General features: G+C 43.0%; 52 protein-coding genes and 1 tRNA gene (2 of these 53 running past the window's edge). 23 read left to right on the top strand and 30 right to left on the bottom strand.

What is annotated here, in order from left to right; translation table 11 throughout:
• Nucleotides 1-330: the 3' portion of a DUF3177 family protein gene (locus HUN01_RS08225; RefSeq protein ID WP_181930858.1), read on the top strand. It extends 267 nt beyond the left edge of the window; only the last 330 of its 597 coding nucleotides appear in the window; the start codon falls outside the window, past its left edge; it ends in the stop codon at nt 328-330.
• Nucleotides 331-364: 34 nt separating this feature from the next.
• Nucleotides 365-661: a DUF7734 family protein gene (locus tag HUN01_RS08220; RefSeq protein ID WP_181930857.1), complete on the top strand. Its 297-nt coding sequence runs from the start codon at nt 365-367 to the stop codon at nt 659-661.
• Nucleotides 662-816: 155 nt separating this feature from the next.
• Here the strand turns inward: HUN01_RS08220 and HUN01_RS08215 are convergent, their stop codons facing one another.
• Both HUN01_RS08215 and HUN01_RS08210 read right to left on the bottom strand, forming a co-directional pair.
• Entirely contained in the window at nt 817-1,614 is a 798-nt protein-coding gene (locus HUN01_RS08215) for a peptidylprolyl isomerase (protein ID WP_181930856.1), read from the bottom strand.
• A gap of 526 nt (nt 1,615-2,140) precedes the next feature.
• Nucleotides 2,141-2,515, bottom strand: a complete 375-nt coding sequence (locus tag HUN01_RS08210; protein ID WP_069074395.1) for a c-type cytochrome — start codon at nt 2,513-2,515, stop codon at nt 2,141-2,143.
• 209 nt (nt 2,516-2,724) lie between these two features.
• Between HUN01_RS08210 and petG the strand changes: the two genes are divergently transcribed.
• Entirely contained in the window at nt 2,725-2,838 is a 114-nt protein-coding gene (gene petG / locus HUN01_RS08205; RefSeq protein WP_063721252.1) for a cytochrome b6-f complex subunit V, read from the top strand.
• Between the two features lie 281 nt (nt 2,839-3,119).
• Here the strand turns inward: petG and rsmD are convergent, their stop codons facing one another.
• Both rsmD and hisH read right to left on the bottom strand, forming a co-directional pair.
• Nucleotides 3,120-3,665 carry a 16S rRNA (guanine(966)-N(2))-methyltransferase RsmD gene (rsmD, locus tag HUN01_RS08200; protein WP_181930855.1) on the bottom strand — a complete coding sequence of 182 codons (546 nt, stop codon included), beginning with the start codon at nt 3,663-3,665 and terminating at the stop codon, nt 3,120-3,122.
• A gap of 84 nt (nt 3,666-3,749) precedes the next feature.
• Nucleotides 3,750-4,385 (bottom strand): imidazole glycerol phosphate synthase subunit HisH, encoded by a 636-nt coding sequence (hisH, locus tag HUN01_RS08195; protein ID WP_181930854.1) that lies wholly within the window; start codon nt 4,383-4,385, stop codon nt 3,750-3,752.
• 58 nt (nt 4,386-4,443) lie between these two features.
• On the opposite strand from hisH, the gene HUN01_RS08190 reads away from it, so the two are divergent.
• The 3 genes from HUN01_RS08190 to HUN01_RS08180 all read left to right on the top strand — a co-directional run bounded on the left by HUN01_RS08190 (nt 4,444) and on the right by HUN01_RS08180 (nt 7,049).
• Nucleotides 4,444-4,965, top strand: coding sequence for a pyroglutamyl-peptidase I family protein (locus HUN01_RS08190; RefSeq protein ID WP_181930853.1), 522 nt, complete (start codon nt 4,444-4,446; stop codon nt 4,963-4,965).
• 31 nt (nt 4,966-4,996) lie between these two features.
• The gene (locus HUN01_RS08185; RefSeq protein WP_181930852.1) at nt 4,997-6,364 is read left to right on the top strand and encodes a DUF3370 domain-containing protein; all 1,368 of its coding nucleotides are present in this window, start codon (nt 4,997-4,999) and stop codon (nt 6,362-6,364) included.
• A gap of 241 nt (nt 6,365-6,605) precedes the next feature.
• On the top strand, nt 6,606-7,049 hold the full coding sequence (locus HUN01_RS08180; RefSeq protein WP_181930851.1) for a response regulator: 444 nt from the start codon (nt 6,606-6,608) through the stop codon (nt 7,047-7,049).
• A gap of 70 nt (nt 7,050-7,119) precedes the next feature.
• Here the strand turns inward: HUN01_RS08180 and HUN01_RS08175 are convergent, their stop codons facing one another.
• The 12 genes from HUN01_RS08175 to HUN01_RS08120 all read right to left on the bottom strand — a co-directional run bounded on the left by HUN01_RS08175 (nt 7,120) and on the right by HUN01_RS08120 (nt 25,965).
• Nucleotides 7,120-7,653, bottom strand: coding sequence for an RICIN domain-containing protein (locus HUN01_RS08175; protein ID WP_181930850.1), 534 nt, complete (start codon nt 7,651-7,653; stop codon nt 7,120-7,122).
• Between the two features lie 257 nt (nt 7,654-7,910).
• Complete coding sequence (locus HUN01_RS08170; protein ID WP_181930849.1) at nt 7,911-9,242, bottom strand: hypothetical protein; 1,332 nt, start codon at nt 9,240-9,242, stop codon at nt 7,911-7,913.
• Between the two features lie 95 nt (nt 9,243-9,337).
• Nucleotides 9,338-10,126 (bottom strand): class I SAM-dependent methyltransferase, encoded by a 789-nt coding sequence (locus tag HUN01_RS08165; protein WP_181930848.1) that lies wholly within the window; start codon nt 10,124-10,126, stop codon nt 9,338-9,340.
• Nucleotides 10,127-10,389: 263 nt separating this feature from the next.
• On the bottom strand, nt 10,390-14,439 hold the full coding sequence (locus HUN01_RS08160; RefSeq protein ID WP_181930847.1) for a DNA-directed RNA polymerase subunit beta'': 4,050 nt from the start codon (nt 14,437-14,439) through the stop codon (nt 10,390-10,392).
• A gap of 105 nt (nt 14,440-14,544) precedes the next feature.
• A complete protein-coding gene (locus HUN01_RS08155) occupies nt 14,545-16,422 on the bottom strand; it encodes a DNA-directed RNA polymerase subunit gamma (protein WP_179072683.1) in 1,878 nt (625 codons plus the stop codon).
• A 123-nt stretch (nt 16,423-16,545) separates the two neighbouring features.
• On the bottom strand, nt 16,546-19,845 hold the full coding sequence (gene rpoB / locus HUN01_RS08150; RefSeq protein WP_181930846.1) for a DNA-directed RNA polymerase subunit beta: 3,300 nt from the start codon (nt 19,843-19,845) through the stop codon (nt 16,546-16,548).
• 783 nt (nt 19,846-20,628) lie between these two features.
• On the bottom strand, nt 20,629-21,426 hold the full coding sequence (locus HUN01_RS08145) for a TatD family hydrolase (protein ID WP_181930845.1): 798 nt from the start codon (nt 21,424-21,426) through the stop codon (nt 20,629-20,631).
• A gap of 219 nt (nt 21,427-21,645) precedes the next feature.
• The gene (gene rpsT / locus HUN01_RS08140) at nt 21,646-21,942 is read right to left on the bottom strand and encodes a 30S ribosomal protein S20 (protein WP_181930844.1); all 297 of its coding nucleotides are present in this window, start codon (nt 21,940-21,942) and stop codon (nt 21,646-21,648) included.
• Between the two features lie 334 nt (nt 21,943-22,276).
• Nucleotides 22,277-23,440 carry a GuaB3 family IMP dehydrogenase-related protein gene (locus tag HUN01_RS08135; RefSeq protein ID WP_069071707.1) on the bottom strand — a complete coding sequence of 388 codons (1,164 nt, stop codon included), beginning with the start codon at nt 23,438-23,440 and terminating at the stop codon, nt 22,277-22,279.
• Between the two features lie 345 nt (nt 23,441-23,785).
• A complete protein-coding gene (locus HUN01_RS08130; RefSeq protein WP_069071706.1) occupies nt 23,786-24,316 on the bottom strand; it encodes a YdcF family protein in 531 nt (176 codons plus the stop codon).
• A 444-nt stretch (nt 24,317-24,760) separates the two neighbouring features.
• Nucleotides 24,761-24,834 (bottom strand) — tRNA-Arg (locus tag HUN01_RS08125).
• Between the two features lie 33 nt (nt 24,835-24,867).
• Entirely contained in the window at nt 24,868-25,965 is a 1,098-nt protein-coding gene (locus HUN01_RS08120) for a tocopherol cyclase family protein (protein WP_181930843.1), read from the bottom strand.
• 33 nt (nt 25,966-25,998) lie between these two features.
• On the opposite strand from HUN01_RS08120, the gene HUN01_RS08115 reads away from it, so the two are divergent.
• The 3 genes from HUN01_RS08115 to HUN01_RS08105 all read left to right on the top strand — a co-directional run bounded on the left by HUN01_RS08115 (nt 25,999) and on the right by HUN01_RS08105 (nt 27,537).
• A complete protein-coding gene (locus HUN01_RS08115) occupies nt 25,999-26,628 on the top strand; it encodes a J domain-containing protein (protein WP_181930842.1) in 630 nt (209 codons plus the stop codon).
• 120 nt (nt 26,629-26,748) lie between these two features.
• Nucleotides 26,749-26,949, top strand: coding sequence for a hypothetical protein (locus tag HUN01_RS08110; RefSeq protein ID WP_181932967.1), 201 nt, complete (start codon nt 26,749-26,751; stop codon nt 26,947-26,949).
• Nucleotides 26,950-26,979: 30 nt separating this feature from the next.
• Nucleotides 26,980-27,537: a hypothetical protein gene (locus HUN01_RS08105; protein WP_181930841.1), complete on the top strand. Its 558-nt coding sequence runs from the start codon at nt 26,980-26,982 to the stop codon at nt 27,535-27,537.
• A gap of 133 nt (nt 27,538-27,670) precedes the next feature.
• On the opposite strand, the gene HUN01_RS08100 is transcribed toward HUN01_RS08105, so the two are convergent.
• On the bottom strand, nt 27,671-28,294 hold the full coding sequence (locus HUN01_RS08100) for an exopolysaccharide biosynthesis protein (RefSeq protein WP_181930840.1): 624 nt from the start codon (nt 28,292-28,294) through the stop codon (nt 27,671-27,673).
• Between the two features lie 277 nt (nt 28,295-28,571).
• Here HUN01_RS08100 and HUN01_RS08095 point away from each other — a divergent pair, with 277 nt between their 5' ends.
• From HUN01_RS08095 to HUN01_RS08085, 3 genes are read left to right on the top strand one after another with little or no spacing between them, the layout of a single operon-like run.
• On the top strand, nt 28,572-29,354 hold the full coding sequence (locus HUN01_RS08095) for an ABC transporter permease (RefSeq protein ID WP_181930839.1): 783 nt from the start codon (nt 28,572-28,574) through the stop codon (nt 29,352-29,354).
• A gap of 6 nt (nt 29,355-29,360) precedes the next feature.
• Nucleotides 29,361-30,671 carry a cytochrome P450 gene (locus HUN01_RS08090; RefSeq protein WP_181930838.1) on the top strand — a complete coding sequence of 437 codons (1,311 nt, stop codon included), beginning with the start codon at nt 29,361-29,363 and terminating at the stop codon, nt 30,669-30,671.
• Nucleotides 30,672-30,679: 8 nt separating this feature from the next.
• A complete protein-coding gene (locus HUN01_RS08085; protein WP_238846089.1) occupies nt 30,680-31,465 on the top strand; it encodes a hypothetical protein in 786 nt (261 codons plus the stop codon).
• Between the two features lie 156 nt (nt 31,466-31,621).
• Here the strand turns inward: HUN01_RS08085 and urtE are convergent, their stop codons facing one another.
• Complete coding sequence (gene urtE, locus HUN01_RS08080; protein ID WP_181930837.1) at nt 31,622-32,320, bottom strand: urea ABC transporter ATP-binding subunit UrtE; 699 nt, start codon at nt 32,318-32,320, stop codon at nt 31,622-31,624.
• 492 nt (nt 32,321-32,812) lie between these two features.
• Here urtE and HUN01_RS08075 point away from each other — a divergent pair, with 492 nt between their 5' ends.
• From HUN01_RS08075 to HUN01_RS08060, 4 genes are all read left to right on the top strand, one after another.
• On the top strand, nt 32,813-33,007 hold the full coding sequence (locus HUN01_RS08075; protein WP_181930836.1) for a hypothetical protein: 195 nt from the start codon (nt 32,813-32,815) through the stop codon (nt 33,005-33,007).
• Nucleotides 33,008-33,508 carry an anthrone oxygenase family protein gene (locus tag HUN01_RS08070; RefSeq protein ID WP_181930835.1) on the top strand — a complete coding sequence of 167 codons (501 nt, stop codon included), beginning with the start codon at nt 33,008-33,010 and terminating at the stop codon, nt 33,506-33,508.
• A gap of 339 nt (nt 33,509-33,847) precedes the next feature.
• The gene (locus HUN01_RS08065) at nt 33,848-34,006 is read left to right on the top strand and encodes a hypothetical protein (protein WP_181930834.1); all 159 of its coding nucleotides are present in this window, start codon (nt 33,848-33,850) and stop codon (nt 34,004-34,006) included.
• 13 nt (nt 34,007-34,019) lie between these two features.
• Nucleotides 34,020-34,463 (top strand): hypothetical protein, encoded by a 444-nt coding sequence (locus tag HUN01_RS08060; protein WP_238846087.1) that lies wholly within the window; start codon nt 34,020-34,022, stop codon nt 34,461-34,463.
• A 79-nt stretch (nt 34,464-34,542) separates the two neighbouring features.
• Here HUN01_RS08060 and HUN01_RS36520 read toward each other — a convergent pair whose 3' ends face one another.
• The 3 genes from HUN01_RS36520 to bchB all read right to left on the bottom strand — a co-directional run bounded on the left by HUN01_RS36520 (nt 34,543) and on the right by bchB (nt 37,545).
• Nucleotides 34,543-34,710, bottom strand: coding sequence for a hypothetical protein (locus tag HUN01_RS36520; protein ID WP_420832781.1), 168 nt, complete (start codon nt 34,708-34,710; stop codon nt 34,543-34,545).
• Between the two features lie 118 nt (nt 34,711-34,828).
• Nucleotides 34,829-35,188 carry a response regulator transcription factor gene (locus tag HUN01_RS34850; protein WP_203219529.1) on the bottom strand — a complete coding sequence of 120 codons (360 nt, stop codon included), beginning with the start codon at nt 35,186-35,188 and terminating at the stop codon, nt 34,829-34,831.
• A gap of 830 nt (nt 35,189-36,018) precedes the next feature.
• Nucleotides 36,019-37,545, bottom strand: a complete 1,527-nt coding sequence (gene bchB / locus HUN01_RS08050) for a ferredoxin:protochlorophyllide reductase (ATP-dependent) subunit B (protein WP_181930833.1) — start codon at nt 37,543-37,545, stop codon at nt 36,019-36,021.
• A gap of 587 nt (nt 37,546-38,132) precedes the next feature.
• Between bchB and HUN01_RS08045 the strand changes: the two genes are divergently transcribed.
• On the top strand, nt 38,133-38,825 hold the full coding sequence (locus tag HUN01_RS08045; protein WP_181930832.1) for a Uma2 family endonuclease: 693 nt from the start codon (nt 38,133-38,135) through the stop codon (nt 38,823-38,825).
• Between the two features lie 32 nt (nt 38,826-38,857).
• Here the strand turns inward: HUN01_RS08045 and HUN01_RS35235 are convergent, their stop codons facing one another.
• Both HUN01_RS35235 and HUN01_RS08035 read right to left on the bottom strand, forming a co-directional pair.
• Nucleotides 38,858-40,120, bottom strand: coding sequence for a DUF6745 domain-containing protein (locus HUN01_RS35235; protein ID WP_238846085.1), 1,263 nt, complete (start codon nt 40,118-40,120; stop codon nt 38,858-38,860).
• Nucleotides 40,107-40,400 (bottom strand): hypothetical protein, encoded by a 294-nt coding sequence (locus HUN01_RS08035; protein ID WP_094350307.1) that lies wholly within the window; start codon nt 40,398-40,400, stop codon nt 40,107-40,109. Before HUN01_RS08035 ends, HUN01_RS35235 begins: the two co-directional genes overlap by 14 nt.
• A 513-nt stretch (nt 40,401-40,913) precedes the next feature.
• On the opposite strand from HUN01_RS08035, the gene topA reads away from it, so the two are divergent.
• From topA to HUN01_RS08010, 5 genes are all read left to right on the top strand, one after another.
• The gene (gene topA, locus HUN01_RS08030; RefSeq protein ID WP_181930831.1) at nt 40,914-43,565 is read left to right on the top strand and encodes a type I DNA topoisomerase; all 2,652 of its coding nucleotides are present in this window, start codon (nt 40,914-40,916) and stop codon (nt 43,563-43,565) included.
• 556 nt (nt 43,566-44,121) lie between these two features.
• A complete protein-coding gene (locus tag HUN01_RS08025; RefSeq protein ID WP_012410890.1) occupies nt 44,122-44,262 on the top strand; it encodes a hypothetical protein in 141 nt (46 codons plus the stop codon).
• A complete protein-coding gene (gene aroQ / locus HUN01_RS08020) occupies nt 44,237-44,737 on the top strand; it encodes a type II 3-dehydroquinate dehydratase (RefSeq protein ID WP_181930830.1) in 501 nt (166 codons plus the stop codon). The genes HUN01_RS08025 and aroQ overlap by 26 nt, the downstream gene beginning before the upstream one ends.
• A 92-nt stretch (nt 44,738-44,829) precedes the next feature.
• The gene (locus HUN01_RS08015; protein ID WP_181930829.1) at nt 44,830-45,774 is read left to right on the top strand and encodes an ADP-ribosylglycohydrolase family protein; all 945 of its coding nucleotides are present in this window, start codon (nt 44,830-44,832) and stop codon (nt 45,772-45,774) included.
• Nucleotides 45,775-46,023: 249 nt separating this feature from the next.
• Nucleotides 46,024-48,771: an HD family phosphohydrolase gene (locus HUN01_RS08010; protein WP_181930828.1), complete on the top strand. Its 2,748-nt coding sequence runs from the start codon at nt 46,024-46,026 to the stop codon at nt 48,769-48,771.
• A gap of 726 nt (nt 48,772-49,497) precedes the next feature.
• Here HUN01_RS08010 and avd read toward each other — a convergent pair.
• The 5 genes from avd to HUN01_RS07985 form a co-directional block, all read right to left on the bottom strand.
• A complete protein-coding gene (gene avd, locus HUN01_RS08005) occupies nt 49,498-49,851 on the bottom strand; it encodes a diversity-generating retroelement protein Avd (protein ID WP_181930827.1) in 354 nt (117 codons plus the stop codon).
• 101 nt (nt 49,852-49,952) lie between these two features.
• Nucleotides 49,953-52,046 (bottom strand): caspase, EACC1-associated type, encoded by a 2,094-nt coding sequence (locus HUN01_RS08000; protein ID WP_181930826.1) that lies wholly within the window; start codon nt 52,044-52,046, stop codon nt 49,953-49,955.
• Nucleotides 52,047-52,439, bottom strand: coding sequence for an ACT domain-containing protein (locus HUN01_RS07995; RefSeq protein WP_181930825.1), 393 nt, complete (start codon nt 52,437-52,439; stop codon nt 52,047-52,049).
• Nucleotides 52,440-52,814: 375 nt separating this feature from the next.
• Nucleotides 52,815-52,958 (bottom strand): PIN domain-containing protein, encoded by a 144-nt coding sequence (locus HUN01_RS34845; protein WP_203219528.1) that lies wholly within the window; start codon nt 52,956-52,958, stop codon nt 52,815-52,817.
• Nucleotides 52,959-53,548: 590 nt separating this feature from the next.
• Nucleotides 53,549-54,286, bottom strand: coding sequence for a Ycf66 family protein (locus tag HUN01_RS07985; RefSeq protein WP_181930824.1), 738 nt, complete (start codon nt 54,284-54,286; stop codon nt 53,549-53,551).
• Between the two features lie 309 nt (nt 54,287-54,595).
• Between HUN01_RS07985 and gndA the strand changes: the two genes are divergently transcribed.
• Complete coding sequence (gndA, locus tag HUN01_RS07980) at nt 54,596-56,026, top strand: NADP-dependent phosphogluconate dehydrogenase (RefSeq protein ID WP_181930823.1); 1,431 nt, start codon at nt 54,596-54,598, stop codon at nt 56,024-56,026.
• A gap of 259 nt (nt 56,027-56,285) precedes the next feature.
• Here gndA and HUN01_RS07975 read toward each other — a convergent pair whose 3' ends face one another.
• Both HUN01_RS07975 and cax read right to left on the bottom strand, forming a co-directional pair.
• Entirely contained in the window at nt 56,286-57,425 is a 1,140-nt protein-coding gene (locus tag HUN01_RS07975; RefSeq protein WP_181930822.1) for a serine/threonine-protein kinase, read from the bottom strand.
• Nucleotides 57,426-57,646: 221 nt separating this feature from the next.
• Nucleotides 57,647-57,671: the 3' portion of a calcium/proton exchanger gene (gene cax, locus HUN01_RS07970; protein ID WP_181930821.1), read on the bottom strand. It continues 1,067 nt past the right edge of the window; only the last 25 of its 1,092 coding nucleotides appear in the window; its start codon lies off the right edge, out of view; its stop codon occupies nt 57,647-57,649.

The raw sequence follows: 57,671 nt of genomic DNA, 5'->3' as shown, positions 1-57,671 counted from the left end.
CTCAATGATGAAATTGAGTATCAAACCAGTGGCTCTTTGAAATTTATTTTTACCTCTTGGCGCTGGGCTATAACTGTTTATTGTATTTTGGGTACACTAGCTTCTATCCCTTTTCTGGTTTGTGCTTTTTCTGGCAGTGTACTGAAGACTGCTTATTGTAGCGTTTGGTTCGAGGCTCCGTTGTTATTCAAAGAATATTTTCATGCTAATAGTAAGGCTGAGTTCTTAGGTTTTCTTGGCATAGTTAGTTTAGTAATTTATGTGCTTTACCTAAGCTATTTTGTTCTGATTAAGCTGGGCAAGCAGGGACGCTCGGCCACACCACAGTAACCGTCTCTGTCCGCCTTACTCCTACCTCAAAAAAATGAATTCTATTGGCAAGCGATTGGAACAATACACCGCTAAACGCCCCCAAGAAGTCTTACTTGTAACGGTGGAAATTGCCGATGAGCAAGATACAATTGCTGTTTTCAAAGGCTTTTCCAGTTCTTTGATGCGCCCTACTGCATTTGATGCAGATGTACCAGTTCTACCAGATGGGGCAAACATCCTCAACATTGACCGAGTAGCCAGTCCTTATAATCCTGAAGCACCCCGTTATATTCAACAAGGACTATCTTGGGAAGCTATGGAACCTCTATTATCAGAAGTAGGAGTCTAAGTAAGTGGTAGTCAAATGTGATTGATTGATTGCTTCACTCAAGCTTCTCGACTTAGCTAAGTTCGCTAGAAAGTGATTCAAAAGTTACATCTTCATAAGGAATTGCGATCGCTACCTTCGGTTTTGAAGCCAAGCATGAGAGTTATCTCCCATGCTTAGGTTAAAGGTTGATCGCCCTCTCCTTGTCGCTCTTTATTCCCCTCTCCTTTTGGAGTAGACATAATTTTCTTTTGCTGTTCTTGCAGCCAAGTTTCAAAAAGTTCATTCAGCAAGCGCACTTTCATAAATTCATCCAATTGTGCTGGAATAAATTTTTCCAACCGCAAAATCACAAACCATTCAGCGATGCGGGTAGGGGGCAATATCTGACCTGGTTGACTGCTAGAGAGCATTTGCACCATTACCGGATGTAGTGCATTCAGTTCAATCGGGCCTACCAAGCCGCCTGTTTGGGCTTCTGGCCCAAGTGAGTATTCCCGCGCCAAGTCAGCAAAAGAGTTTTCTTTTGCCTGAATCCGGAAGTAGAGTTCTTGGGCAATTCCCACATCCTGAGTTCGCAGTAGTGAATAAATTACTTTGTCCAGTTTTACTTTGGACTGAAAAAAGTGAGATTCCAGTTTATTACCCCAAGTGGCTTGCTTGAATTTTTCAATTTTTAGCTTACGAGTGGTAATAACTTCTAGTTGATCTGGAGTCAGCCCTTGATATGCTATCCAAGCCTGGATGTCTTCTTCATTTTTAAACTGTTTTTCAGCGTAAAACTGCTGTTTAGCTTGGGCTACTTCTTCAGGTGTACATTCTATTGCTACCTTGTCCGAGCTTGAGTTTTGCTCTATCGCCTCATCAATGATCAGTTCCCGCTGCAACTGTGGCAGCATTTGGTAACTTGCCAGTAAGGAAATCAGTTCACTCGCTGTGATTGTACGATTACCGATTTGGATCACTTCAGTCATTAGCTTTTGGGCATCTCAAGAATATCTAGTCTGTTCAAAAAGCTATACCGTAGCCCATTTTTTAGGAGCTTTTGCCTTAATTTTACCGAGTTAGGTATGCTAATCTTACTTTCCCAATAATTAAATAGTTACTTGTTAACATACTTAAAAATATACAGGTTATATGAGTTTTTATCAAAGATTCTACGCAAATACAACCAGATGTGAAGACAAGGACAAAAGACTAATGACAGTTCTCTCCACTACAACTTAGAAAACAAAGTTATCAGACTGAACTATGGTGCTTTGAGATAACTGTGTACTCCTAGGAGGAAGCAAGCTACGCGCAGCATCTCGCACCAGAGCGTTTGGAATTTCCATTCAAGTAGAACAAGCAAGTGGCGTGATGTGCCAAGGGCGACGCTCCTAAGTCGCTATCAAGCATCTAGAGGTCTGTTAACAGTTTTAGAGGCTTAAAAAGCAGCACATCCTATGCTGCCTTTTCACATGAGGGATTGATGTATCCTACAACCAAAAATTCTTAGGTCTACAACGACTCTAAATAGTTCAAAAGATCCGCCATTTCTTGTGCACTAGGTTGGAATTTCGGCATTGGCGGTGTTTCGCCACTGATCACTTGGTGAATCAGCCCATACCGAGACTTGTGCTTTGAAACAGCTTGCAAACTAGGCCCCACTCGCCCATCTGCTTCCAAGCCATGACAACCAGCACAATTAATTTGAAAGATCGCGTGTCCTTGAATTGGGTTTCCTGTTAAGGATAGAACACTCTTGACGTATGGATCGGAGGCTTGAACCAACTGAACACCAAAAAAGCCCAAAGGGACTGCTAGCAGTATGGCCAGCGTCAATAAAACGATCCGCTGAATCAAGATTTCAGGTTTGGTAATCTGGTTATCCAAAAGGTTTGCGGTGAAAGTCTAGGTGTGCTAAAAAGTTTTCATTTCCTACACATAGCTTAAAAGTTCTTGATTGTGTCTGCAAGCACAGAAGACTATTTTCTTGTAGGCAGTCACCCTCCAAAAAGGCTATAGGGCGCAGGATTCATACCAAATTTGGTAAAATCAAAAACAGGAACGAATATTTAATAATTACAAAGAGGAGATTTACAGTGGTTGAACCCCTGCTATCAGGTATTGTCCTTGGTCTAGTTTTCGTCACTCTCGCCGGACTTTTTTACGCTGCATATAAGCAATACAAGCGCCCCAATCAGTTGGGGGGATGAGGGAGTGCTGAGTTTTGTTAGCGGAAGCGGGGCGTTTAGCCCGTGCTGAGTTTTGAGTGAGGGAGATGATGAGGCTGAGGAAGACGAGGGGGAATAATAATTAGACATCTTGCAAAAGTAACTTTTGCAAGATGTTGGGGAAAGGTTAAAGGTTAAAGGGAAAATTCCATCCTTTCCCCTTTCCCCCTTCCCCTTTAACCACTTCTGCAAGAAGTCTATTGTTTACTTGCTTCCTCTGCTGCCTCATCTCCCCTTGCTCTCTGAATATTCTCCCTCTCCTCTCATTCCACAATTTTGTAGAAAGTAAGTGATGTGTTGCCGTAAACTTTCTGGCGGCAAATTTCCCAAAGGGGAATCTCTGGCGGTGTCCAACCTTGTGAGGCGTGTTCAACTGCGATTTCACCGTTAGGAGCTAAAAGTTGATGGTGAGCGATCGCTTCTAATACTGGCTGGTACAATCCACTGGCATAAGGTGGATCAAAGTAGATTCTATCAAATTGCTTGCCTGATAAAGTCTTTAACTGCTGGGTAATATCTCCCCGTGATACCCGAAATTCCTGGTCGGCATTAGCTACCTGCTGCCAATTTTGTTGGATGGTGGCACAGGCTCGGCTCGATTGTTCAATTCCCACTACTAGGCTGGCTCCTCTACACAAAGCCTCTGCGCCCATTGAACCACTACCGGCGCACAAATCTAGCCAGCGACAACCTGCAATTTCTCCTTGCCAAATATTAAAGACTGCCTCTCTTACCCGCGCACTAGTGGGTCTAGTTTCTTTCCCTGGTAAAGTTTTTAGCTGACGATTACCGTAAATTCTCAGGCTCATTGGTTATTAGTCATTAGTCATTAGTCATTGGTCATTAGTCATTAATTTTAGACAAAGGACAAAAAACAAATGACAAAAAGAATATTAGGCAGGAATTTTTTCGCGGACTTGAGCAACGAAATTAGACAGGATTTGCAATCCGATATTAGAGGATTTTTCGGGGTGAAATTGGACTGCCATCAGGTTTTCATGGGCGATCGCAGCTGTGATGGTTTGAGTACCGTGAGTGATGGTTGCTGCACGGATTAGCGGGTCTACTGGGTCAACATAGTAGGAATGGACAAAATACACCCAAGGATCTGATGGTAAATGCTCCCACAAAATACTTTTTGGTTGAGTCACTTCCAATTGATTCCAACCCATGTGAGGAATAGTGATGTCAGGTTCTGGACGAAACCGCCGCACTTTTCCTTTGATAATTCCCAGTCCTGGTTGAGTACCTTCGGCACTTGATTCAAAGAGAATTTGCAATCCTAAACAAATTCCTAAGAAAGGTTTTCCAGATGCGATCGCTTCTTTAATCGGTTGTTCTAAACCACGCGATCGCAGGTGTTGCACTGCTGGGTCAAATGCTCCCACTCCCGGTAGGACTATAGCATCTGCCTGCTCTAATTCCTTTGAAGAATAAGTAACTTTAGGAGTTGCCCCAGCTTTTTCCAAGCCTTTGCAGACTGAGTGCAAATTTCCCATCTCGTAATCTACGACCGCAATTACTGGCATTTACCTGCTCCTTGTAAATTTATTATGGAGGGTTTTTCTATTCTAAATAATATTTGTTATGAAGAAAAGAATTCTATTAACTTCTTTTGACACTTGGCTAAAAGATCAACAGTCAAATTCTTCTGATGATTTATTACTTGAAGTTAGCAAACTTGAGTTGCTACCACATCACTTAACTTTTTTACGCCAGTTACCCGTAGATGTGCAACTTGCCAGCACTCAGGTAATGGAAAAAATCAAGGCAATCCAACCTGATTACATCATCTGTTGTGGCATGGCTGCAAGCCGTACACAATTAAGTGTGGAAGCAGTTGCTAGCTGTAAAGAAATGGTTTTGCAGACAGAAGTTGATTTAGAAAAATTAGTAACAGGAGCAGTAGCAATTCAGATTAGCCACGACTGTGGAAAATTTGTCTGTGAGGGTCTTTACTATTCAGTGTTGGACTACTTAAGCCAAAATCAACTCACGGCACGTTGTATTTTTGTTCACGTTCCGGTTCTCAATCAAGAAAATTTGATGGGGATTCTTGCCGATTTCGTATTAATTATTAACAATCTGGCACTTTCATCAAGTTGTTAATGTCTGTATGGTGAAAGAAATATCTAAGTATATGTTGCCATTATTACTAATTTTCCCAGTTGCCCAATCAACTCCTGCTACACCACCACCTGAAGAAGTCGTGCAAATACAAGAAGTACGTCCTTTACTAGGTCAATTGGATACAGTGCCAACCTTTAATAGCAATAGTCCAGAATTGGTTTTGAAAGAAGGCATTTTACTCTCGACTTTTCCACCAGATGGCAAAAAAGTACCAACGGCACATCTGAATTTTCCCTTTCGAGGACGATTTGATATTTTTGCCCATCATGTTGCTAAGGCTGAACCAGCAGAGAATTTGCGAACGCTCTATCTAGGGATAATTTTGCATAACCCTAGTTCGGAACCGGTGAAGGTAAATATTTGGCAAGCGGCGAGTTATTTAAGTCAACCGGATGCACCATTTATTCAATTACCATCCTTTAGCCAAAATCTTTTAGGTAAAATTTTTGCCGGGCCAGGCGATCGCGTCATGTCTGATGTACTTAGGGGAAGGCGACAAGAGATTTTTCCTGCCCAAATTGAGATTCCATCTGGGCAAAGTCAGATGTTACTAAATTTACCAATTCCTGTGCAGGGATTGACACCACCCTTAAATGGTCGGTCTACATTCATGCGATTGCAAAGTAATGGCACTGTCTATGCAGCTAGCCTAGCCATGTTTGCACGGGAGAATCCTGATGGCAGTGAGCGATCGCCTACTTTAGAAGAGTGGCAAAATTTACTTAATAATAGTGATGTGTCAGGGCCACGCGATAAAATCCCCACTCCTTTAGAAGAAACTGGCAAGCCAAGAATTTATGGGCGTGTTGCTGGAGTGGCTGCTGGTTCACGATGGAGAGCCTTATTAGTAGATAATCCTAAAGCCAGGTATCTAACTATTCCCCAGCCTGGTCAAGTGTTTTCTTACGCTCTGAGTAGCCTGCATGGCGGTACCTTAGGAACTGGTCAAATTCAAAGTGCGCCTATGCTGGTGCGCTATCCTGACACCGCATATCGCGCTCATGGCAACTATGGAATTCAATATAATCTAAAGTTGCCGCTACACAACAATACTCAAAGTCCTCAAACAGTTAGTTTATCCATACAAACACCACTCAAGGAGGATCAGTTATTCAAACCAGGGTTACGCTTTTTTAGTACACCAGCCCGTCAAGTATTCTTCCGAGGGACAGTGCGGGTACGTTACAGAAATGACCAAAATCAGCCACAAACTCAGTTTGTGCATTTAGTGCAAAAGAGGGGTCAACCAGGGGAACCTTTAGTTTTATTAAATCTGAAACCAGGCGATCGCTCTTTGGTAGAAGTAGACTTTCTCTATCCGCCGGATGCTACACCACCGCAAGTATTAACAGTGTCAACTCAGGCTGAACCTCGATAATGAGTCATGGGTAATGGGTAATAGCTTTTCTCCAATTACCTATTACCAAAAAATATTAGTCAAGTTCGTGAGTACTACAAAAACCCCATCACCAAATAGACAAAATATTAAGAAATTTAACTATAATTTAACTATATAGAAGTGCTTTTCACCCCAAGTTTGTGTATTTAGGGTGAATACTTATTCCGCTCTATGGGTTGCAATAGAAATAGGAGACTATAGCACGCAATAAAGGGACGGCATGACAACCGATCAAAAAATCAACCAAGAAACTGAGTTAAATTCGCTCCAGAACCTTATTGGAACCACGATTTTACTGGTAGAAGATGAGCCTGATATTGCAGATTTGCTCACCTTCATTTTGGAAGCAGCAGGTGCAGAGGTGATGGCTTTAACTGATGCAGAAGAAGCCCTTGTTTTGGTCGAATCGCTTCATCCCGATATTCTGCTGTGCAATATGAAGTTGCCCGATCATGATGGAAATTGGTTAATTGAGCAAATTCGAGTGCATTCTTGCTCATCCCTAAGAGAGTTGCCTGCGATCGCTATCACTTCTTATACACGGGAAGTCTCAAGTGATAAGGCTTTGAATGCTGGTTTTAATCGATTTATAGTCAAGCTTGAGAGTCCAGAAGAAATCGTAAGTGAGATTGTTTACCTGCTATCTACCGATACTTGTATGTAAATACTCGGTTTTGGAAGTGTAAAGCTAGCTGTACACTTCTACAAACTACTCAGCTGAAGCTAGCAGACTTTCAAAGACCTGACGATAAATTCCACAATTGTCCTGAGAAGTTACCACACTTAGCCATGATCAGTTTATTGTTTTCTCCATCATTGATGATATCTAAACACTTATTTGACTCTGTAAACTGTGTTCGTAAACGATAATATCCACGAGACTGAGTAGGTTGTATGCTCCAAAACTGTCCTGAGAAGTTACCACACTTAGCCATGATCAGTTTATTGTTTTCTCCATCATTGATGATATCTAAACACTTATTTGACCCTGTAAACTTTGTGCGTAAACGATAATATCCACGAGACTGAGTAGGTTGTATGCTCCAAAACTGTCCTGAGAAGTTACCACACTTAGCCATGATCAGTTTATTGTTTTCTCCATCATTGATAATATCTAAACACTTATTTAACCCTGTAAACTGTGTTCGTAAACGATTATCAGTTGACTGAGCAATTCCCTCTTTTACTGGCGGCAAAGTAGCAGAGGCAGAAACTATCATAGCTAATAATACAATTTTCCTCAGAATTTTACTGAGATTAATCGGCATGGCTAAGTAATACCTTTAATTTATAAATGCATTAATCATACATCTTTGCTGCACACCAAGAATTTTCATTTGGAAAATATCTAGCCAAATTTGAGGGCATTCTTAATTTAATTTTCTACCTTCCAACAAGCACTCCCAGTCTTCGCCACCAACGTAACGTTACATTATTTGGGTGTCATCTCTGCCTTTTTGATTCTGTATCAAAAGTTGGTGTTCTAAAAATCAACTTGATTGCATGAAAAAGACAGAGAATACACTTAAACTTGAAACCCCTTTGCTAGCTTTTGTTGCCCCTTACCCTTTGGCTTAGTTTTGTTAACTTCTCCTAAAGCTTCCTGAAATAAGTTATGTAAATGTATGGGTACACTGGCAATGTCTGGCAACTCTGGCTCAAGAGGTTTGTGGAATTCTTGCAAAAGTCTATCCAAGTCACTTTCAAGCCTAAATTCTGGACGTTGCAAAAATGTTTGCAACACATTTTCTAATTGAGTTGGATACTGTTGCGCTAATCGATGCCAAATAAAGGCATTAATACTTTTATCTTCAAGGTAGTAGCGAACTAGTTTTTCCGCCCCTTGAACACTTTGCCAGTCCTCTGCGGATAAAATTGCTTGTACCTTACTATATGTAGGTAAAAACATTTGTCCCCACCGAGGATGAGAAAGAGCCGTTACCTGTTCTGCTTTCTTGAGTTCAGCAGGCAAATCAACCTTTGGCATCACCATTTTGCTATTGCTGCTTTTGCTGTTAAACATCTGAGAAACTGCATTTGAGTCAGCACCAAATTCTTGTGCTGCTGCTTTGATTTCCTCATCTGTGATACCAGCCGCCTCTGCCACTTCGGTCAAGGATTTAGAAGTATCAATTCCTGCGGCTGCAAAGGTTTTTTCAGTAATTACTTCTTGAAATTCTGCTATTTTTTTATTCAGATGGTATCCAGATAGTGTGATTTCATCAGTACCAAAAAAGTCCACAAACTGCTGATGATATTGTTCTACTGAATGCCAAGCTTCTTCTAGCAAGTCTGGAGCATCGCTGTAAAGATTACTTTTATAGTTTTCTTTGAAATTACCAATTGCTACAGCAAGTTTTGGTTTACCTAATTTACCCATTATTGTGTAGGGGCCAGATAACATCCAGTAGCTATCGGTAACGGGAGAAATGCGAGTGAGCAAGATTTCTCCGACTTTCAGCCGAGATATTGCCTGTAATGTTTGAGTATTGTTTGGCTTGACGATGTAGCGTTTATCTGTCAACCAGTTCATCAATTCAAAGCCATCAGGTAAAAGATTAGTTATGGCAAATAAGCCAATAAAACTATGATGCCAACTGTTGATCAGGTTGCGATCGCTTTCTTCTAAATCTGGATGGCTTTCGATAAACAACTCTAATGGTGACTTCTCACCCACTTTCCCGGCTGTCAGAAAGCTATCGATGATTAAGTCCTGCTGTGTACTATCCCCACTTCCACGGCGCGACTGTGCTGCGGCATAAGTTTCCAGTGCTTTTGCCAGTTCGCCTTCAGCATCAAGGACAAAATCAACTAAGGCTTGCTTTAATTGGTGCGATCGTTCTAATATGACATCCACAAGTTAATCTCTCAGTGCAACAGATGTAGATTATAGCGTTTGAGAGAATTACAGCATCTAGCAATAGCTAGATTCATGCTCACGAAACGAGCAGCCTAACTTTTAAAAGCAACAAATTCAATGTTAGTTCCAATGTATTTAAAGGGTGTGTTTTCACTCAGCCATTGGTCTACAGATTCAAAAACGTGGTAATTGGCGTATGAAATACTATTTTTAGGTAGAAGTTGCCTATGCCAAAGGTCAAGCAGTTCAAAGTTGGTTTGCTTGAGGAGGTCTTTTACCATTTTTTTGGAATACAAGCGGTCATGATAAAAGTCTCCCCGCAAATGAGCTAAACGCTGAGTCCAGGAAAAGTAGTAGGGAAGGAAAAAACAAAAGAAAAGACCCTCTGGTTTTAACACTCGATGAATCTCATCGAGAGAAGCAAGATCATTGGGAACGTGTTCAAGGACTCCAAAACTTAAAACGAGATCAAAGCTGGCATCGTCGAAGGGAAGTAAATAAGGATGTTCTAGAGGAACAACCGTTAGGGATGCTTTCTCTATAATGGGTGTAGTCTGACCAAAAGCTGAGTCACCAGTACCAGTACCGCGCACATCACAACTGGTGATTTGGACATCCATTTCACGCATTAAAAAGGAAATATGTCCTTTACCACACCCCCAATCAAGAACGCGTATCTTATTTGAGCTTGTCTTAAACCAATACTCAGAAAAAACTTTTACGTAGTTTGTCAGATAAAGAAAAATGTTGTGAGAGGCTGGGTTTCTTAAGAAGGCATGGGTATCTATATTTCCTGCTAAGTTAATGACTTGCTGATTTAGAGGTAAGCGTTTCTGGAAATGAGTGCGTCTCAAATCAACCAACCTTTGGCGATTGTGCATGGAATCACTGGCTTTTTTAATGTTCGTTTTATTAAATAGTTACAAGCTTTAGATACGTTTAACTTTTTTTTCTAAGTTTAAAATGTTTAACTGATTAATAGTATTGATTGCTGGCCTGTGTCAAGGGGTGGGATAGTTTTTTTATGGGTAATCGAGCAGACTCCTAATGAAAAGTGGTTTATTACTGTTAAGACAGTAATAAACCACGTACTAGGCTTGATGTTACCTTTTACCTTTTAATAGAGACACGAAATTTCAAGTCTCTATTCATCGTCGAAATCATCTTCGTCGTCTTCCTCTTCTTCCTCGTAATCGTCGTCGTCTGCTACTTCATCGGCGATTAATTCATCTTCGTCATCTAGAACTGACCTTTCTGCGCGTCTGCTGCCAAAACCAGATTCTCCAAGAGTCGGAGAATCTAAATTATAGGTGCGAGCTGTGCGGTCATCTAAGACCATATCCAAGGGATCATCAACTTCATCTAAGACACTACTGCTAATCTCAGCAGCATAATCATCGATCGCTCCTGGTTCTTCATAGGTATTGTACCCAGTACCAGCCGGAATCAATCGCCCGATAATCACGTTTTCCTTTAATCCCCGCAGCCAGTCAGATTTGCCTTCAATAGCTGCTTCAGTAAGTACCCGTGTTGTCTCTTGGAAGGATGCGGCGGAAATAAAGCTGTCGGTGTTCAAGGATGCTTTGGTGATCCCCAACAATACTGGGGTATACTGTGCCCGCGCACCGCCTGTAATTGCCATCGCTTCGTTCACCTGCTCAACTTGACGCAGTTCCACCAATTCGCCCGGAAGCATGGTGGTGTCACCACCATCATCAATCCGCACTTTGTTGGTCATCTGGCGAACAATCACTTCAATGTGCTTATCGGAAATATCAATCCCTTGAGACTGATACACCATTTGCACTTCATTCACCAAGAAAGTCTGTACCTTCTGCAAGGCAATGCTGGCACAAGCATAGATTCCATCTTCAGAACCCAAGCTAAAGAAGATTTCCAAAATTTCGTGGGGATTGGATGGGCCATCAGTTAAGGGTTGTCCAGCCAAAACATAAGATCCATCGGGGACAATCAAATTTTGTCCTGGCCCCAGAGGATAATCTGTCACCACGCCATTTGATTCTACGACCTTGATGGCGATCGCTTCATCACCACTCTCAGCGTAAACTACCTTAACTTCTCCTCCCCGCCGGCATAGAATGCACGCTTCTTTCGGTTTCCGAGCTTCAAGTAGTTCCTCAATCCGGGGCAAACCTTGAATGATATCTCCGGTTTTGGCGCGTTCAAACACCAGCAACACCAAGTTATCACCCCGTTGCACCAAATCGCCATCTTCTATCTGCAACACAGCACCAGGGCTGACTCGATAAGGGCGACCGATGCGGGTAGTAATAACGTAGTTTTTAGTACTCAAAGCTGACTCCCCACCAGATCCAGCAGCGACACTTTTGATATCCACCACTTGCCCTGATTCTGGGGCAAAAACTCCAGGAGCAACTTCTGTACCTTCTACTAGCAAGTCACCCACTTTCACCTTGGGCTGCGTACTAGTATTAATGGGAAGCCTGTCAGCGTCGCGCAACACCAAACAGCGACGCACGTTTTCGGTTCCTTTTTTAACGCCCCGCACTTCTCCACCTTCTTTACACAAGATTTGGGTGCGTGCGACCACAGAACCGGGGGCAATGGTTAACCCATCATGTACCTCAAGTGTTGTCTGGGTGCTACCTTGAGTAGCATCGGCGGTAATGTCTCGACGAATTACCAAGGATTCCAAAATCACCAGTTGTAAACGTTGAACTTCTGGGTCTTCAGTATCCTGAACCAATTCAATATCTGCTGCTAAGGGTGAGGCATTGTGGTCTTGTTCCCCTTCTTGCTCAATTTCCAGCACAAGCTGGGTTCGCAGCAGTTCCACACCTTCAACAGATTTGACCCGTTCTGAATCTTTGTAAGGCAGTCTTTGCACAGCTCGCAACTGAATCGATCGCCCGGTTTCTTGACTTACCGATGTTGTTGATGGCACATCTGGATTATCCGGTACGGCAAACTCAACTACTGGACGACTCAACAGGGCGGGCCCTTCTGGTGTTTCTACATACTGGATATAACGCAATTCCGTGGCGACGTTGCCTTGGAATTCCTCACCTGGTTGGATGAAGGTGTTATCTCGCCCGATAACTGATTCTGGATCGTCCACCATCAGCAGTTCCCCTGGCTTCACCACCACTTCCCGCAGGATGTCGTTTTTCTGGGTGACTTCTACCACACCACTGTTTTGGCAGAAGATATCTTTCACTACCTCAGTGCCAGCTTCTACAAACTGACCATCTTCCACTAACAGCAAGGAGATATCTTTATTAACTTCGTGGCTTTCTTCAGGAATCCACAATAAGGTACCACCCTGCACCACTTCATAACCCAGCTTGGCTTTACCTTTTTTCTGGACTTCAACACCTGCGAATTTCAGGAATCCACCAGTGGTTGTGCGATAGCGGTCATCAATTAACTCAGCTACTACTTGACCATTTTGCACTTTTGTGCCTGGTGTAGCTCGGAGGTTAAATACTTGGTTGTTGCCAGTGGAGACTAAGTAGTTATTGCGACCTTGGGAACTTTGAACTGTCACCGTTGCCTGGTCTAGGACTACAGAAGCGGTGATAATCTCAATTTCCCTGGTACTCTTACCTGGTGTAGCTTCGGGCAAGCGCACCACACCACCATGCAAACTGGTTAACTTAGTTTCTGCTAAAACTCCATTGGAAGCGATCGCATCACCATTTTTCACCACCAATTCGGCCCCTGGCGGTAAGTTATAAACTTCTCCAGACAAAATCCAAATCAAACCACCGCGTGCGGCTGTGGTTGTGGTATTGCCTTGACGGTCAGTTTTTTGTTCTGGAACAACTTCGGCAAATTGCACTTCCCCTGCTAAGTCAGAGGCTACGTCTTTAACTGCTTTTTCTGTATTAGTCCGAGTTGTCCGTCCACCAAGGGCGACCTCTGCCAACAACTGCCCTTGTTTTACCTTATTTCCATCAAATACATATAATGTTGAACCTTGGGTAAGATGAACCTCTTGGTTCTCTGGAGTAACATCACCTACTTTTGTTGGCTCCAAAAGCATGATGCCATTAGCTTCAACATAAAGGGCATCTTCCCCGTGGCGGGTACGATATGTTCTGGTTTTCAGTTTGCGGGGAAGTTTGACAGTCCCATCAATTTTGGAACGAACTTGTTGCGCTACTTCTCCAGTAAACACCCCACCAGTGTGGAATGTCCGCATGGTTAACTGAGTACCAGGTTCACCGATACTTTGAGCAGCAATAATCCCTACAGCTTCGCCCAAGTCCACCATCTTGGCGTGTGCCAAACTCCAGCCGTAGCAGTGTTGACAGACAGAACGTGCGGCTTCACAAGTTAGTGGCGATCGCACCACAACTTCTCCCACCCCAGATTTTTCAATTTTCTTCGCCAAATCTTCCGAAATTGGGGAATTGCGGGCTGCAATCAATTCTTTTGTTACCGGATGCACCACATCTTCGCCAATTACCCGTCCCATCAAGCGGGTGGCTAGAGGAATCAAGGTTTTGGCCCCTTCTGTCATTGGTCGAATGGCAAGACCTCTTGTGGTACCGCAATCAAATTCCCGAATAATTACATCCTGGGATACGTCCACTAATCGGCGGGTGAGATAACCAGAGTCAGCCGTCCGTAAGGCAGTATCCACCAATCCTTTTCTGGCACCGTAAGACGAAATAATATATTCCGTCACAGTTAATCCTTCACGGAAGTTGGTTTTGATGGGCAAATCGATAATTTCCCCTTGAGGATCTGCCATTAGTCCCCGCATCCCCACCAACTGACGTACTTGAGAGATGTTACCCCGTGCACCGGAGAATGCCATCATGTATACGGAGTTTAGGGGATTAGTCTTCTTGAAGTGAACGACTACTTCATCTTTCAAAGCTTCACTGGTACCATTCCAGGTATCGATTACCTTTTGGAAGCGTTCTACTTCAGTGATTTCTCCCCGTTGATAACGGGTTTCAGTAGCGCGAATTTCTTCCTCGGCTGCTTCTAAGAGCAATCGCTTAGTTGGTGGTATCATCAAGTCATCTACACTGATGGAAACCCCTGCTTTGGTAGCGTAGCGAAATCCCAAATCTTTCAATTTGTCCGCCATCACTGCGGTTCGCGCTGTACCATAATTCGTAAAAGCCCAAGAAATTAAATTTCTCAGTTGACCTTTGTCAACCACGCGATTGCGAAAAATCATTTTTTCGTTAGTCATTAATCATTAGTCCTGAGTCATTGGGCATTGGGCATCGGGCATTGGGCATTGGGCATTGGGGGCATTAGTAACTTTTCCCATGCGCTATGCCCCATGCCCTATTCCCTAACTTGCTAGTGCTTCCTGAATGGCATTGTTGTAAATAACGCGGCCAGGAGTTGTGTATATATACTGTGAAAGTACATTACCCTTAGCGTCTTGTCTGACTCGACGGAACTTATAGAGTAATGTGCGAGTACCATCCTCGTTTTCCGTCACTTTCACGGGTTCTGTATCCGGCTGGTCTGATTCTATTTCGCCGTCAAACCTTACGTAAATATAGGCGTGCAAGTCAATTTGATCTTGCTGGAAAGCCATAATTACATCCTCTAGCGAAGAAAAGTAATTTCCTGCCCCTTTTGTCGCACCGGGATTTTCTGCTGTTAAATAATAGGCTCCCAACACCATATCTTGGCTAGGCGTGATGATCGGTTTACCTGTGGCTGGTGACAAAATATTGTTAGAAGCCAACATCAACAACCGCGCTTCCGCTTGACTTTCTAACGACAGAGGGACGTGTACCGCCATTTGGTCGCCGTCAAAGTCGGCGTTAAACGCTGGACACACCAGAGGATGCAGTTGAATTGCTCTACCTTCTACTAAAATCGGTTCAAAAGACTGAATACCCAAACGGTGCAATGTTGGTGCCCGGTTTAGCATTACAGGGTGTCCTTCAATCACCTCTTCCAGCACATCCCAAACACTGGGATCATTGCGGGATATCAGCTTTTTCGCAGCTTTGATGTTATTTACCATCCCGCTACGAATCAGGCGGTTAATTACAAATGGCTGAAATAGCTCAATCGCCATTTCTCTAGGCAAACCGCACTGGTGAATTTTCAGCTTTGGCCCGACCACAATTACCGAACGTCCAGAGTAGTCAACCCGTTTACCTAACAAGTTTTGTCGGAAACGTCCTTGCTTACCCTCAATAATGTCGGACAAAGATTTCAGTGGTCGGTTATTTGCCCCTACTACAGTGCGTCCCCGACGGCCATTGTCAATCAAAGCATCCACTGCTTCTTGCAGCATCCGCTTTTCGTTCCGCACAATAATCTCTGGTGCTAAAATTTCTTGTAAGCGTGCCAAACGATTGTTACGGTTAATTACCCGCCGATACAAATCATTCAAATCGCTGGTGGCAAAGCGTCCGCCATCTAGTTGCACCATTGGGCGCAAGTCGGGCGGAATTACGGGAATAACTGCCATTACCATCCACTCTGGTTTAGAACCAGTGGCGATAAAGTTATCAATCACCCGCAGTCGCTTAATTAGCTTGGCTCTCTTTTGTCCCTTAGCGTTGCCAATTTCTTCGCGTAGGCTTTCGGCTTCTTGTTCCAAATTGATATCGGCAAGCAAACGCAACAGCGCTTCAGCACCAATACCTACCTCTACGCCTTGCAGCACAGAATCTTCGCTATAAATTTGGTCTTCTATTTCCAACCACTGGTCTTCACTCAGAAGTTGTTTGTAACTTAAAGTTTCGGCATTACCTGCACTCAGGACAACATAAGAGTTGAAATAGACAATCTGCTCGACATCCCGCAAGGGCATATCCAACAGGATGGAAATATAGCTAGGAATGCCTTTGAGATACCAAACGTGAGCTACTGGTGCGGCGAGTTTAATATAGCCCATACGGTGGCGACGCACCCGTGACTCGGTGACTTCTACCCCACAGCGCTCACAGACAATACCTCTATGACGAACTCTTTTATACTTACCACAATGGCATTCCCAATCTTTCGCTGGGCCAAAGATGCGCTCACAAAATAAGCCATCCATTTCTGGCTTGAGAGTTCGGTAATTAATCGTTTCTGGCTTGGTAACTTCACCGACTACTTGACCATTAGGCAATGTTCTTTCGCCCCACTGCCGAATGCGTTCGGGGGAAGCCAAGCCGATTTTTACGTAGTCAAACTGATTAGTTTGGGCAGGTCTCATACTTAAGTGCTGAGTTTCGAGTTATGAGTTTTGAGTATATTTAGTTTTACAACATTGGGAACGGGGCATTGGGCATTGGGCATTTTTCCCATTCCCTATGCCCGATGCCCGATTCTCTAATTCTTATTCGTCATCATCCAGCGATTCGCGGGAAAGAGATTCATAAGTTGGTCGAGGAGGTGTGCGACGGGCTGATTGGTCTGCCATCAAATCGACTTCCACATCTAGGGAACTGCCGTCTGCTTGGGTTTCTACCTTGTGTACAGCAATATCCAACCCTAATGATTGCAACTCGCGCATTAGCACCTTAAAGGATTCTGGAGTTCCAGGACGAGGAATTGCCTTACCTTTAACGATCGCATTTAACGCTTCATTCCGTCCTTGCATATCGTCAGATTTAACTGTGAGCAATTCCTGTAAGGTGTAAGCCGCACCAAAGGCTTCCAATGCCCACACTTCCATTTCTCCAAACCGTTGACCACCTTGTTGTGCTTTACCACCCAAGGGTTGCTGAGTCACCAGCGAGTATGGGCCTGTGGAACGGGCGTGAATCTTATCATCCACCAAATGCACCAGTTTCAGCATGTAAGCCACACCGATGGTAATTGCTCGGTCAAAGGGTTCGCCTGTACGACCGTCATATACCATGATTTTGCCTGGGTTATCTGGGTTATATACCCAGTCTTTCCCTGTTTCGTCTCGTGCTTCTTGCAATTTGCCATGCACGATTCGGCGAGATGTCTCTTCACCGTACATTTCGTCAAAAGGAGTAATCTTAAATCGGACTCCCAAGGTCTGACCAGCCCAACCCAAGAGGCATTCAAATACTTGTCCGACATTCATCCGGCTGGGTACACCCAAGGGGTTAAGTACAATGTCCACTGGTGAACCATCGGGTAAATAAGGCATATCTTCTGCCGGTAATATCCGAGAAATAATCCCTTTATTACCGTGACGACCTGCCATTTTGTCGCCAACTTGGATTTTGCGTTTTTGGGCAACGTACACCCGGACTACCATATTGGCTCCTGGTGGCAGTTCATCGCCTTGTTCACGAGTAAACAAGCGCACATCAACTACGCGACCTTTTTCACCGTTAGGGACTCGCAGGGAATTGTCGCGCACATCCCGCGCTTTTTCACCGAAAATCGCCCGCAATAGTTTTTCTTCTGGTGGTTGGTCAGATTCACCTTTTGGTGTTACCTTACCCACCAAGATATCTCCAGCTTCTACCCATGCCCCTATACGAATGATTCCTTGTTCATCCAACTGACGCAAGGCATCTTCCCCGACGTTAGGAATTTCTCTGGTAATTTCTTCTGGCCCCAGTTTGGTTTGTCTAGCTTCAATTTCATATTTTTCAATGTGAATTGAGGTGTAGACATCATCCTGCACCAGTCTTTCAGAGATTAAAATCGCATCTTCGTAGTTGTAGCCTTCCCAAGGCATGTAGGCAACGACGATATTTTGTCCTAGCGCCAATTCACCGCCTTCGGTGGAGGAGCCGTCAGCCAATACCTGACCAGCAACAACCCGTTCACCAATGCGGACGAGAGGTTTCTGATTTAAACAGGTGTCTTGGTTTGAGCGTTGGTACTTGGAAAGGGTGTATCTAATTTCGGAGGTGTTAGGTTTAGGACGGACGCGAATTTCTGTAGCATCCACATAAGTAACATCGCCATCGGTACGCGATACAATCACCATCCCGGAGTCTCTTGCTCCTTGGGCTTCCAAACCAGTACCCACTAGAGGACGTTCTGGCTTAAGCAGAGGTACTGCTTGCCGTTGCATGTTCGATCCCATCAGCGCTCGGTTAGCGTCATCATGCTCCAAGAAGGGAATCATGCTGGTTGCTACCGACACAATCTGTACGGGAGATACTGCTACGTAATCCACCTGTTCTGGTGTTGTGGTGGAAAATTCTTGGCGATAACGGACTGGCACTAGTGGGCCAATAATGTGCCCAGTTTCATCTACAGGAATATCCCCAGGAGCAACCCGCAGATCGTCTTCTTCATCGGCTGTCATGTAGGCTGGAGGCAAGTCAAATCTGACTCGTCCATTTTCCACAGGTCTAAATGGTGTTTCGAGGAAGCCGTACAGGTTAACCCGCGCATGGGTTGCTAAGGAGCCAATCAATCCGGCGTTAGGGCCTTCTGGTGTCTCAATGGGACAAATACGCCCATAGTGACTAGGGTGAATATCCCGCACAGCAAACCCAGCGCGTTCGCGGGTTAAACCACCAGGGCCAAGGGCACTCAGACGACGTTTGTGGGTCAGTTCTGCGAGAGGATTGGTTTGATCCATGAACTGACTTAATTGGCTGGAACCAAAGAATTCTTTAATTGCTGCTACCAAGGGTTTGGGGTTCACCAAGGAAGCAGGGGTTAGAACTTCCGCATCGGATACGGTCATCCGTTCCCGAATGATTCTCTCTAAGCGGTTTAAACCTACTCTTACTTGGTTTTGCAGCAATTCACCGACGCTTCTCACCCGACGGTTACCTAAGTGGTCAATGTCATCGATGTTACCGATGTCATACTCTAGGTTAATTAGGTAATCTACGGCTGCCAAAATATCGCCAGCAGTCAACACCCGCATGGTGTCTGGGACTGAAAGGCGCAATTTCTTGTTGAGTTTGTACCGTCCAACGCGACCAAGGTCATAACGTTTCGGGTCAAAGAAACGAGAGTCTAGCAGTTGTTGTCCACCTAATACTGTGGGTGGTTCACCAGGACGCAGTTTCCGATATAACTCCATGAGGGCTTCTTCTTCAGAGAATTGCCCTTCTTTTTCGATAGTTTTTTGGAAATATTCGGGGTGGCGTAAGGCGTCAAAGATTTCGTTGTCTGATAACCCTAAAGCTTTTAGGAGTACCTGCGCTGACAGTTTGCGGGTTTTGTCGATGCGTACCCACACCAAATCGTTACGGTCTGTTTCAAATTTCAGCCATGCTCCTCGGTTGGGAATTAAGCTAGCTGAATAAGTACGTCGCCCGTTTTTGTCGATTTCTGATTTGTAATAAACTCCTGGCGATCGCACGATTTGATTGACAATTACCCGCTCGGCTCCGTTAATAATAAACGTCCCGCGATCGGTCATTAAAGGCAAATCACCAATGAATACCTCTTGCTCTTTGATTTCCCCGGTTTCTTTATTAATCAGACGTGTGGGAACATACATTTGGACGGCATAGGTGCTGTCCCGCCGTTTGGCTTCTTCGACGCTGTACTTTGGTTCTTTGAGTTTGTAGTTATGACCTAAAAAGTGGAGTTCTAATTTGCCCGTATAATCTGTAATAGGACTAAAGGAGTTAAGTTCTTCTATCAGCCCTTCTTCCAAAAACCAGCGAAAGCTTGACCGCTGGATTTCAATCAAGTCGGGCAATAGAAAGGCGGGTTCCATGTATGTTTCTTTAGTCATGCCTCTACCTTTGTCAACCTGGTTAACTTTTCCCTTGGACACTGCTCTTTAACGCTTCCCACTGCTAGCCAGTGTCCTTAGCTGTTTGGGAACTTTTTCTTACACACTTGTTGTTTACAGGTGTGGGCAAACGCAGCGATTAAAGCTGGCTGGAATTAGCATTTTGACAACGGAGTAATCGCTCTTAAATAGAAAACGTGGGAGCAGAGGAGCAGGAAAGAAGTTGCTGAAAGTCTTTCCACTCTGCACCCCACGCCTCATGCCCAATCCCCATTTCAAAAAGAATATGCTGAGATATTCCTGAGTTTGATCTACTTTCCTCACTTCCCCTCCAAAAAGCGCGTTAATTTGCTGACGCAGCTCCATTCGGTGTGTCTTAAATCCACCCCGCTGTTTATACTCTCAGTGATATCCTCGATATCCTAAGACTGAGGGAATGATCCGTACCTTGTTGGCTTTGAATCAGAATCACTTTATTTTGCTGAATTGTACTCACAAGGCAATTTTGTTTAACGATTTTCAATAGGTTTAATACACACCAAGCTGATGTTGTGCAAAAGTCTAGCTCAATTTGGATTGGCACGATTAGTCATGTGTGGAGAGCATCCGCTTGTAGAGATTGGGGGGATGGCCAAGCCATAACAGCACGGAAAATTCAGACGAAAAGTTTTAAATTCCTTCCTTTCTCATTATGGCGCAAGCAAAATGTTTTTGAGGGAATAATATTAGCATATTTTTGTCCCCCTAGAGTTATATTTTTTTAGCACAACTTGACAAAATATACTAGGGCACACCTGATATTGACAGACCGAATAATTTACAGGCATTTTGGGTGGTTTGATGGGCGATCGCCTCTACCGTTTCCTGACGCAGTTTAGCTACTTGCTCGGCTACATAAAGCACGTAAGCAGGTTCGTTGCGTCTCTCACCCCGCTTCGGAACTGGGGATAGGAAAGGACAGTCTGTTTCAATCAGTAGGCGATCGCGACTCACCATTGCAGCTGAGGATTGGATCGCTTTGGCGTTTTTGAACGTTACCGTTCCGCTAAAGCTGATGTAAAAGCCCAAATCCAGAAACCATTGAGTTTCTTCTGGTGTTCCTCCCCAACAATGCATGACACCCCGCACTCTTTCTCCTTTGAGTTTCCGCCATTTTTGCAACACTTCTCTGGTTGCTACAGCAGCATCGCGGCAGTGAATAATCACTGGTAAGTTGAGTTCAGACGCGATCGCCAACTGTGACTCGAACACCATGTACTGTTGCTCGTAGTTATCAGCTTTGTAAAAGTCCAGCCCCATTTCCCCAATTGCTACCACATTCGAGTCAGAACTAGCTAAAGTTTTGATTTTCTCGGCTGTCTCGCTATTCCATTTATCAGCATCTAAAGGATGTAATCCCACTGCAAAGCTGATTTCGGGAAACTCTTTGGCTATGGATTGAATACTGGAAAACTCCTCTGGCTGAACACAGGAATGTACCAAACGCACTACACCTGCTTCTTGCCACCGCGATCGCACAGTTGCTAAATCCGGCTGAAAACTATCAAAGTTGAGATGTACGTGTGTGTCTATCAGTTGCATCTTTTGTCCTTTGTTGTTTGTCCTTCGTCATTTGTTGTTTCCGGAGTTTTGTACCCCGTTGGGGATGATGGAGGCAGGCGATAATCGACGAAATGCTGCAAATAGCTTGCTTCCCGTTAAGGGTAAGCGGACTCGCTAAAGCTGCGCTATCGTTGAAAGTCGGCGCTCAGACTTCTCCTTTTGTTTTGTGACCAATGACAAAGGACAAATGACCAATGACTACTCAGCTGTTTGTGTGAGGGGTTTTAATCTGTGAGCCAATCTTGACTTTTTCCTTGCCCCATTGTTGGGGTGAAGGACACCCCGTTTGATTGCTTTATCGATTTTGCCGTAAGCCTCGGATAACCGAGCCTGTGCTTCTTGTTTTAATTCTGGGGTAGGATTAGCTGTACAGGCAGCTACAGCATTAAAGTATTTCTTCATCAGCGTCTTGACTGCTGATTTGTAAGCTTTATTACGCAGTCGGTTACGTTCTGCGATTTCGGCACGCTTGAGAGCAGACTTTGTATTCGCCACAGTCAATTCCAAAAATACTATTAATTATGTACACACACTACTAGACTTACTAATATAGCATCCAAATTGCCAATGTTATAATTTCCTAAAAAAATTCTCTTTAAACACACTGGCTACCAAGAGTGTATGCAAGACTAGGCAGCATGCGCAACTTCAAATTGTAAATCAGCGGGTTGTGCCAAACGCTTTTCATCCTTCGCCCAAAAACTTAACAACCAGCATAGCAGTGAACTATCTATAACCTTTCTTAAATACCTACCCTGGAAAGGTGGGGAGTGGGCATTGGGTATGGGGCTATTTCTCCCCATCTCCTACTCCCTACTCCCGATTCCCTTTATTTCCCCATACCTAATTGTTGAGCTTTTTGGTAAACTTTACCCTCAGTTAATAGGGAAGGCGCAATCACAACTTCCACTTGTTGCATTTCTTTAATATTTTTAGCTCCCAAAGTACCCATACTCGTCTTTAAGGCTCCTAAAAGATTGTGAGTGCCATCATCTAGTCCGGCTGGGCCAATGAGTATTTGCTCTAGGCTACCGGTTGTGGCAACGCGAATCCGGGTGCCACGGGGTAAGACTGGACTGGGAGTCGCCATACCCCAATGATAACCTCGTCCTGGGGCTTCTTCGGCTCTGGCAAAGGGGGAACCAATCATCACACCATCGGCACCGCAGGCGATGCATTTGCAAATGTCGCCACCGGTGATTAAACCGCCATCAGCAATAATGGGGATATAGTTGCCAGTTTCCTTGTAGTAATCATCTCGTGCTGCTGCACAATCTGCGATCGCAGTCGCTTGTGGCACACCCACACCCAACACGCCACGGGACGTACAAGCCGCCCCAGGCCCAATTCCCACCAGTACCCCAGCCGCCCCAGCTTTCAACAAATTCAAAGTGACTTCGTAAGTCACACAATTCCCCAACACCACGGGGATGGGCATGGAACGGCAAAATTCTGCTAAATCAAGTGGTACCAAAGACTCTGGTGACAGATGTGCAGTAGAAACTACCGTAGCCTGCACAAAAAATAAATCGGCCCCAGCTTTTGCCACCGCCTCACCGTATTTACTTGCACCGGCTGGAGTTGCACTTACCGCCGCAATCCCACCTTGTTGTTTAATTTCCTGAATACGTTGTTCAATTAATTCCGGTTTTATTGGTTCGGCATAGAGTTCTTGCATTAAGGCAACAAAATCATCTTTCCCCACAGAGGCAATCCGATCTAATATTGGCTCTGGGTCAGCATAGCGAGTTTGAATCCCCTCTAAATTGAGGACACCTAATGCTCCTAACTGTGACAAACGTACAGCCATACGAACATCTACTACACCATCCATTGCACTGGCAATTATCGGGATTTCTCGCTCAATATTGCCAATACGCCACTTAGTATCCGCCAAACTGGGGTCTAGTGTTCTGTTACCGGGGGCTAGAGCAATTTCATCTATTCCGTAAGCTCTGCGAGCTGTTTTTCCCCGCCCAAGTTGAATTTCCACGCTTTAAATTTTCTCAAATCTGTTTAAGCTAGGGTATCAAATTGTGGGAGAACTTGGGGCGTTTTTTTCCCAGAACTATACTAGACTACTCCGAAGAGTCCAAGCTGCTGTGTTGTTTGAAGGTTAGTGTTGCGCTAGTTTTTCAAAAATTATACTTTGAGGTGTCTGTTCTTACTGAGTTGATGTCAAGATTATTGGCATTAGTTCTCTGAATTTGCCTGTATTGACTTAGGTCAAGATCATGCAAATTCCCATAAATGTCACCAACTTGGAATAGTTTGTCTTATTTCATATCGATAAAGTTTTTGAATTTGAAAATTTTCATTTCCAAAATCCCAAATTGATTTACCGTTTCTTTTTCGCAGCATCGACACCGGTGTAACCAGTTGCTAACCAAATTATGGCTCTAGCTCCATCACGAATCGATTTTTCGATAGATTCAGGGGGGTTTTCTGAAGGAACTGGCACTGGTTTTAAATAAATACCCCGACTACCCAAAATAATTTCGCCGATGACACAAGCCCGGCGCATGTGGAAGTCTGAAGTAATCAAGTAAACACTCTTGATGCCACGAGCTTGCAAATCATCTACTAACGTAGTAAAATTAGTAACTGTATCTACTGCTTCGTAGTCCAAGTGTAAACGTTTGGGATCAATACCAGCTTTGGTAAACACTCGTTGGGTGAATGTAGGTGGACTACCGCCAGTAATCCAAATCGGTATATTTGGATGCTCACTAACAAATTTTGCTGTAAACTTCTCTCTCTCTAAACGTCTCGTTGAACCACCCAACACTATAACTGCTTGCGGCTGTACAAATTGGTTTTGTACTTCTTTGTATCCCCACCATACGAATAGCGGTAGGACAAAAGCCATAAAACGAAAAGATTTACCTGTAAAGAGTAGCTTATTCAAGGCTCAATAACTTAATTTACTCAGTCCAAAATTTTCTCTGTCTAGAAGAAAAAACAATTGATAGTAGAGTAGCAAACTTCCAAAAAATCTGCCCAAATTTATATTTGGTCGATTTTTGTGGCGCAGCGCGGTTAAGCGTGCTTAAAGTTTTCCCTCTAATTGATGGATTATCCTAACCTGTATCGGACGATTCATCAAAGGGTTGTAACCACTTTATCTAGTACAACACGGCGGAAATAAACCAATTATTCCAAATCAACGAAACACTTATGCTGTATTCATTTTTAATTTTTAATTCCGCCTTGCGGTACTAGTTCTTTTCGATTGCATATAATACAGACTAATAGTAGGTGCACAAGTAATGCTGTGCCCCGATAAATTGTTATATGTTAATTGCCTGAAAAACGGGACTGGTGCGACTTGAACGCACGACCTGACGCTTAGGAGGCGTCCGCTCTATCCAACTGAGCTACAACCCCAACTGCGAAGCATATATAATTATAGCAGTAGTTTTAGTCAGACTGCCAACAATTATCCCAAGAGCCGCCGCCTACTTCTAAACCACAAAGAAGACTTTCTGCTTTGAGGATTATTTTAGATTTTCTTCCATTTAGTTCTCGTAACTCTAAATTTAGCTTTCCTTGCATAGTGTCTCGGCAACAATATCTTAAACCTTCTGCTGTGGGCGCACGTAGAGGTGCAGCAGGTAGATGGCTGGTTCCTGTCAATTCAATTTCGTAATTTGAGTTACTAGCTTTCATTTGCCATCTACCCCAAGGCTGAATTTTCCACTCTACTTGTGAATTCCAGGGAACGAATTCATAAAACTTGCCTTGATAGTGCAAGCCAATCATCGCTACAGATTCCATCCACCACAGCACGCCCCGCCGCCCACCGCCAGCAGTTAATGCTAATTCGGGTTCGCCTTCAAAGAAATTACAATTTATCCAAAACCATTTTTGAGGAAAAGCACCACCCCAATTTTTCTCTCCGTAAGCTGGGGCGTTGGTGAATTCGTAGATTTTGCCATTCCAGTCAATCTTTCCACTGGCTAAACCGTGAGCCATCAAAATTTGCCATCCGGGTTCAAAAATCTGCAAGAATGACAGCCAGCCTGCGGTTGATTGCTGAATGCTGTTTTGATTTCCCCAACCGTATACTGGTTGAATTTCATACTCCCAACGACAATAATTATTGGTGGCGCGATCGCAAATTATTCCCTGATTCAAGGTGGCTGTAGCTTGATAGCCTTCTTGTACATGATGCTCAAACTCTGCTGGGAGGAGGTATAGGGGAGAAACTTGCAAATTGGTTTTACCCCAATGACCTAAACCTAGGACATCCCGACTACCCCAAAATTTGTTGACATCAGGAAAAGTACGACATAAATATTCATCATCTGGGCCGAGGATTTGGGCTGCACCACCACTGTGGGGTTTATCGCCGATGGGGTCTTCAATAGAGTACATAAAGGCGAATGTCTGTCCAATTTCCGGCAACGTGACGCGATAATACCAGCCTTCAAAGAAGCGGCGACTACTTCCATCCCAGTGATAACCAGAATGGGGCGTTTGGGTTGATTGGAGAAGATTCATCGGAATAGTTAACATAGATTATAGTTGCCGATTTTTTCAGTATGCGCGATGTCTAACGACAAGCTGAAGCGTTTACGCTTCGATATCAATGAGGCTTATGAAATTCTGGGGCTGGAACCCGGTGCGTCTCAAGCACAGGTGAAGCGAACCTACCGTAAACTGGTGAAAATTTGGCATCCTGATCGCTTTGTTGATCAAAAGCAAAAACAGGAAGCTGAGGAAAAAATCAAATCAATCAACGGAGCTTACAATAAGCTCAAATCTGAAAGTCCATCTGAGCCTCCTATTTCTAAAAATCCATCTTCATCTTCGCCTAAAAATCCGCCAAAAATATCTGTCAATCGTTGGGATGCAGAAACTTTCTATACTTTAGGAGTAGAGAATGCTACAGAAGGAAGATATGAGGATGCGATCGCAGATTTTACCCACGCAATTCGTCTCAATCCTCACTACATTGACGCATATAAATATCGTGGGCTAGTTTGCTCACAATTGGGATATGAATATAGAGCCGCTTCAGATTTAAATAAAGCTGCACAAATAGAAGAAGAGTTAAGAAATCCGGGGAGTACACGTAGATCATGCTCACCTAAGCATGTATCAAAGACTACACCTTTAGTAGAAAGATTTTGTCAGAGGATAAAAAGTTTACTGCGGCTAAATCGGCGTTGGAGATAAGGAACGAATATAGTTTAAGGCACTTTAGACGGCGATACCAAACCTAAAGTTAGATAATACTTATATCTGGGAATACTAAATGTAGTAAGATTTGCTGCTGATTTCTTAGTATTCTTAAATATGCAACGCCTAATATCTGTACGCACCCTCAAACCACTCAAAAATCAACTTTTCTCTTGTTTACAAACTTTACGAGTAGACGTAGCCCGCCGTAGGCGTCGCATCCAAGAAATATTCGACCAACTTACACTTGAGCAGGTAATATCTATCTCTTCTTATAACTTTATTCTAGAAGCTCTTTTCTATGCAGCTTCACATTAAATTGGTATTAGATGAAATAGGTTTTTAAAGATGATTTTAAGTTTCAGAAATATTAGTGTTGTGTGTGCTGTATTTTTATCAGTCAGCGTTAGCAGCTTTCACAAGTCAGCCATAGCTACTATCAACAACCAGTCACAACTAATAGCACAGCAGAGTAAAATCCAGCTACACCCAGTTTTTAAATCTATTCTGCCTAAATTAAAGCAAAAGACTCAGATTAAGATTTTATTGCCAAAGTTTATTCCTGAGTCGGATGGGGAAAATCCAATTTACGCAATTATAGAAGCTGCTACGCCAAAGAAGTACGATATTCTACTGGGTTTCAGTCCTGACTGTACGGGTGGAACTGCCTGTCGTTTGGGTGTGCTTTCTGCTGAAGCAGTAACGCGCAAAACACCGCGCCTGAATGGTAAACGTGTATCCTTAGCTAAGGGTATTACTGGCTATTTTGTGGATTTTACTTGTGGTGCTAATTGCTCAGATGCTACCTTGACTTGGAGACAACAGGGTGTGCAATATGTTGTTGGGCTAAAAGCAGGCGATCGCACTTCTTTAGTAAAAATGGCTAATTCTGCCATTAATCCCTAGCTAACATCAGAGTTTGATTGTACTTCCCAGCGAAACAGCCGTGGCAATTGAGATACATCTATGGCGTAGTTAACAATCCCTAGCAAAATCATTTAGGACTACTGTTATCTAAATATCTAAATTCCTGCCTCCTTTAACGACCTAACCAAGTCTTGATGATGTCAAGAAGACTGGAACCACCCCAAACCAGTGCCACTAGTATGGAAGTAGTTAAAACTGCCCCCAGCACACACATCACTAAACCACCGAGGCTGATAGCACCATCATCTTCCGATAAGCCAAAGCTAGTTACAAAAATTCCCATTGCTGGCAGGGTATTAGTTCCTGGAATGGGAATCATCATGGAAATTGCCATCAAGGCGATCGCTACACCAATGGTCACTCTACCTGGTAAAGTAGTACAGATATAGCTCAAACGAGGACGAGCGATCGCTTCAATTCTTTTTAACCAAGGAATCCCTGCCTTTAAAAACCCCTGAACTGTTGTGAGTTGTATAGGATGATTCATCATCCTCTCAGGTAGCCAAGGGATTTTGGCGCCGGCAATTAGCTGTACCGCTAATAGAAAAATTAGGATGCCGAAAGGAGTTGAGTATCCCGGTGCTGGAACTGGCAAAGCGGAAGGTAAAGACAAAATAACTAGCAAAAATCCAAAAACTCTTTCTTTTGCTAACAGTAAAATCTCTGCCAAAGTTACTTTTGAGGGTCGTTCTTCCTCAAAAAAATAGCGTTGTAATTCGTTAGACAGTTTAGCCATAGATTACCAATATTCCGCAAGATTAAGTAAGTAAATATACCAATTAAAAAGCCAAAGTCAGCAAAGACAATTGCTTATACCCCAAAATAGCCAAGTGATTTCATTCGTTCTGGTAAATCCAGATTCATAGAATTTCTTACTTTTCAACAGTAGATCCACAACATCTTAACGTTTAGCAATTTTCCTGAATAAAAAGTAATATTAAATTTACATAAAGTTATGATGTAATCCTGAGAAACGTAGTGACAGGTGGTAGGTTTTGAGTTAAGGGTGCAAGATGCAAAGATATTTGAAAGTACTAAGACTATTTTGGGGTGCTGCGATCGCAGCTGAGTTGGAATATCGGATTAATTTTTTCATAGCTACCCTCAGCAGTTTGGGAAATCTTGCCGGCAGCCTCTTTGGACTATTCTTGTTTTACCGCACTGGCTATACTTTTAGTGGCTGGTCATGGGAAGCAGCTTTAGTAGTTCTAGGAATTTTTACCTTACTGCAAGGATTTTCTGCTACGTTTCTGGCGTCGAACTTAAATCGCATTGTCCGCCATGTCCAGGAAGGCACTTTGGATTTTATATTATTAAAACCTATCCGCAGTCAGTTTTGGCTTTCCACCCATACCCTCTCACCTTGGGGAATGCCGGATCTAGTTTTTGGTAGTATTATTATTGGCTACGCAGGTCAACGTCTGGGTGTAGGAATAGACGACTATCTACTTGGCGTGCTGCCGTTATTGTTCAGCTTGGTGATTTTGTACAGCCTGTGGTTTATGCTGGGAGCAACAAGTATTTGGTTCGTCAAAATATACAACGTTACTGAAGTGTTGCGTGGTTTATTAGAAGCTGGAAGATATCCCATTGCCGCATATCCCACGGCTTACCGCTTTTTCTTCACCTTTGTGATGCCAGTAGCTTTTTTAACCACTGTACCAGCCCAAGCATTGTTGGGTCGGAGTGAAATTAGCTGGTTGATAGGTGCAGTAATATTAGCAGTAGCGCTGTTTTTTGTTTCTACTTGGTTTTGGCGGTTTGCGTTGCGGTTTTATACTAGCGCTTCGAGTTAACGAGATATGAATAATCGAATTCCTCCTGGAAGCTTTGGTATACCTGTATTAGGTGAAACACTGTCCTTTGTTTTCGACCGTGATTTTGCCAGAAAGCGTTATCAACAGTATGGGTCTATCTTCAAAACCCATCTTCTTGGCAGACCAACTGTGGTAATGGCTGGGTCGGAGGCATTAGAGTTCGTTTTGTCAAGCCATATCGAGAATTTTTCTTGGCGGGAGGGATGGCCTAATAATTTCAAGACATTACTGGGTGAATCACTTTTTCTGCAAGATGGAGAGGAACATCGTAGAAACCGCCGCTTGATGATGCCGGCATTGCATGGCCCAGCATTGGCGAATTATGTCTCCACAATGGAAGATATCACACGTAGTTATCTCCAAAAGTGGGAGAAAAAACAGGAGTTTACTTGGTTTCAAGAGTTTAAACAGTTGACATTTGATATTGCTAGTCAGTTGTTGTTGGGTACGCGTCCTGGCCCCGAATGTGTGCGCCTCAGCCAGTTGTTTGCAGCCATGACAAATGGACTGTTTGCGATTAATCCATTGCCCTTACCATTTACGACATTTGGTAAAGCCATAGCAGCGCGTAATGAAATTTTAGAGCATCTAACTCAAGTAGTTAGAGAACATCAGCAAAATCCAACTAAAGACGCTCTGAGTTTATTAGTGCAAGCCCAAGACGAAGAGGGTAACCGGATGAGTGAAAAAGAACTCATCGCCCAGTCGTTACTATTACTCTTCGCAGGACATGAAACAACTACTTCGATGTTGACTTGGTTGTGTGTAGAGTTAGCCCATCATCCAGAAGTACTCGAAAAAGCAAGAGTTGAACAATTACAACTTGCAAGTCAAGGTGATTTGGATTTAGAACAATTGGGGAAAATGCCCTATTTAGAGCAGGTTTTGTGGGAAGTCGAAAGATTGCATCAACCTGTTGGAGGTGGGTTTCGTGGTGTAATTAAAGACTTTGAGTTTAAAGGTTATCACGTGCCGGCTGGTTGGCAGTTGTTATATTCAATTATGATCACTCACAGCCTAAAAGAAATTTACCTTGAACCAGAGCGTTTTGATCCAGATCGTTTTAGTCCCCAGCGCCAAGAACATAAAAAATATCCTTTTAGTTTAGTTGGTTTCGGTGGTGGGCCGCGCATCTGTATTGGTATAGCCTTTGCCAAAATGGAAATGAAGATTATTGCTGCCCACCTTCTACGCGATTATCATTGGGAGATATTACCCAATCAAAGTTTAGAAACAGTTTTAGTTCCTAGCAATCGCCCTAAAGATGGGTTGCGGGTTAGATTTCAACCTCGGTGAAATGTTTTATGGCATCCCAAATAGACATAAACTTGCCTAACGGAGTTTTGCAACACTTGCAAAATGTGAAAGATTTTGTGGGCGGAAGCGTTAACTCTCTAAGTAACTCAGCACAACAAGTTAGGGAGTCTTTGAATACAACAACTGATAAAGCAATTGATACAGTTACAACAAGCTTAGAGCAAACTTGGCAAACTGCTGATAAATTTAAAAGTACAACATCGGGAGCAGTTAAAGATGCAATGGCATCTTCTGTAAGTGATTGGCTGACACAACACCCGATATTTTTTCGGTTAGTTCAAATACTAGGTTGGGCGACTAATCACCCAATTATCAGTATAGTGATTTTGCTGTTTGCGCTTGCCCTACTTTGGAGCATCATCAAAGCAATTGTCCGGTTAATTGAAACAGCTAGTTGGTCAATACTCCAAGTTCCATTAAAATTGCTTCAGGCTTTGATTACAGTTAGTTTTCTATCCTTAACTAAATTGGGCAGTTTTGCTGTTCAACAAATGACAGCGACTAAAACAACTGATAATCTGCCAGCTTTGTTATCTGAAAGTTTTCAACCAAATAAACAACAGCGATTAGCAGAAATTTCTGGTCGCTTAGAAGCAATTCAAAAGGAACAAAATGAGCTTTTACAAGAAGCAGCAGACTTGATTGCTTCTGACACTATTGATATAGACAATACAAAATTTATAATTCCGAATTCAGAACAAAAAAGTGGAGAAATTAAACCCGTTTATACTCCTATAGAGAAGCAAGCTATAGGAATCCGCTTTGATTTCTGAAATTATTTGCGTAGGTAGGCAATAGGCAATAGGCAACAGGAAACAAGCCTCTTCAAGTTGTACTGATTTTTTTCAAGAATCAAATAGGAGTCCTATACATCCGCCAGTCACATTTCAATTCTGAATTCTGACTCCTGACTCCTGAATTCTGGTTTATTAAACAGCTAAAAAGCGTTGAATCACATCTTGGCTGAGTTCGGTAGTGGAACCGGAGGCGACAATACCACCTTTTTGCATCGCGTAATAGTAATCCGCCTGGCGGACAAAGTGCAAATGTTGCTCTACCAATAAAACAGAAATGCCTGTGGTTTCGACGATGCGACGGACTGCGGTTTCAATTTCTAGAATGATGGAGGGTTGAATACCTTCCGTGGGTTCATCTAAGACGAGTAATTGAGGTTCTCCCATTAAAGCACGTGCGATCGCTAATTGTTGCTGTTGTCCACCACTCAAATCGCCACCCATCCGCGAAAGCATAGTTTTTAACACCGGGAATAAGCTAAAAACTTCCTCTGGAATTTCTGCTTTTTTTACTGGTTTGCGTCTAGCTTCCAACCCCAGCAGCAAATTTTCTTTGACTGTCAACCGGGGGATAATTTCTCGTCCTTGGGGGACATAACCAATTCCCAACTTTGCCCTTTGGTCTGGGGATTTTGAGTTGATTAATTCTTCAGCTAAGTTAATAGTACCGCTGCGGGGTTTGAGTAAACCCATAATTGTTTTGAGTAAAGTAGTTTTCCCTACGCCATTGCGTCCAATTAGGCAAACCATTTGCCCAGATGGCACGCTTAAATCTACATTGCGGAGAATGTGACTTTCGCCGTAGTAAACGTTGAGGTTAGAGATTTTTAGCACTATAAATTACCTATATATTAAAATTTCACGCAGATACGCAGAGCAATGTTAGCCTCTTGACCGCAACAAACAAGTAAAACCTTCTTGTTCAAAAAGATAACTAATTATACTGATGATCTCTGCATCACTTGTAATATATTGCTCAAATTTATAACATACAAAACTTTCCTAAGTATATTGAAATATACCAGAACTTATCCGTCTATTTATTCGATTTGTTATAAAGCTTTAGGATTCAATTTTGTTTTTTCCTGACTTCACGCGCATTGCCACGACTCTAAACGGACGTAGAGACAAAGCAAGACTATTTCGGTAGCATCAGTCAATGAAGTGTCAAGAATCACCGTTCTTTAGGACGATGAGTATGTCAAATCTCTTGCCGTGATACTACCTCTGGGAGTGTGATAAACTAATCAGCATTTAAGATGCAACCTCTACTCCGGTTGGTGAAAACCTGCTTGAGCAAGTTCTGTCATAGATACAAGAATCTCCGTGGCTAAAGCTAGGGAGAGTGTCAGAGTTAGTGCTGTTGAAGTAACAGAGTTGACCCAGGATGAGCAAAGCGATCGCACCATTCAAGTGTATAATAATGAACAAGAAAAATATTTTTCAGGCAAGAAAGCTAAATCTCCAAAAGTATTAACAAGTAATTTTAACGATTTGTGGATTAGTAAGGTTACGAATTAGATGACAACTGCTGACCACTTACTTTTTGCATTGAAACTTTTCACTGCCTTGGGCTGCGGACTTGTGGCGGGAGTCTTCTTTGCTTTCTCGACTTTTGTAATGAATGCTCTTGCTCGACTTCAGCCAAGAGAAGGCATGTCCGCCATGCAATCGATTAATATCACAGCGATCAATCCATTGTTTATGATGGCGCTGTTTGGAACGGCTTTGGCTTGCCTCTTTCTGGCGATCACCTCGCTGTCAAAGTGGCATCAACCCGATGCTGTTTACTTACTAATTGGTAGCCTACTTTATCTAGTTGGCACTGTTGTGGTGACGATCGCCTTCAATGTGCCGCTGAATGATGCCCTGGCGATCGCCAAACCAGATAGCACTGAGGGTGCAGACTTGTGGGCTAGATATCTGACCACCTGGACGCTCTGGAACCATGTTCGGACGATAGCAGCGTTTGGGGCAGCAGCATTGCTGACGAGTGCGCTCTGTAAGCAAACAGTGCAATAGAAATGTTAAGTATCACAGTAAAGGTAGGGTGAAGAAGGCAGGAGGCTCAGTTGGAATCCCCATAAATAAATTTAGGGGATTTAATAAGGACGTATTTTTCCTTGCGCTGCGGCCTCGAAAAAAATATTTTTATTTTTTTTCATAAATAAATTTACTTGCTCTAAACCCTTTTGGCAGAGGGCAAAAATTGTATTTTCTTCCTTCTGCCTTCAGCAAGAACTCCCCTCTGCCTTTCTTCGGTAAAACATAGAACTGAAAAATCAGTGATATTTCTTCCTTACCTTCGTTTTAGCTTGATTTGTGAATTATCTGATCGCATTAAAAGGATTTAACAAAACTATGCCAATTAAAAAACCCATCAATCTTAATCAAGGAAGTTTCCTTAATCCCGCAGATAAAAAGATAGTTGTCATTTTAGATAGTGAAGATATTTTAACTTTAATCACGCAAGAATTAAAAACTCGTTATTCCCCAGAAACTCAAAAAAATCCTACTTGAGCAAAGTTCCCAGTTGTTGCCTGATTTCGTGCTTCAAGAATTATTAAAGCGCCAAGAAGAGGTAGTCAACGTTAACCCAGATACCTTAATAGTGGTTAACTGTCAGCTAGCAGAGATAGAGGTCGATGACTTGGGATTTGATTTAAATGTCGAAGCATATTTTGTAATTGCAGATACAACAGGTCAAAATCAGTTTCGGGCTAATAAGATAGTCCTTTGGTCGAATATATGGGGCGATGAAGAACGTCTTTTTGAATTAGAAGATGAACTAGGTGAGCAATTCTGGACACATTATCAAATCCAGTTGCTTTTTGATGAAAAAGAGCATCCAACAATTGAACTGGAAGTATCACAAACAGATGATTATGCAGCGAGGTTAGAATTTTATCCATCACTGAAAATGTTTTCACCATCCATAGTTCCCTTTTCCACCTTAACCGAAAAGTATTGGGAGTAGGGATGCATACTACAGGAGCATTTCACCTTGTTGTGTCAACAAGGATTTTCTGATCGCCTGTTGACATCAATGAGAGAATCTACGCGGACTCAAAGAATTTGAAACCCACGTCCGTGGGTTTTGTTTGTATAGTGACGCGATCGCACTTTAGAAAATGCCGCACTTCTTCGACAGTGGACGCTTTGAGCAGTGGAAGTAACAGCAGGCTTGCACGACTAAAGATCCGATCTGGGTTTTGCAAAAACAATTTCAGCAGTTTGTATTCTCTTGCTGTGAGGGTAATTTCCTGCTCATTACAAGCGACTCTGCCGGCACTTGGATCTAAACAGAGATTTCCCCAGGTTAACGTGGATGATGAGATTGCCTCATTGCGTCGTCATAAAGAGCGAATTCTGGCTTAGTAATGCTTCTGGGTTGAATGGCTTAATGACGTAATCATCTGCTCCGGTATCTAACCCAGCAACAATGTCTGCATTAGAATTTTTCCCAGTTAGCAACAGAATAGATTTACGGTAGCCTTGCGATCGCAGTTGCCGGCATAAGCTAATGCCATCCAGTTTTGGAATTAACCAGTCCAGCAAAATCAACTCATATTCAGTCGATAGTGCTAGTTCTAATCCAGCTTGCCCATTGCTTGCGATATCGATAGTATAACAATTTGCACTCAACAACTCGAAGAGTGCTGTACTCAGTAATACGTCATCCTCTACCAACAAAATTTTCATAAGTTGCATCCAAAGAAGATGCTTATGACACCTCCGCGATCGCAATTAAATTTATTGGTGCTGTACTAGATTTATATTCTATTACGTGAAATTATTGCTAAATGTTATTATTCAGACCTTGTATTCCTTTCTATACGGCTTAAAAGATCGATGATTGCTATCAATACTGCTGTAAATATATTTATAACAATGCAGATAACCCCTACATAAATTAAATATCCCTCTTCTGTCACTCTCCGAAAACATTTGCCTTTTCTAAAATCTAGAGCTTTTGTATAACAAGCGATTGCGCGATTATTTTCTAATAACAAATACAAGTCCTATTTTTTTCTAATAGTATAGCTTGTATTGATTGCCTCATGAGGCTTCTAGCGATCACTTTCCCGGAAAGTGACAGAAGAGGGATATGCAAAGACTATTATATTAAATCCACCAAAACTGAAGGTTGACCTAAAGATTGAAAATATGACAAGATAAAAAACGATTACAATAAAATAACCGATGAACTGAACTATTTTTAAAGTCGTAATTAATCTGGTGTATAGTCCAATACGGTTCAGTTAAGGGCGGCTGGCAAAAATTTTGGGTTTTCAAGACGCGATAAATCGCCGTCTCTACAAGTGTTTTGGTCTTATCTGAACTGTATTGGTGTATAGTCGATTTTCGTTAGGACTGCTAGGTAATTGATTGCTGATCATAAACATTTAATTTTTAATCAATTAGTTTGTCCAGTAAAATTTTTTGATAATAAGTAGAAGAGTGTTCTTTGAAAGAAACACTCTTCTAGGGAATTCTAGCCATCAGTTTTATAGCTGATAACTAAATTATCATTAAGCCCCAACAGCTTCCTTCGCGGCGTACAACACCTCGGCGTTGATTTCCTTGAAACCGCGATCGCGGGCAAATTTTTCAGTATTACGCTTCACTTTGCCGCGAACAAATCCCGGAATCTTATTCAATTCTGCTTGACCATCTTTTGTCCAATTCAAATCAGAATCAGCAGAAATTCCTCTAGTAATAACTTCTTTGGTATCATGACCACCGAAGATTTCTAACAGGTGATCTTCCATTCCCAAAGTGAAGGAATTGTAGATCAAATCTGTAATCTGATTAGTGCCTTCGTAACCCATAAATGGTTTGTAACCAATGGGGAAGTTTTGGACGTGGATTGGTGCTGCAATTACGCCGCAGGGAATATCCAAACGTTTACCAACGTGGCGTTCCATTTGGGTGCCGAAAATGGCAGAGGGTTCGACACGAGCGATCGCATCCCCAATTGCACCATGATCTTCGGAAATTAGCACTTCATCACAATACTCGCTCACTTGTTCGCGGAACCAATCTGCATCATATTTACAGTAAGTACCAGCCCAAACAACATGAATCCCCATTTCTCGCACCAAAATCTTAGTAATGGCGGCGGCGTGGGTATTGTCACCAAAGACCACAGCTTTTTTGCCAGTCAAGTTTTGACAGTCAATCGAACGGGAGAACCAAGCAGCCTGAGACACATGGAGGGTTTGCTCATTGATGAAGTTTTCGTAGTCAACTTCTGCACCTTGAGCATTAATTACCTGCTGAATCTTGCGAATACAACGGGCAGTTTCCACTACACCCATTGGAGTAATGTCTATATAAGGTGTGCCAAATTGTTCTTCCAGGTAACGGGCGGTGGTCAAACCGAGTTCACGGTAAGGCACCAGGTTAAACCAGGCTTGGGACATCTTTTTCAAGTCATTTACCGAAGCACCTTCAGGAATTAAGGTATTTACCTCAATACCCAAATCAGCCATCAGCCGTTTTAGTTCGGTGCAGTCGTGATTGTTGTGGAAACCGAGGGTGGTAGTACCGATAATGTTCACCGAGGGTTTTGCTGTTTTGCCCTCTGGTAATTCGCCCCGTTTCCGAGCTTTTTCGATGTAGTATTGGACAATTTGATCCAGAGTGCGATCGGCGGCTTGCAGTTCGTTGTAGCGGTAGTGGTTTACATCCGCCAGCATTACGTCCCCTTTCGCTTCCAACTGCGCCCGTTCGACAAAGTTGTGTAGATCCTCTTGCAAAATACTGGAGGTGCAGGTGGGAGTTAACACAATCAAATCTGGGTGTTCCTCGGCATCCTTGCGGACAATGTTATCTACCACCTTCTCTTGGGAACCGCGTGCCAAAACGTTGCGGTCAACCACACTGGTTGTCACCGGAGTAAAATCCCTCTCCCGCGATAGCATGGAGCGCATGACATTAAAGTAGTCATCGCCAATAGGAGCGTGCATGATCGCATGAACATTTTTAAAAGAACTAGCGATTCGCAGAGTGCCGATGTGGGCTGGGCCAGCATACATCCAGTAAGCTAATTTCATGTTTGTGTCTCCCTTTTCAACTCTAATAACTAAGTAAGTGGGCGTAAAAAAATATAAGATGGACTTCACCATCAACCCCTTCGGTGCGTATTTTACCGCCGTAGGCATCGCACATCTGCCGTTAGCAGGGAAAGGGGAGTAGGATTAAAGCCAAGGAGAGAGGTTTGGAGAGAGGTCTTACATTTAATTCAGCCGATCTACTTATAAGTCTTTAATTATTAAATCGTTTCTGATTTTCTCAAACATGCTGGCTGAAAAAAAATAAGGTTTGTTGCGGGTTTTAGGAGAGACGATATAGCTGAAATATAGTTACTGCTTGGGATACAGCTATCAATTTAAACAACATTACCTGTTATTTTTGTAAAAAAATCTTAATGTTCAAACAGAATTCAGGAGTCAGGAGTCAGAATTCAGAATGAATCCTGTACTCTCTCCGCTATCAGTGGCGAGTCTGAATCCCCACAAAGAGTGATTCTGATTCCTGAATTCTGACTTCTGAATTCTTCTTCAATAATCTCTCCTTCCCTAGTCGGTTGCGTTTTTACCTAATTCGCTAGGATGTACACAAGCTCATTTTCACAACAATTATGGTGAAAACACCCTCCCAGCCTTCGACAATTCCTCCTTTGGAAAATGGCGACAAACTCACCCGCTACGAATTTGAGCGTCGCTACAATGCCACCCCTAACCTGAAAAAAGCTGAATTAATCGAAGGGATTGTCTATCTCATGCCAGCTGCTCTGCGTTTCCGAAGTCACGGTCAACCGCATGGTTGGATTTTGACATGCCTTGGTACTTACGAAGCTGCAACTCCTGGTGTAGCCTTGGGAATTGAACCTACCGTCCGCTTAGACTTAGATAACGAACCTCAACCCGATGTTGTTCTGTTGATTGAACCGGAAGCAGGTGGTCAAACGCGGCTGAGTGAAGATGATTATATTGAAGGTGCGCCAGAGTTAGTTGTGGAAATTGCTGCTAGTAGTGCGGCTATCGATCTTCATGGCAAAAAACAGGCTTATCGTCGCAACGGTGTCAAAGAATATATTGTTTGGCAAGTTTTAGATCAAAAATTGACTTGGTTTTCTCTGGAACAGGGTGAATATCTAGAATTAGTACCTGACAATGAAGGCGTTTTGCGAAGTCGGGTATTTCCAGGGTTGTGGTTAGCGGCGACAGAATTATTAGCAGGTAATATGCAGGGTGTCTTGAAGGTTTTACAAGCAGGTTTGCAGTCTGCTGAACATGAAGATTTTATCAAGAAATTGGGTAGCCATCGTTGAACAATTTCTAAATGGGGAAGTCCTTTAAGTAATTATGTTTGCACACCAAATTCTTCTGGATCTACGCCCCAATTTACCCAGCGAATTGCTTCACGCGCTGAGTTCATATTTGGTGGAACTCGCAAGGCGTGAATAAACCCTGTACTAGGGCAAGTCATTTTTAATAAGTAAATTGGTTCTTCATCTACATCATTATCTATTTTTAATAGAGTATATTCTTTCCAAAAATCTAATTCAATTGCTTGTAATTCTTGACAAATTTTAGCGTAACCAATGCCCTGAATTAACACTCGGCGTAGTTCGGCATTTTCCTCCGATAAAAGCCATTGAGATTGCCATCGCTGCGGATGGATTTTACCGTATTTTTCAGGCAAAGTTACGCCGTGGTAGGAGTAGAGGCTATATCCATCAGTAAATTCAATAGCGGGTTCGCCTTCAGCGTGGAGGCGATTTTGATTGTCAAAGCGTAAGTGAAGTGGGCGATCGCATATAATTGCTACTTTTTCAAAAGCAAAGATCCAGCCACATTCTATAATTAGTGATTGATAGTGCTGGAATTTTTTTACATCATAATCAAAATTTAATACTTTAAAAGAAAAATTTAATACACTAGTTGATGTAGCCTTTTTATCTGGTTGCCAGCATTTATCATAAACGTCCGTTATATCAGATTCTAAACGTGTTTTTAGAGAAGCTCTTAATCGCTTTCCAATCCGGTTCGCTAATTTTCTCCAATATTGATTTTGTAACCTTTCGTTGATTTTGATTAGGAGTTCGGGCTTTAGATGTCTATAGAAGAGTCTATGTCCGTCATCCCAACCGTTACTATCTAATTCCAAGAAAAGAGCCTCGTATATATTATCTGGTATATATGGTAGTCCCTGAAATATTGATGACTCTGTTAATTCATGAGAAAATACTATTTGTTTAACGAGCGGTTCTGGGAGAGGCTGAAATACTTTTTGCTGTTTTATTCGGCTGCTTATAAATGATTTTTTACGGCTTAGAAATGATTTATTTAATCTACTAATAATTGAGAATTCAAGTTTTTTTCTCAATTGGTCATTCTGATGGTCAATTTTATCTAGAAATATCTTACTGAAAGCAGCATACGGACTATCACAAAAAATAATCTCAGGTACTTCAAAGCCAAAGGCAGCATAAGCAACTTTTAAGGCTTCAGCAGCTTTGTCTCGCTCAATCCGTTCAGTTGAAAGTGCGATCGCTCTCCACTTCTCCCGATAAACTGGAATCAAAGCCTCTTGCTCAGGCGTTAACTTTTCAATCAGCGACATATCGCCAACCTTCAGGCTCGTATTCCCGTTGAATTTTCACCATCCAGTCACCTTGGGGAATAGAAATAGCTTTATGCTCCTCATGAGCTAGCAATGCCGACTCTGAAAACACACGCAAGTAGAGTGTGCTATCTTTCTCGTATAATTCGGCGTTTCCCTCAGTAATACGATGCTTATGCCCCGTAACTTCGCCTTCTGCCAAAGTTAAGTGAGGTATTTTTTGTCCTTCAACCTGCTGCACAGGTAGTAAGATAACATCACCCTGACGAATTGGTTTCATGGTTTTGCTTTCCTGACATGGGTACAAACCCCAGTTCGCTTTTGCTCTCAAGTTTGGTTTAATTTTGGCACAAGCTCTATTCAAGTGGGGCATTGGGAATTGGGCATAGGGCATAGGGGATTGGGTGTTGTTAAGAGGATAAGGAGAAAGACTTGTTACAAGTACTCACTCAAGTCACCTTGTCCCCTTGTCTCCCTGTTCCTTGCTTTCTCATCTTCCATGCCCAATGCCCCATGCCCAATTCCCCAATTAAAAGATATTTTAAAAACTGTAGTCGCCAATTATGCGTTAGATAAGTTAAAGATTGAAATAGCTGGAAATTCAGACCCAGCCTACCCTCATTTATCCTCTGGGACAGACTGGGCATTAAGTTCAGCGGATTTTCTCCCAAGCAGGCAGTTTATGTGAGGATTAAATCACCGCCCTAAGCGTGACTTTTTATCTTGACAATTTGCAAAAGTTACCTCAATTTGACTGTTTGGCTTAGTAGCTCTTCTTTTTATTGAAATTTCCATGTCAACTCTCGTCATCGTCGAATCTCCAACCAAAGCTCGTACCATTCGCAACTACCTGCCAGCAGGCTATCGGGTGGAGGCGTCTATGGGTCATGTGCGTGACTTACCCCAGTCGGCTAGTGAAATTCCCGCTGCCGTCAAGGGGGAAACATGGGCGCAGCTAGGGGTAAATGTGGACGCCGACTTTGAACCGGTATATGTTGTCCCAAAAGACAAAAAGAAAATTGTCACCCAGCTGAAAGAAGCCCTTAAAGATGTAGATGAACTGATTCTGGCAACGGACGAAGACCGGGAAGGTGAAAGCATTAGTTGGCATTTATACCAATTGCTGAAGCCAAAAGTTCCCACTAAGCGGATGGTGTTTCACGAAATTACCCAAGAAGCGATCAAAAAAGCTCTGAAAAACTGCCGCAATATTGATGAGCAGTTGGTTCGCGCCCAAGAAACGCGGCGGATTTTAGATCGGCTGGTGGGTTATACCTTGTCTCCCCTGCTATGGAAAAAAATCGCCTGGGGATTATCTGCTGGGCGAGTGCAATCTGTAGCCGTGCGACTTTTAGTCACTAGAGAACGCCAACGCCGCGCTTTCCATGAGGGTACGTACTGGGATTTGAAAGCCAGTTTGTCAAAGGAAAAAACCCCCTTTGCTGCCCAGTTGATCACATTGGGAGGAACAAAAATCGCTAACGGCAGCGATTTTGACGCCACGACCGGACAAATTACCGCAGGTCGCAATGTCTTGTTGCTCAATGAAGAACAAGCGGTAGCGCTCAAGGAACGCCTAACTGGGAAAACCTGGAATGTTAACGACATTGAGGAACGCCCAGTGACGCGCAAACCGTCGCCACCGTTCACTACCTCGACACTGCAACAAGAATCTAACCGGAAACTGCGCCTTTCAGCCCGTGACACAATGCGGGTTGCCCAGAATTTGTACGAGCAAGGGTATATTACCTATATGCGGACAGATTCGGTACATTTGTCAGATCAAGCGATCGCAGCAGCTCGCAGTTGTGTAGAAAAGCTCTACGGTCAACAATACCTCAGTCCCCAACCCCGGCAATACACGACCAAATCCAAAGGCGCACAAGAGGCACACGAAGCAATTCGTCCAGCGGGTAGTACCTTCCGCACCCCCCAAGAAACTGCTTTAGGCGGTCGAGAACTTGCCATTTACGATTTGATTTGGAAGCGGACTGTCGCCTGTCAAATGGCTGATTCTCGGCAAACTCAAATTACCGTGCAATTGCAAGTTGAGGATGCTGGATTCCGTTCTTCTGGCAAACGGATTGAATTTCCAGGATACTTACGTGCTTACGTTGAAGGTTCAGATGACCCAGAAGCAGCACTGGAAGACCAGGAAGTGATTTTGCCGAATCTGAAAGTGGGAGATCATCCAAATTGTACAGATTTAGAAGCAGTTGGGCACGAAACCCAACCGCCAGCTAGATACACCGAAGCTTCTTTGGTAAAAACCTTAGAAAGTGAAGGTATCGGTCGTCCCAGTACCTACGCCAGCATCATTGGCACGATCATCGATAAGGGTTATGCCCATTTGGTGACTAACGCTCTCATTCCCACCTTCACCGCTTTCGCCGTCACCGACTTGCTGGAAAAACATTTTCCAGACATCGTTGACCCCAGTTTTACCTCGAAGATGGAACAAACCCTTGATGACATTGCCACAGGTGAAGCGAAATGGCTACCATACTTGCAGCAATTTTATTTGGGAGAAAAAGGGCTAGAAACCCTGGTAAAAGAACGAGAAAGTCAAATTGATGCCACCAAAGCTAGGACTGTGGAACTGGAAAATCTAGATGCCAAAGTCCGCATTGGTAAATATGGCCCCTATATTGAAGTCGAAAATGGTGAAGGAGTGATCACCGCCTCAATTCCCAAAGACCTGACACCAGCTGACCTCGACCCCAAACAGGTAGAAGTATTGCTGCGGCAAAAAATCACAGGCCCAGATCAGGTAGGTCGCCATCCCGAAACTGGCGAACCGATTTATGTAAAAATTGGCGCTTATGGGCCTTATGTCCAATTAGGTGACAAAACCGACGAAAACCCCAAACCGAAACAAGCCTCCCTACTCAAAGGTGTCACCCCAGAAACCGTTACCCTGGAAATGGCTGTTGGTCTATTGGCACTACCCCGGACATTGGGAGTTCATCCAGTCACAGGCGGCAAAATCCAAGCAAGTTTGGGACGCTTTGGCCCTTATGTCGTTCATGACCAAGGTAAGGAGGGGAAAGACTACCGTTCCCTGAAAGCTGCTGATAATGTATTGGCAATTAGCTTAGAACGTGCATTGGAATTGTTATCCGAACCAAAAAAGGGACGCAGTTCCACCAACAGCAAGTCCAAGGCAGCCTTACGCGAATTAGGTACGCATCCAGAGGACGGGGAAACAATTAACATCTACGATGGCCCTTATGGCCCTTACATCAAGCATGGGAAAACTAATGTAAGTATCCCAGAAGGTCAAACAGTAGAAGATATAACCCTGGCTGAGGCACTGAACTTGTTAGCAGCTAAGGCATCGACTGGGAAATCGACTCGCAAAACGAGTAAATCAACGAGTTCCAAATCTAAGTCAACTGCTAAATCATCAACGACCACTGCGAAAAAAAAGGCGACAGAAGGCTAATTGTAAGTCAGGCAATTTTTGATTTTTGATTTTTGATTTTGGATTTGTTTCACTCACAAGAGGTTTTAGCATCGCTAGCGTCTCGTAGAAAAGCGTTAGCGCTATCGGCAATCTAAAATCTAATTTTGGCACTCAAGAATTCAAAGTCCGACTCTTGACCAATATCACTAAGTTAAGATATAGCACTTGCCCTGACTGATTCTCAGCCTGAAGGCTGGGAACCAGTCAGGGAAACTCCACCAAAGGTAGCAACCTTCTCGGAATATATTCCCAGTCTTAAGACTAGGAACGAGGCAACACAAGCCTTTGGGCTTAATAAGAGTGCCATTCGACTCTTGACCCTTGATATCCATCCTTGATAGGATACAGTTCTGTAGGTTGCAAGTGTGATACTCTAAAAAGTAAGGGAAAACACAACGCTAAATTTTAGAAGTGGCTTATCTCCCAAATACGGGATTGTGTATCAGCCCGATTGGAAGCCAGAGGTGCGAAAATATACCATTTTCTGCGTACCTGTTAATCAAAATTGAGGTAGTATCTCAGGAGCGGTCAGTTCATGGACTATATAGAAAAGGTGCTGGAAAAGCTTAAGGAATTAGCTCGTAGGCTTATTGAGAGCCTATTAGGGCCAGAGGCTGAACCGGAACCGGAACTGATTCCGATTCCTGTAAATGATCGCTCGCGCCGTCGCCACTAAAATCACAGTGGTAAACTCGACGTCACAACCCTTAAGCATTCTGGCATTGCATGGGCCAAACTTAAATTTGCTAGGACAGCGAGAACCAGGAATTTATGGTTCTTTGACACTAGGTGAAATTAACCGCCTGTTAGAAGAAGAAGCATTAAAGTTACAGGCGACAGTTTTTCCTTTGCAGTCAAATCATGAAGGAATTTTAGTAGATACTATTCATGAGGCGTTAGGGCAATATCAAGGAATTTTGATTAATGCAGGGGCGTACACCCATACAAGTGTGGCATTGCGAGATGCGATCGCTGCTGTTAACTTGCCTACAGTAGAAGTGCATCTGAGTAACATTTACCGCCGTGAAGAATTTCGCCATCATTCTTACATCGCTCCAGTCGCGATTGGTCAAATAAGTGGTTTTGGCGTCCAAAGTTACTTGTTGGGCTTACAAGCTTTAGTGAATCATTTAAGAAAAGACGAAACGTAAAGAATGAAAAATGAATCGATTTTAGAGTTTCGATTTTGGGTTAAATTCTTCAATCCAAAATCCAAAATCCAAAATCCAAAATCCAAAATTCTATGCGTTACTCTCCTATAAGTCGGTTTAAAGGTACTTTACTCGGAGCATTCCTGGGAGAAAGTTTAGCCTCTGGTAGTGAAATACAGTTTCAGGGTTACCTAGATTTAGGCAGAATGGCGGTTGTGGGTACCCAGAGTTTGATAGCATTAGGTAGATTAGATTTAGATGATTGGATAGGGCGTCAGCAACAAGAGTCTCCTCATTTACTAGAAACTGATGACATATCAATAAAAATAATTATTTCCACACTACCAGTAGCACTCTTTTTTCACGAAAATACAATTAAGCTGCGACAAAACTTGTTGCGTGTGCTAAAAATCTGGGATGATGACCCAGTAGTAAGGGATGGAACACTAGCAGTAGGATATGCGATCGCTCTTGCCCTAACTGAAAAACTCGACCCCTTAACCCTTATCCCGCAAACGGTTTCTTTTCTCGGAGAAACACCGACATCAATACCAAAAAACTTATTAAGAGTCCAGAATTTATTACAACAAGGGGCTGGATTGTCAAGGGCGCAAGCTGAGTTTGCTAAGAAAGAAAAACTCAGTAACACTATTGCTATGGCATTTTACTGCTTTTTAAGTACCTTGGAAGACTTTCGCCTTGCAGTTTTGCAGGCTACTGACAATGGCAATACTAAAATGCAAGATGCTACACCTCTAATCTCACAGGCTACAGGTGCAATTACTGGTGCTTTATCAGGAGCATATAATGGTACAGGTGGAATTCCCGTAAATTGGCAAGTATTGCTCTTGCAGAGGAATTCTCCAGCATGGGGACTAACTAGCTTTTCTCAAATGTTAGAATTGACCGATGCATTTGTGGCGGTGTGGTCAGGAGTGTATGATCTGGCTCTAAATCCAACGGAGTTAACAGAGGAGGAATGTGAGGTGGCTCTGCTTTCAGTTTATGCAGCTCCTCGCGTTATTCGGTCGCGTTAATCTCAATTAACCAAATTAACAAGGGGCTTAAGTACCTTGTCAAAGGTAGGCAAACTTCTGCCATAGTCTACTAGTCTTATATACTAGAATTTTTCAGTAAACTCTCGGACTGATTCTGTAGGTAGCTATTGTGGTAAATCGGCAACAAAAAAGCCCAACCACTATTATAGTTGCAGCAGCCACAGAGAAAACTTCCCTGATGATTGTCCTTTTTTGAGCTATCAAAGTCGGCAATTGCAGGCAAAGATAATGAAAATGCAGCAATTTTTGCAGTTATTGACCCAGCAATTGACTCACTGGCGGCGACAGTACAAAGCACTACGCCGTAAGGGAAAGTTAATGAGAAGTCCCAAAAGCAAAAGCCATAGAAGGGAACTTATCAGGACTATGGCCACAAATGTATTCCTGTTTTTATCAAAAACCAATGAAAAAAGCGATCGCCGAAAACAAGAAAGAGCGCTCAGGTTAAAGGCAAAATCGGTCAAAACTAAGAGTGGTATTTATACAGTCGGTTTAGACTGGGTACACGAACAGCGTTCCTTGGTGATTTTAGCGATCGCTGTAGTGTCCCTCACAGGGGTTATTGGGTATAAATTATACAATCAAACTCAACTCCAAGTAGGAAGTCCCGCACCCCAAACATTTACAGCGCCTTACACAGCTAGCATCGAAGATCAGAAACAAACAGAAGCCGAGCGCAAAGCCATCAGTAAAAGCTCCTTACAAGTGTTGATGGTTAACGTGCGAATAAACGAACAAATCAAGGAAAAATTGCAACAATTTCTCGATGATGGCAACGAAATTCGCGCCGTTGCTGGAGCTTTTCCTTTTTTTGATCCTTTAGTTTTGTCCATCTCTATCCAGCATTACCTCCGCTCCTGTCCTAACTCAGAATGGCAAGCACTGCTATTGGCTCTAGAAAATAGTAAAAATCAGCAGAAGAAAGCAACAGGACAAACTACCACCTCATTCCGTTCATTATTGATAGCTGCTCCTAATCAAGAACGCCAGCCGCGCACAACACGACCTAAATCTGATTACCAGAGGCCAGAAGAGACACAGACAGTTAATTTTTCTCAAAACACTAACTTTGCTCAAGCAAAAGCAGAACTAGAATCTTACGGCGTCGCCACTTCTGAGAAAAACTTGTCTTTACTGATTGCCCAAATTTCCCAAGCCCGCCAAAAATTCACCCAAGCCACTACCAAACTTTTACAGTTGGAGAGCATTAGCCCAGAAGCAGTATATGAGGAATCCCTCATTTTGGATTTGTCAGATGGGGAGTGGGAAAAAACACAAATCGGAATTTATCAGAGTATAGAGCGAATTCTTACCCAAGGTATCCCACTGGGACTACCACGAAATATCTTACAAGATGCGGTGAGCTTACAAGTGCAGACTTTTGTACCAGAATCCGCTGAACCTTTAGCAAGCAAACTGTTGTTAGCTGTACTCAAGCCGAATCTGCAAAATGATGAGGAACAAACGAGAGAAAACGCTCAAAAGGCTGCTGCGGGGATACCGCCGGTGATGGTGAAGGTACAGCGTGGTGAGGTGATTGTCAAAAAAGGAGAGCAGATTAGTGCATGGAACTTTGAGGTGCTGGAGCATTATCACCTAATTCGTCGGGAGGTAAAATGGCACGAGTTAGTGAAATTAGCAGGCGTTATTGCGATCGCTATTGGCATTTTTGTCTGGGTAGAACGGCATATTGATTACGAATTGCGACAACGCGATCGCTTATTAGTATTACTGCTAACTCTGAGTGTGCCAGGAGTGATCACACTAGGATTGCCATATACCACCTGGAGCGCCCTTGGTTTATTGTTGGGAAGCTTCTACGGCCCCACTTTGGGCTTGACAGTTGTCGGACTGCTGTGGCCGATATTAGGCATTAGCTTGGATATGAGCAAGGCTGCCCTTTTAGCTGGTGTTGGGGGAGGAATATTAGGTAGTTACATTGCACAACGATTGCGATCGCGTGAAGAATTGGCATTATTGGGTATTGCGATCGCTTTAACTCAAGGCGGCATTTACCTGGCTGTTAAAATCTTAATTGGTCAAGCATTTGGTTCAACTTGGTATATCGTCCTCCGAGAAGCCGGATTATTTGCTTTATCCGGTTTAGGTTGGAGTGTTGTTGCTTTAGGTTTGAGTCCTTATCTAGAAAAAGTTTTTGATTTAGTTACCCCAATCCGCCTAGCAGAACTGGCGAACCCTAACCGCCCTTTATTAAAACGACTCGCTACTGAAACTCCCGGAACTTTTCAGCACACGCTGCTTGTCGCTACCCTTGCGGAAGCTGCTGCCAAAGAACTAGGCTGCAATGTTGAGCTAGTCAGGGCTGGAACATTATATCACGACATTGGTAAAATGCACGACCCCCTTGGCTTTATTGAAAATCAAATGGGGGGGCCGAATAAACATGATACAGAGATTAAAGACCCTTGGAAGAGTGCAGAAATTATCAAAAAGCACGTAACTGAAGGGTTGGTGATGGCGCGGAAACACCTTTTACCGACAGCAATTCAAGCTTTTATTCCAGAGCATCAGGGAACGATGCTAATTGCCTATTTCCATCACCAAGCCCAGCAAATGGCTCAGGAAGATCCAAGTTTAACAGTAGACGACGCAGATTTTCGCTACGATGGCCCAATTCCCCAATCACGGGAAACCGGAATTGTGATGTTAGCAGATTCTTGTGAAGCGGCGCTGCGATCGCTCCAAGGGTCAGATTCAGGTAAGCGTTCCCTTCGCGGCTCGTCTCTCGCAAAAGAGGAAAAGCGATCGGTTAATGTCTCCACCGAACAAGCTTTAACAATGCTAAATAATATCCTGCGTGCCAAATGGCAAGATAATCAACTCGTTGATTCCGGCTTAACACGAGAAGAAATGTCACAAATTGCCCAGATATTTGTGGATGTTTGGCAGCAATTTCATCACAAACGGATTGCTTATCCGAAGTTGAAGGCTGGTAGTACTGCGCGTAATTCGTAATGCGATCTCTCCGACTGGCTACACCTACGCATATCTGTTGATAATCAATCTTAAAACCTGAAGAAATTATTAGGAGTTAAACAAAAATGGCTACTTTAACTATTCGTTTACCAGACGAAAAACATGTTCGGTTAAGACAAGAGACGCGATGAATCGCCGTCTCTACAATAATCAGTCTTTTATCTTTACGGCGATTTATCACGTCTTTGTGATCTATAATTTTCATCAGAAAACCTTAACCGAACCGTATTGGATAGACTCGGAACTAGAGAATTGAGTTACAACATTTTCTAATTGCTAAGTAATAAATATTTGCTGGCGCAGTTGCCATGTATTACCATACTTTAAGTGGGCAACCCAACTCTGCATTGATTGGGATATTTTTTCATATTCAATTTTTCCTTGATCGTATTCCCAGAGCATTTTCCGTAATCTTTTTCTTGCCAGACGCAGATTATCACTACGTACCCTAATCCGGTCTGGTAAAATATCTCGTTCCTATGCTCTGCATAGGAATGCCTGATTAGAGGCTCTGCCTCTAGTCAGATATTGAGTCAGAGACTCAATGAATGCATTCCCAGGCGGAGCCTGGGAACGAGGAAATGCTTATCAAGCTAGGTTTTTAGGACTTGTGTGTACACCGTAGCTTAAAAAGGGGGATTTAGGGGGATCGAGATATGTGCAACTTCACATTAAATTGGTATAAACTTGCTGGTGGAATATTTTTTAATTGGAAATACTTGGTTTAATTTTTTGCTGTTTTATCCATCCACCCAAATCATTGCCAATATCATTTAAAAGTTTTTGAGCATATTCATAACGCTCTGTCTTAATTAAGTCAAATTCTAAAAGTAGACGAGTTTGATAACGTAAAATATCTAGTTTACTATTCAATAATTCTAAATGGGCTAATTTCTGTTTAGCATACCGTGCTATGATCAGAACATCTAATAAATCGTATAGTTCTGTAATAATCCGATTTCCTAGCAAAAATTTATGATCTCTAGGAAGCCGATTTAAAATTGGCACATACCACTTGATTAAATCGTAAGTTTTTTGTATTTTTGGTAAATCACTCATCCATATTAAATTAAAAAAATTTTATCGCGCAGAGCGCGAGGCATTAAGAAGGGTAAAGAAATAAAGAGCAGAGTGCTAAAGGTCAAGAGTATAAAGGGCTACTAAGTCCCGCCACGAACCAACACAACCCGAAAACCCACGCGGTCGTACCGATTGACACGCGGGCGATAGTAGCGAAACGCCGAGCGGCAAACCCTGGGAGATTCGCGCCACGAACCACCACGCAGCAGCTTTTGATTATCATTATCAACTAACCAAGCGCTTCCGTCTTTTGGCGCTCCGTTATAATTTTCGTGCCACTCATCCTGACACCATTCCCAAATATTACCATGCATATCAAATAAACCAAAGGGGTTAGCAGGAAATTTTCCCACATCTGTTGTTTGCTCACGATATATGCCCTTTGGCCCCTGAGCATAATTACCTGGGTATACTGTTCCCGCAATATCCCAGTCTATCCCCCGATAATTCGCTAAATCAGTTGTAATCGTTTCGCCAAAATAAAACGGCGTAGTCGTTCCCGCCCGACAAGCATATTCCCATTCTGCCTCACTGGGTAAGCGATAGGTTTTCTCAGTCTTTTTAGATAGTCGAGCGCAAAACTCAATTACATCATCCCAAGAAACCTGTTCAACAGGTCGATTATCACCTTTAAAATTGAATGGGTCGGGATTTAAATCAATATTAACCTTGGGTAAGGCAGCAACGGCTTTCCATTGACTCTGAGTTACTGTAAATTTCCCCATGAAAAAGGGTTGAATGGTAACGGTGTGCTGTGGACTTTCCCAGGTACCTCTTTCTGACTCACTCTCCGGCGAACCCATGATAAATTTACCACCAGGAATTGCAACCATTTCCATAACTACGCCATTACCTAAGTTTTCAGCAAAAAACTCGGCGCGTCCACGGCTACGGTTAATTTCATAGGTTTTTTTCCCCATACCCAAAAATCCTGCTGATTTGGGGGTTAGGGTGGCGGTGTCAAACTCAAAAGGCTGAGTTTGAATACCTGATTTCCTTTTTAGTCGTTCTTGTAATTCTGCTTCCCGTCTTTGATTTTCCGCTGTTTCTTGTTCTAGGCGTAATATTTCTGCTCCCCGTTGCTGGCGCTCATATTCTATTTGTTTTGGGGCTAGCACTCGTTGTTCAATTGGTTGTATATCTTCATCCCGAAGATTCAATATATTTTGTAAGCGTTTTAAGCCATTGCGGTCTTTGTTAGTGAGTGGATATTGTTTTATCTGAGATAAAGCTTGCTCATAACGCTGCAATTTTTGCTGGCGCTGGCGATAAGGTTCCAAAACCTCAAACTCAATTGCATCAGCCTCACTAAGAGATAACCTTAGATTATTCCGCAACTCATCCAGATAAAAGCGGTTGCCTACAGAAATATCTCCTTCATCCTCAAGGGCAATATTATCAAATTCCTTGCGATATTTCAGGGTGGGGTCATCCTTGGGCGACTTTGCCAGAAAAATCCGATAACCATCTTTAAAAGGATAAAATTCTGGTGTCATAGCGGGGGATGCTTCTTGCACTTTGCTTTTCGCATACCTATGCAACTCATCTACCGCAATCAAGCCATCCCCGTCTATATCAGCTGCACCTTTCTCAATTCCTTCTACCAGGTAGTGAGTGTAAACTGAAAGTTCCAAGCCATCGGACTCAAAAGCATATTGTGTAGAAGTAGAAGCAGTGAGAATTGCCCTTCCCTCGCCTCCTAAATGCTGTTGCAGGTCAATGATAGCAGTATCTTTAGGAGTCCAACCCTTGGCAAAAGCACCACTAAAGCAGCAATCTAAAATTACTACCAGTCGCCTGGAATTGCTCTGGTTCATCCAACTATGTACATTTGTGGCTGCTACAGATGAAGTAGGGATTAATTTTCCCTGATTTTTCCGCGTGATGGAAGTCGAGAAGTAAAAATCACCACTTTCGACTGTCACGCCATGACCAGAAAAGTATAAAAGCAGCAAGTCATCTTTCTGACGATGGGCATACAAGTTATAAATAGCATCTTCCATCTCCTGCCGTTGGGGATTTTTCAGCACCGTGACATCCGCCTCAGCAAAATCACCCATTTCTGGGTTTACCAAAACTCGCCGCATCGCCTCGACATCTTTAACAGCGCTTGGTAGGGGGTTTAATCCTGGTTTATATTCACTAATCCCTATCAACAGTGCGACTTTTGCCATTTAGCTGTTTGACTTATTGTTCAAAAAATCTTGTGCTTTCTGTAGCGCAAATTCAAACTCTTCTCGACTGCTGGCTTCGATATTGAGTTCTCTGCCATCAGGCGCTTTCACCCCGATTTTAATTGGTTTGTTGCCGAAGCGATCGCTCAAAAATTTAAACAAACTCTTGATATTAGAAGCGTTAACTTGTGCTTTTAACAATCCCCACACAAAGCCGCTGATACTCTTTGTACCCTGGGGTGCGTTTTCCACTGCAACTAAATCTGCATCTTCTACCCCATCCACTTCTCTTAACTGAGGTAGCAAATTTTCTACTTGTTTTTGCAATTCCTCATCGTCTAAACCCAGTTCAGCTAGAGAAATCGTCACCTGAACGTTAGATATTGCTGCCATGATGAATTGCTTAAGTATTTTTTGGGTATTTTTTAATGATTGTATCGTTAATTTCGGCTAATTTAGTAAATATTCGGGGAGCGATGCCTACAGCAAAGACTTCACCCGACGCTAATTTTGCGCCGTAACACGCCTTACAGAACTAAAATATTTGAAACTGCGGGTATGGTAGTGCGATCGCTATATGCTCTTGTCTATTTTGATGGTAGTGCGATCGCTGCATAAAATCTACAGGGTAACTTTTATTGCAATCAAAGCACGTCAAGCTTGGCTCCAGTCTTGCAACTCTAGTGCTTCAACTCTACCAAAATGACGCTGATTATGAGTGATCATAACTAAATTATTGGCGATGTCTGACGACAAGCCGCTTTGCGTCTACGCAACCCCAGCAATGAGCAAGTCAATATCATCGATGGGAATTCCTTGGAGTCGCAAGTTTGCGTAGATATCTGCGGATAAGGTGACTGATTGTTCAGTAAGGGGTAAGACAGTATTTTGGGCGACAAACTCCAAAAACAAAGCGAGTTGCTTTTGGGCATCACGGTGCTTTAACCCACTGAGAATTTCGTAATAAGTTGGATGTTCATAATTGTTATTCCTAGTTAGTTAAGAGCATTTCCTAAGAGGATGTTTGAAAAGTCTCCTTGTCGGTATCAAAAATTTTAGATTCTCCTAAATCCCCCTTAAAAAGGGGACTTTGATTTTGGTTCCCCTTTTTTAGGCTACGGTGTACACACAAGTCTGAAATAGCTGATTATCCAAGGTTTTACCCCACCCTAACCCTCCCCTTGCAAAGGGGAGGGAACTGTATTTCTAGTTTCCCCCCTTTCCAAGGGGGGATTAAGGGGGGTAATTCGACTTGTGTGTACACTGTAGCCTTGCAAAGGGGAGGGAACAAGATTTTCCGGTTTCCCCTCTTTTCTTTACAAGGGGAGTAATTTGACTTTGTGTGTACAACCGTAGCCTTTTTAAGGAGGGTTACGGGGAATCTAAAACTGCCTAAAGTCACAGCAAAACACTTTTCAAACAACCTCTAAACTATGCTCTAAAATTTATCTAAATTCGTGAAACCCAACATCTAATTAGGTTAACGTTGGGTTTCACAGCATTCAACTACTTTGATTAGGCGGTATTTGTTCAGATGGCGGTTCCGCTGGGGGAGCGAGTACCGCATCCGGCGCAATTTCTTCTACGGGAATTGGTTGCTTATCCTCAATTTCTAAATCTGCTTGCGCTGCTTCCACCAATTCAGGAGATGGGGGATGTGGTGGAATCGCTTCCGGTACACTCTCAGTTTTTACTTCAGTGTCAGTAGTAACTATCTCCTCTACTGGTTGTTCTGGTATGACAATAGTTTTGTCGATAATCTCAACAGTAGGTTGCTCTGATATTACAGAGATAATATCTTCAGGTTTGGGGGTTGTGGGTGTTTTTTTACTTACAGTCTGTTGCACCTTGTCTTTCACGCCACTGAAGGTATTACCAAGACCCTGCTGCAACTGACCCAGCCGTTCCTGAAGGGACAACTTATTTACCTGTTCCTGAATGCCAGTTTTCACCGTCTCAGGACTGGGTACTTGAGTTTGTTGTGCTTGGGGGGTCAATTGGCGACGTAATGATAGAGTTTGCCAGCCAAACCAGACCAAAAGAGCCACACTAGCCACATGACCCAGCAACAAACCCCCAGTAATGCGTGGTGCAAACACCCATAAAACTAAGGCATAGAACAGTCCTACACCACTCCAGATAAAATCATTCTTGCGGTGGATTTCTGGAAAAAAGAAAGCTGCTATGTAAATGGCTAAACTACCAAAACCGACCACCAAAGCTAGGACAAATGCCAGCATTATTTGGTTACTCCTTTGACTAGGGATTGGGGACTGGGGATTGGGGACTGGATATTAGGTATTAGGAAGAAAAAGTAATTTAGTGAATTAAATTTCTTCCTAGTCCCTAGTCCCCAGTCCCTCAACTAACAATTTTGCAAATTTTGCCAGTCAATTGTTGATTTAGATACAATTTAAAATTAATTATCCATGTTAGTTGTGGATTTTTGTCGTTTATATCAAGTCTTAAGGTCTTCTTTAGGGGAGAACGGAAAATATCGGACTACCCTTATAGGTAAAGGATCTGCAAGAGTTAGCCAGAAATTTTTTATGACACTACAAAGCTTTGGTGTGATTGGATTAGCCGTTATGGGTGAGAACATCGCTCTCAACGTGGAGCGCAATGGCTTCCCAATTGCAGTTTACAACCGCTCCCGAGAAAAAACGGATGCGTTTATGGCGCAACGTGCTACAGGACGGAACGTCAAAGCCGCCTTTACTCTAGAAGAATTCGTTGCCTTATTGGAACGTCCCCGCAAAATTCTAGTAATGGTGCAAGCTGGTAAGCCAGTGGATGCGGTGATTGCTCAACTCAAACCCTTGTTAGAGGAAGGCGATATCATTATCGACGGTGGCAACTCTTGGTTTGAAGATACGGAACGACGCACTCAGGAATTAGAACCGGCTGGGCTTCGGTATCTTGGTATGGGTGTCAGTGGCGGTGAAGAAGGGGCATTGAATGGCCCATCTCTGATGCCTGGAGGTACAACAAGCTCTTACGAGTTTCTATCACCAATTTTCAACAAAATTGCTGCCCAAGTTGATGATGGCCCTTGTGTAACCTACATTGGCCCTGGTGGTTCTGGCCACTATGTCAAAATGGTACACAACGGCATTGAGTATGGCGATATGCAGCTAATTGCTGAAGCCTACGACTTGCTGAAAAATGTCGCTGGATTAAACCCCAGTCAGCTACATGATGTGTTTGCTGAATGGAATACCACCGATGAACTCGATTCATTTTTGATTGAGATTACGAAGAATATCTTCCCATATATTGACCCAGACACAAATAAACCCCTGGTGGATTTGATTGTTGACGCAGCCGGTCAAAAGGGAACTGGACGCTGGACTGTACAAACTGCATTGGAATTGGGAGTTGCTATTCCTACAATTACAGCAGCAGTTAATGCCCGGATTATATCTTCGATTAAAGATGAGCGGGTTGCAGCATCTAAAGTCCTCACAGGCCCCAGTGGCAAGTATGACGGGCAAACCAAGGACTTTATCAACAAAGTACGTGATGCTCTCTATTGCTCAAAAATCTGTTCTTATGCTCAAGGGATGGCGTTGCTATCCACAGCTTCAAAAACATATAACTGGAATTTGGATCTGGGCGAAATGGCGCGGATTTGGAAAGGTGGTTGTATTATTCGCGCTCGCTTTTTGAATAAGATTAAGAAGGCTTTTAGCGAAAATCCAGCTTTGCCTAACTTGCTGTTAGCTCCCGAATTTAAGCAGACAATTCTTGACAGACAAACTGCTTGGCGGGAAGTGATTGCGACAGCTGCAACAGTGGGAATTCCAGTACCCGCGTTTAGCGCATCCTTGGATTATTTTGACAGCTATCGCCGCGATCGCTTACCTCAAAATCTAACTCAAGCACAACGCGACTACTTTGGCGCACATACTTACCTGCGTCTTGACAAGCCCGGAAGCTTCCACACTGAATGGGTTCCTATTGCTGAAGCTGGGAAGTAAGCTTTTGTACCTCTAAATTCTCAATTTATTGAGTAAATTTAGACTGTTTCTGAATAAATATTACAAGTGACTCTGAGTTTCAGAGTCACTTTCTTTTTTATGCTGAGTTAAATGCAAAATAAAACTGCTGTATCTTATTGATTGATTTTAAGGCAATACGCTTGGGTTAAGGGTTATTGGTGTAGGTAATTGGTCTTTGAAGACGCGATAAATCGCCGTCTCTACAAGTGTTTTGCTCTTATCTGAACTGTATTAGATTTTAGGGATTGTTATTACCAAGATATTTGGCTTTTAATTCTTCTAACTCTTCATCTATTTTATTTGTACTAGAAGGCTGAGGTGTTGGGTTGGGTGGCTGTATTTTATTTGGTTGAGGTTTGTTGTTACCCATAAATTGGGTTTTCATTTCCTCTAATTCTTTCTCAAGTTGACTCGGAGATTTCGATACAAAAGCGGCTGGAGATTTGAGTGGAGCTTGAGGGATAGGTTTTGGTGCAATCGCTGGTGTGGCTGCTAATTGCGACTTTTGATTTAAGTCTTTGAGAACTTCGTCTACTGTTTGATAACGTCGAATCGGGATACTTTCTAGCATCTTGTTGAGAATGCGATTCAACTGATTACTGATAGGAGTTTGCAAGTATTGCTGCCATACCCATGTATCGTTATTGGTATCATAAGAATCGAAAGGCGATCGCACTGTTAATAAATTAATACAAGTCGCACCCAAACTGTAAATATCACTGGCAAAAATAGCCCTACCTCTCATTTGTTCAGGTGCAACATATTCTGGACTCCCAATACTAGTACCAGTTCTATTTAAGGCAGTACCAGTAGCAGATTTAGCAGCACCAAAATCTACTAATACTAGTTTGCGATCGCTCTCGCGTAAAATAATGTTTTCTGGCTTAATATCGCGGTGAATTACGTGTCTAGTATGACAAAATTGCAAAACTGGTAATAAATCACTTAGTAATTGCCAGATTTGTATTTCACTAAAAGCACCTCTATGTGCCAATTCCTGAGCTAAGTTTTGTCCGTCGATAAATTCTTGTACAAGATACTGCCGATTTTCTTGGGTAAAATATGCCAGTAGTTCTGGAATTTGAGGATGTTTGCCCAATTCATCTAATTGCACCGCTTCTTGGTTAAATAACTCTACGGCTTTGGCAAGAGTGTTGGTGCCTTGGGATTGGGGATAAAATTGCTTAATTACGCAGCGTGGTTTTGAGGGTTTATCCTCATCCACAGCTAAGAAGGTTTTGCCAAAACCACCTTGTCCGATTGGTTTGATCGCACGGTAACGTTCTTTGAGGAGTAACTTGGAACCGCAAGTCACGCAAAAATTTACATGATCGGGATTTTCAGGCTTGGGACAGTGGGGATTAAGGCAGTAGCTCATACAGGCGATCGCTCTTATATCTCTTTATTTTACTGGCGTTGAGGATGTGGACTTCTCCGAATCCGTTAAACTATGAGCGATGTCTACGACGGGCTACGCCTACGCACTGCTTAACCAGTACAGCACGGCGGAAACAAACATACCATTTCAAATGGCGCAAAAGCTTAGAATACAATTCTTTTGACTTTTGACTTTTAACTTTTGACTTCCGCCTTGCGGTACTAGCCTATACCTTCTATAACCGGA

It is taken from the genome of Nostoc edaphicum CCNP1411 (assembly GCF_014023275.1).
Taxonomy (GTDB): domain Bacteria; phylum Cyanobacteriota; class Cyanobacteriia; order Cyanobacteriales; family Nostocaceae; genus Nostoc; species Nostoc edaphicum_A.
The sequence above is the reverse complement of the archived record's forward strand: the minus strand, read 5'-3'. Positions and strand labels throughout refer to the sequence as shown.

What these genes read in the sequence shown, in the direction of transcription:
- HUN01_RS08085 (WP_238846089.1), top strand. Translation starts at nt 30,680, where the DNA reads ATGGCATCCCAAATAGACATAAACTTGCCTAACGGAGTTTTGCAACAC.
- rpoB (WP_181930846.1), bottom strand. Translation starts at nt 19,845, where the DNA reads ATGACTAAAGAAACATACATGGAACCCGCCTTTCTATTGCCCGACTTG.
- HUN01_RS08010 (WP_181930828.1), top strand. Translation starts at nt 46,024, where the DNA reads ATGAAAATGCAGCAATTTTTGCAGTTATTGACCCAGCAATTGACTCAC.
- hisH (WP_181930854.1), bottom strand. Translation starts at nt 4,385, where the DNA reads ATGCCAGTAATTGCGGTCGTAGATTACGAGATGGGAAATTTGCACTCA.
- topA (WP_181930831.1), top strand. Translation starts at nt 40,914, where the DNA reads ATGTCAACTCTCGTCATCGTCGAATCTCCAACCAAAGCTCGTACCATT.
- HUN01_RS08155 (WP_179072683.1), bottom strand. Translation starts at nt 16,422, where the DNA reads ATGAGACCTGCCCAAACTAATCAGTTTGACTACGTAAAAATCGGCTTG.
- HUN01_RS08165 (WP_181930848.1), bottom strand. Translation starts at nt 10,126, where the DNA reads ATGCACAATCGCCAAAGGTTGGTTGATTTGAGACGCACTCATTTCCAG.
- HUN01_RS08120 (WP_181930843.1), bottom strand. Translation starts at nt 25,965, where the DNA reads ATGTTAACTATTCCGATGAATCTTCTCCAATCAACCCAAACGCCCCAT.
- HUN01_RS08025 (WP_012410890.1), top strand. Translation starts at nt 44,122, where the DNA reads ATGGACTATATAGAAAAGGTGCTGGAAAAGCTTAAGGAATTAGCTCGT.
- HUN01_RS08190 (WP_181930853.1), top strand. Translation starts at nt 4,444, where the DNA reads ATGAAGAAAAGAATTCTATTAACTTCTTTTGACACTTGGCTAAAAGAT.
- HUN01_RS08000 (WP_181930826.1), bottom strand. Translation starts at nt 52,046, where the DNA reads ATGGCAAAAGTCGCACTGTTGATAGGGATTAGTGAATATAAACCAGGA.
- bchB (WP_181930833.1), bottom strand. Translation starts at nt 37,545, where the DNA reads ATGAAATTAGCTTACTGGATGTATGCTGGCCCAGCCCACATCGGCACT.
- HUN01_RS07975 (WP_181930822.1), bottom strand. Translation starts at nt 57,425, where the DNA reads ATGAGCTACTGCCTTAATCCCCACTGTCCCAAGCCTGAAAATCCCGAT.
- avd (WP_181930827.1), bottom strand. Translation starts at nt 49,851, where the DNA reads ATGAGTGATTTACCAAAAATACAAAAAACTTACGATTTAATCAAGTGG.
- HUN01_RS08035 (WP_094350307.1), bottom strand. Translation starts at nt 40,400, where the DNA reads ATGAAACCAATTCGTCAGGGTGATGTTATCTTACTACCTGTGCAGCAG.
- HUN01_RS08105 (WP_181930841.1), top strand. Translation starts at nt 26,980, where the DNA reads ATGATTTTAAGTTTCAGAAATATTAGTGTTGTGTGTGCTGTATTTTTA.
- HUN01_RS08045 (WP_181930832.1), top strand. Translation starts at nt 38,133, where the DNA reads ATGGTGAAAACACCCTCCCAGCCTTCGACAATTCCTCCTTTGGAAAAT.
- HUN01_RS08090 (WP_181930838.1), top strand. Translation starts at nt 29,361, where the DNA reads ATGAATAATCGAATTCCTCCTGGAAGCTTTGGTATACCTGTATTAGGT.
- HUN01_RS08115 (WP_181930842.1), top strand. Translation starts at nt 25,999, where the DNA reads ATGTCTAACGACAAGCTGAAGCGTTTACGCTTCGATATCAATGAGGCT.
- rsmD (WP_181930855.1), bottom strand. Translation starts at nt 3,665, where the DNA reads ATGAGCCTGAGAATTTACGGTAATCGTCAGCTAAAAACTTTACCAGGG.
- HUN01_RS08070 (WP_181930835.1), top strand. Translation starts at nt 33,008, where the DNA reads ATGACAACTGCTGACCACTTACTTTTTGCATTGAAACTTTTCACTGCC.
- HUN01_RS08065 (WP_181930834.1), top strand. Translation starts at nt 33,848, where the DNA reads ATGCCAATTAAAAAACCCATCAATCTTAATCAAGGAAGTTTCCTTAAT.
- HUN01_RS08160 (WP_181930847.1), bottom strand. Translation starts at nt 14,439, where the DNA reads ATGACTAACGAAAAAATGATTTTTCGCAATCGCGTGGTTGACAAAGGT.
- HUN01_RS08110 (WP_181932967.1), top strand. Translation starts at nt 26,749, where the DNA reads ATGCAACGCCTAATATCTGTACGCACCCTCAAACCACTCAAAAATCAA.
- HUN01_RS08100 (WP_181930840.1), bottom strand. Translation starts at nt 28,294, where the DNA reads ATGGCTAAACTGTCTAACGAATTACAACGCTATTTTTTTGAGGAAGAA.
- HUN01_RS08180 (WP_181930851.1), top strand. Translation starts at nt 6,606, where the DNA reads ATGACAACCGATCAAAAAATCAACCAAGAAACTGAGTTAAATTCGCTC.
- HUN01_RS08130 (WP_069071706.1), bottom strand. Translation starts at nt 24,316, where the DNA reads ATGGCTTTTGTCCTACCGCTATTCGTATGGTGGGGATACAAAGAAGTA.
- HUN01_RS08185 (WP_181930852.1), top strand. Translation starts at nt 4,997, where the DNA reads ATGTTGCCATTATTACTAATTTTCCCAGTTGCCCAATCAACTCCTGCT.
- HUN01_RS08145 (WP_181930845.1), bottom strand. Translation starts at nt 21,426, where the DNA reads ATGCAACTGATAGACACACACGTACATCTCAACTTTGATAGTTTTCAG.
- HUN01_RS08015 (WP_181930829.1), top strand. Translation starts at nt 44,830, where the DNA reads ATGCGTTACTCTCCTATAAGTCGGTTTAAAGGTACTTTACTCGGAGCA.
- aroQ (WP_181930830.1), top strand. Translation starts at nt 44,237, where the DNA reads ATGATCGCTCGCGCCGTCGCCACTAAAATCACAGTGGTAAACTCGACG.
- HUN01_RS08175 (WP_181930850.1), bottom strand. Translation starts at nt 7,653, where the DNA reads ATGCCGATTAATCTCAGTAAAATTCTGAGGAAAATTGTATTATTAGCT.
- HUN01_RS08220 (WP_181930857.1), top strand. Translation starts at nt 365, where the DNA reads ATGAATTCTATTGGCAAGCGATTGGAACAATACACCGCTAAACGCCCC.
- HUN01_RS07995 (WP_181930825.1), bottom strand. Translation starts at nt 52,439, where the DNA reads ATGGCAGCAATATCTAACGTTCAGGTGACGATTTCTCTAGCTGAACTG.
- HUN01_RS08215 (WP_181930856.1), bottom strand. Translation starts at nt 1,614, where the DNA reads ATGACTGAAGTGATCCAAATCGGTAATCGTACAATCACAGCGAGTGAA.
- HUN01_RS07985 (WP_181930824.1), bottom strand. Translation starts at nt 54,286, where the DNA reads ATGCTGGCATTTGTCCTAGCTTTGGTGGTCGGTTTTGGTAGTTTAGCC.
- gndA (WP_181930823.1), top strand. Translation starts at nt 54,596, where the DNA reads ATGACACTACAAAGCTTTGGTGTGATTGGATTAGCCGTTATGGGTGAG.
- HUN01_RS34850 (WP_203219529.1), bottom strand. Translation starts at nt 35,188, where the DNA reads ATGAAAATTTTGTTGGTAGAGGATGACGTATTACTGAGTACAGCACTC.
- HUN01_RS35235 (WP_238846085.1), bottom strand. Translation starts at nt 40,120, where the DNA reads ATGTCGCTGATTGAAAAGTTAACGCCTGAGCAAGAGGCTTTGATTCCA.
- HUN01_RS08095 (WP_181930839.1), top strand. Translation starts at nt 28,572, where the DNA reads ATGCAAAGATATTTGAAAGTACTAAGACTATTTTGGGGTGCTGCGATC.